46 protein-coding genes, 4 tRNA genes and 1 pseudogene (1 of these 51 running past the window's edge) are annotated in these 57671 nt (G+C 38.1%); 10 read left to right on the top strand and 41 right to left on the bottom strand.

Translation table 11 applies throughout. The features are described from left to right. Both NRL14_RS06870 and NRL14_RS06865 read left to right on the top strand, forming a co-directional pair. On the top strand, positions 1 to 3801 hold the 3' portion of the coding sequence (locus tag NRL14_RS06870) for a pectinesterase family protein (protein WP_306724301.1). Its footprint begins 2379 nt before the window's first position; 3801 of the gene's 6180 nt are visible here — the last part of the coding sequence; its start codon lies beyond the left edge, outside the window; it ends in the stop codon at positions 3799 to 3801. 300 nt (positions 3802 to 4101) lie between these two features. Continuing rightward, positions 4102 to 6783, top strand: a complete 2682-nt coding sequence (locus NRL14_RS06865; protein WP_306724300.1) for a CHASE domain-containing protein — start codon at positions 4102 to 4104, stop codon at positions 6781 to 6783. A 140-nt stretch (positions 6784 to 6923) separates the two neighbouring features. Here NRL14_RS06865 and NRL14_RS06860 read toward each other — a convergent pair. From NRL14_RS06860 to NRL14_RS06790, 15 genes are all read right to left on the bottom strand, one after another. Next, positions 6924 to 7013 (bottom strand) — tRNA-Ser (locus tag NRL14_RS06860). A 261-nt stretch (positions 7014 to 7274) separates the two neighbouring features. Then, positions 7275 to 8315, bottom strand: a complete 1041-nt coding sequence (gene nadA / locus NRL14_RS06855; RefSeq protein WP_007379081.1) for a quinolinate synthase NadA — start codon at positions 8313 to 8315, stop codon at positions 7275 to 7277. Positions 8316 to 8456: 141 nt separating this feature from the next. Then, positions 8457 to 8532: transfer RNA gene (locus NRL14_RS06850), tRNA-Lys, on the bottom strand. Between the two features lie 63 nt (positions 8533 to 8595). Beyond that, positions 8596 to 8671 (bottom strand) — tRNA-Lys (locus NRL14_RS06845). Positions 8672 to 8842: 171 nt separating this feature from the next. Continuing rightward, a complete protein-coding gene (gene ybgF, locus NRL14_RS06840; RefSeq protein ID WP_033023873.1) occupies positions 8843 to 9592 on the bottom strand; it encodes a tol-pal system protein YbgF in 750 nt (249 codons plus the stop codon). A gap of 13 nt (positions 9593 to 9605) precedes the next feature. Beyond that, positions 9606 to 10148, bottom strand: a complete 543-nt coding sequence (gene pal, locus NRL14_RS06835) for a peptidoglycan-associated lipoprotein Pal (protein WP_007378882.1) — start codon at positions 10146 to 10148, stop codon at positions 9606 to 9608. Positions 10149 to 10182: 34 nt separating this feature from the next. Then, on the bottom strand, positions 10183 to 11541 hold the full coding sequence (tolB, locus tag NRL14_RS06830; RefSeq protein ID WP_007378883.1) for a Tol-Pal system beta propeller repeat protein TolB: 1359 nt from the start codon (positions 11539 to 11541) through the stop codon (positions 10183 to 10185). Positions 11542 to 11550: 9 nt separating this feature from the next. Then, on the bottom strand, positions 11551 to 12477 hold the full coding sequence (gene tolA, locus NRL14_RS06825) for a cell envelope integrity protein TolA (protein WP_306724299.1): 927 nt from the start codon (positions 12475 to 12477) through the stop codon (positions 11551 to 11553). A 4-nt stretch (positions 12478 to 12481) separates the two neighbouring features. Further along, positions 12482 to 12913 (bottom strand): protein TolR, encoded by a 432-nt coding sequence (tolR, locus tag NRL14_RS06820; protein ID WP_007378885.1) that lies wholly within the window; start codon positions 12911 to 12913, stop codon positions 12482 to 12484. Next, complete coding sequence (gene tolQ / locus NRL14_RS06815) at positions 12900 to 13604, bottom strand: protein TolQ (RefSeq protein ID WP_007378886.1); 705 nt, start codon at positions 13602 to 13604, stop codon at positions 12900 to 12902. The genes tolR and tolQ overlap by 14 nt, the downstream gene beginning before the upstream one ends. A 1143-nt stretch (positions 13605 to 14747) precedes the next feature. After that, on the bottom strand, positions 14748 to 15758 hold the full coding sequence (ruvB, locus tag NRL14_RS06810; RefSeq protein WP_306724298.1) for a Holliday junction branch migration DNA helicase RuvB: 1011 nt from the start codon (positions 15756 to 15758) through the stop codon (positions 14748 to 14750). Between the two features lie 7 nt (positions 15759 to 15765). After that, on the bottom strand, positions 15766 to 16383 hold the full coding sequence (gene ruvA / locus NRL14_RS06805) for a Holliday junction branch migration protein RuvA (RefSeq protein ID WP_002960647.1): 618 nt from the start codon (positions 16381 to 16383) through the stop codon (positions 15766 to 15768). A gap of 2 nt (positions 16384 to 16385) precedes the next feature. Then, positions 16386 to 16910: a crossover junction endodeoxyribonuclease RuvC gene (gene ruvC / locus NRL14_RS06800; protein WP_007378888.1), complete on the bottom strand. Its 525-nt coding sequence runs from the start codon at positions 16908 to 16910 to the stop codon at positions 16386 to 16388. Between the two features lie 130 nt (positions 16911 to 17040). After that, a complete protein-coding gene (locus NRL14_RS06795) occupies positions 17041 to 19542 on the bottom strand; it encodes an ABC transporter permease (protein WP_306724297.1) in 2502 nt (833 codons plus the stop codon). Next, positions 19532 to 20245, bottom strand: coding sequence for an ABC transporter ATP-binding protein (locus tag NRL14_RS06790; protein WP_306724371.1), 714 nt, complete (start codon positions 20243 to 20245; stop codon positions 19532 to 19534). The genes NRL14_RS06795 and NRL14_RS06790 overlap by 11 nt, the downstream gene beginning before the upstream one ends. Between NRL14_RS06790 and NRL14_RS06785 the strand changes: the two genes are divergently transcribed. The 3 genes from NRL14_RS06785 to NRL14_RS06775 all read left to right on the top strand — a co-directional run bounded on the left by NRL14_RS06785 (position 20246) and on the right by NRL14_RS06775 (position 21345). Next, positions 20246 to 20869: an arylesterase gene (locus NRL14_RS06785; RefSeq protein WP_306724296.1), complete on the top strand. Its 624-nt coding sequence runs from the start codon at positions 20246 to 20248 to the stop codon at positions 20867 to 20869. Positions 20870 to 20979: 110 nt separating this feature from the next. Beyond that, positions 20980 to 21056: transfer RNA gene (locus tag NRL14_RS06780), tRNA-Pro, on the top strand. Between the two features lie 136 nt (positions 21057 to 21192). After that, positions 21193 to 21345 carry a hypothetical protein gene (locus NRL14_RS06775; protein ID WP_306724295.1) on the top strand — a complete coding sequence of 51 codons (153 nt, stop codon included), beginning with the start codon at positions 21193 to 21195 and terminating at the stop codon, positions 21343 to 21345. On the opposite strand, the gene NRL14_RS06770 is transcribed toward NRL14_RS06775, so the two are convergent. The 3 genes from NRL14_RS06770 to NRL14_RS06760 form a co-directional block, all read right to left on the bottom strand. After that, positions 21338 to 21868, bottom strand: a complete 531-nt coding sequence (locus tag NRL14_RS06770) for a Fic family protein (protein WP_306724294.1) — start codon at positions 21866 to 21868, stop codon at positions 21338 to 21340. The two genes, NRL14_RS06775 and NRL14_RS06770, sit on opposite strands and share 8 nt — an antisense overlap. 369 nt (positions 21869 to 22237) lie before the next feature. After that, complete coding sequence (locus NRL14_RS06765) at positions 22238 to 22636, bottom strand: hypothetical protein (protein ID WP_306724293.1); 399 nt, start codon at positions 22634 to 22636, stop codon at positions 22238 to 22240. Between the two features lie 2 nt (positions 22637 to 22638). Continuing rightward, positions 22639 to 22791 carry a hypothetical protein gene (locus tag NRL14_RS06760; RefSeq protein WP_306724292.1) on the bottom strand — a complete coding sequence of 51 codons (153 nt, stop codon included), beginning with the start codon at positions 22789 to 22791 and terminating at the stop codon, positions 22639 to 22641. 125 nt (positions 22792 to 22916) lie between these two features. On the opposite strand from NRL14_RS06760, the gene NRL14_RS06755 reads away from it, so the two are divergent. After that, a complete protein-coding gene (locus tag NRL14_RS06755; RefSeq protein ID WP_306724291.1) occupies positions 22917 to 23204 on the top strand; it encodes a hypothetical protein in 288 nt (95 codons plus the stop codon). Positions 23205 to 23240: 36 nt separating this feature from the next. Here NRL14_RS06755 and NRL14_RS06750 read toward each other — a convergent pair whose 3' ends face one another. From NRL14_RS06750 to NRL14_RS06740, 3 genes are read right to left on the bottom strand one after another with little or no spacing between them, the layout of a single operon-like run. Beyond that, positions 23241 to 23594, bottom strand: coding sequence for a hypothetical protein (locus NRL14_RS06750; RefSeq protein WP_306724290.1), 354 nt, complete (start codon positions 23592 to 23594; stop codon positions 23241 to 23243). Then, a complete protein-coding gene (locus NRL14_RS06745) occupies positions 23584 to 23829 on the bottom strand; it encodes a hypothetical protein (RefSeq protein WP_306724289.1) in 246 nt (81 codons plus the stop codon). The genes NRL14_RS06750 and NRL14_RS06745 overlap by 11 nt, the downstream gene beginning before the upstream one ends. After that, positions 23822 to 24718, bottom strand: coding sequence for a hypothetical protein (locus tag NRL14_RS06740; protein ID WP_306724288.1), 897 nt, complete (start codon positions 24716 to 24718; stop codon positions 23822 to 23824). The genes NRL14_RS06745 and NRL14_RS06740 overlap by 8 nt, the downstream gene beginning before the upstream one ends. Before the next feature lie 356 nt (positions 24719 to 25074). On the opposite strand from NRL14_RS06740, the gene NRL14_RS06735 reads away from it, so the two are divergent. After that, the gene (locus NRL14_RS06735) at positions 25075 to 26508 is read left to right on the top strand and encodes a PIN-like domain-containing protein (protein WP_306724287.1); all 1434 of its coding nucleotides are present in this window, start codon (positions 25075 to 25077) and stop codon (positions 26506 to 26508) included. A 46-nt stretch (positions 26509 to 26554) separates the two neighbouring features. Here NRL14_RS06735 and NRL14_RS06730 read toward each other — a convergent pair. From NRL14_RS06730 to NRL14_RS06710, 5 genes and pseudogenes are all read right to left on the bottom strand, one after another. Continuing rightward, a pseudogene (locus NRL14_RS06730) lies at positions 26555 to 26967 on the bottom strand (LexA family protein). Between the two features lie 568 nt (positions 26968 to 27535). After that, entirely contained in the window at positions 27536 to 27784 is a 249-nt protein-coding gene (locus NRL14_RS06725; RefSeq protein ID WP_306724286.1) for a hypothetical protein, read from the bottom strand. Positions 27785 to 27876: 92 nt separating this feature from the next. Further along, positions 27877 to 29514, bottom strand: a complete 1638-nt coding sequence (locus NRL14_RS06720) for a cyanophycinase (RefSeq protein WP_306724285.1) — start codon at positions 29512 to 29514, stop codon at positions 27877 to 27879. Positions 29515 to 29857: 343 nt separating this feature from the next. Next, positions 29858 to 32131, bottom strand: a complete 2274-nt coding sequence (locus NRL14_RS06715; RefSeq protein WP_081824580.1) for a bifunctional diguanylate cyclase/phosphodiesterase — start codon at positions 32129 to 32131, stop codon at positions 29858 to 29860. Between the two features lie 116 nt (positions 32132 to 32247). Continuing rightward, positions 32248 to 35115, bottom strand: coding sequence for a UvrD-helicase domain-containing protein (locus tag NRL14_RS06710; RefSeq protein WP_306724284.1), 2868 nt, complete (start codon positions 35113 to 35115; stop codon positions 32248 to 32250). Positions 35116 to 35326: 211 nt separating this feature from the next. Between NRL14_RS06710 and NRL14_RS06705 the strand changes: the two genes are divergently transcribed. Next, positions 35327 to 36064 carry a hypothetical protein gene (locus NRL14_RS06705; protein ID WP_306724283.1) on the top strand — a complete coding sequence of 246 codons (738 nt, stop codon included), beginning with the start codon at positions 35327 to 35329 and terminating at the stop codon, positions 36062 to 36064. A 111-nt stretch (positions 36065 to 36175) separates the two neighbouring features. Next, positions 36176 to 37093: a M14 family metallocarboxypeptidase gene (locus tag NRL14_RS06700; protein WP_008136255.1), complete on the top strand. Its 918-nt coding sequence runs from the start codon at positions 36176 to 36178 to the stop codon at positions 37091 to 37093. 70 nt (positions 37094 to 37163) lie between these two features. On the opposite strand, the gene ccoG is transcribed toward NRL14_RS06700, so the two are convergent. The 10 genes from ccoG to NRL14_RS06650 all read right to left on the bottom strand — a co-directional run bounded on the left by ccoG (position 37164) and on the right by NRL14_RS06650 (position 50312). After that, the gene (ccoG, locus tag NRL14_RS06695; protein WP_306724282.1) at positions 37164 to 38546 is read right to left on the bottom strand and encodes a cytochrome c oxidase accessory protein CcoG; all 1383 of its coding nucleotides are present in this window, start codon (positions 38544 to 38546) and stop codon (positions 37164 to 37166) included. A gap of 144 nt (positions 38547 to 38690) precedes the next feature. Continuing rightward, a complete protein-coding gene (locus NRL14_RS06690; protein WP_306724281.1) occupies positions 38691 to 40109 on the bottom strand; it encodes a sigma-54-dependent Fis family transcriptional regulator in 1419 nt (472 codons plus the stop codon). 93 nt (positions 40110 to 40202) lie between these two features. After that, complete coding sequence (locus tag NRL14_RS06685) at positions 40203 to 41507, bottom strand: AarF/ABC1/UbiB kinase family protein (protein WP_306724280.1); 1305 nt, start codon at positions 41505 to 41507, stop codon at positions 40203 to 40205. A gap of 68 nt (positions 41508 to 41575) precedes the next feature. Further along, the gene (locus NRL14_RS06680) at positions 41576 to 42130 is read right to left on the bottom strand and encodes a DUF1439 domain-containing protein (protein WP_193154488.1); all 555 of its coding nucleotides are present in this window, start codon (positions 42128 to 42130) and stop codon (positions 41576 to 41578) included. 95 nt (positions 42131 to 42225) lie between these two features. Further along, positions 42226 to 44907: a DUF349 domain-containing protein gene (locus NRL14_RS06675; protein WP_306724279.1), complete on the bottom strand. Its 2682-nt coding sequence runs from the start codon at positions 44905 to 44907 to the stop codon at positions 42226 to 42228. Then, on the bottom strand, positions 44897 to 45178 hold the full coding sequence (locus NRL14_RS06670; RefSeq protein ID WP_007378333.1) for a YeaC family protein: 282 nt from the start codon (positions 45176 to 45178) through the stop codon (positions 44897 to 44899). Before NRL14_RS06670 ends, NRL14_RS06675 begins: the two co-directional genes overlap by 11 nt. A gap of 1 nt (position 45179) precedes the next feature. Further along, positions 45180 to 45506 carry a hypothetical protein gene (locus tag NRL14_RS06665; RefSeq protein WP_002960680.1) on the bottom strand — a complete coding sequence of 109 codons (327 nt, stop codon included), beginning with the start codon at positions 45504 to 45506 and terminating at the stop codon, positions 45180 to 45182. 139 nt (positions 45507 to 45645) lie between these two features. Further along, positions 45646 to 47148, bottom strand: a complete 1503-nt coding sequence (locus NRL14_RS06660) for a sodium:alanine symporter family protein (protein ID WP_007378331.1) — start codon at positions 47146 to 47148, stop codon at positions 45646 to 45648. Positions 47149 to 47524: 376 nt separating this feature from the next. After that, on the bottom strand, positions 47525 to 48652 hold the full coding sequence (locus tag NRL14_RS06655) for a M14-type cytosolic carboxypeptidase (RefSeq protein ID WP_008136269.1): 1128 nt from the start codon (positions 48650 to 48652) through the stop codon (positions 47525 to 47527). A 217-nt stretch (positions 48653 to 48869) separates the two neighbouring features. Further along, a complete protein-coding gene (locus NRL14_RS06650) occupies positions 48870 to 50312 on the bottom strand; it encodes a glyceraldehyde-3-phosphate dehydrogenase (RefSeq protein WP_007378329.1) in 1443 nt (480 codons plus the stop codon). Between the two features lie 142 nt (positions 50313 to 50454). On the opposite strand from NRL14_RS06650, the gene NRL14_RS06645 reads away from it, so the two are divergent. Beyond that, positions 50455 to 51255 carry a DUF2989 domain-containing protein gene (locus tag NRL14_RS06645; protein WP_007378328.1) on the top strand — a complete coding sequence of 267 codons (801 nt, stop codon included), beginning with the start codon at positions 50455 to 50457 and terminating at the stop codon, positions 51253 to 51255. 78 nt (positions 51256 to 51333) lie between these two features. On the opposite strand, the gene ihfA is transcribed toward NRL14_RS06645, so the two are convergent. The 5 genes from ihfA to NRL14_RS06620 form a co-directional block, all read right to left on the bottom strand. Continuing rightward, positions 51334 to 51633, bottom strand: coding sequence for an integration host factor subunit alpha (gene ihfA, locus NRL14_RS06640; protein ID WP_002960690.1), 300 nt, complete (start codon positions 51631 to 51633; stop codon positions 51334 to 51336). Between the two features lie 2 nt (positions 51634 to 51635). Further along, positions 51636 to 54023: a phenylalanine--tRNA ligase subunit beta gene (pheT, locus tag NRL14_RS06635; RefSeq protein WP_306724278.1), complete on the bottom strand. Its 2388-nt coding sequence runs from the start codon at positions 54021 to 54023 to the stop codon at positions 51636 to 51638. A 15-nt stretch (positions 54024 to 54038) separates the two neighbouring features. Next, positions 54039 to 55019 carry a phenylalanine--tRNA ligase subunit alpha gene (gene pheS, locus NRL14_RS06630; protein ID WP_007378326.1) on the bottom strand — a complete coding sequence of 327 codons (981 nt, stop codon included), beginning with the start codon at positions 55017 to 55019 and terminating at the stop codon, positions 54039 to 54041. 84 nt (positions 55020 to 55103) lie between these two features. Beyond that, positions 55104 to 55814 (bottom strand): DnaA regulatory inactivator Hda, encoded by a 711-nt coding sequence (hda, locus tag NRL14_RS06625; protein ID WP_007378325.1) that lies wholly within the window; start codon positions 55812 to 55814, stop codon positions 55104 to 55106. Further along, positions 55814 to 56869 (bottom strand): DUF2066 domain-containing protein, encoded by a 1056-nt coding sequence (locus NRL14_RS06620; protein WP_033039151.1) that lies wholly within the window; start codon positions 56867 to 56869, stop codon positions 55814 to 55816. Before NRL14_RS06620 ends, hda begins: the two co-directional genes overlap by 1 nt. Positions 56870 to 57671: the final 802 nt, after the last annotated feature.

Here is a 57671-nt window from a genome sequence, read left to right as displayed (position 1 = left end):
TTAGCCACTGAAGACGCATTACAAAATGTGCCAGATACCGGTAACTACTTTTTTGAAGCTGATATTCGACCACGTCAAAACAGTACAACAGCGAGCAAACAGCTCTACTTAATGGCTCGTTATGAAAGTGAAGGCAACTGGCTTGCTGGTGGCTTAAATGTACAAAACTCGACAAGTAGCACACAAGTAGAAGTGGCTGTGACTGTTGACGGTTCTATTTCTCGACCTGTACAAGCTAAGTCTCCTATCTTATTAGGTGAAAAAGGCGGTACAACTGATGGCGTTTGGTATACCACCCGCTTTGAAATGATAGACTCAGAACTTACTGCATATCTGAATGGTGAAAAAATGGGCACAATTAGCGACAGCACGTATAGCGCTCGTGGCCTAATTGGTTTGTTTACTAACAACCGCTCATTTGAACTTGATAACGTTAAAGTCGGCGATCCAAGTATTAAGCCAATTCAATTAACCCTTGATTATAAAGATCCTGCATGGGATGCCAGTACAACCACTGATCCGCTCATAATTAATGTGACAGCAATTAAAAACGATGGTGTTACACCCGATACCTTCAGCGTTACATCGAGTAATAAAGACGTAGTGTCTGCTGATGTCTCAGGCGATGTAGTTACGTTAAGCCCGCTCAGTGCTGGTGAAGCAACGATTAAGTTTGTATCAGGTTCTGATGAAACAATAATCAGAACGATTGAAGTAAATGTTGTCGAAGGCTTTGTGATGCCAAGCACCGATTATGGTGACCTAAGCGGTAAGCTAATGCCTGAAAAATCAGCAAATAATCAATTTGTTGATACGTTAATTTCAATTGATTTTGATACTACCGGTGTAACACCAACCTTAGGTAGTCTTGGCGAAGTTAGGATTTATAAACAAAGTGATGACACTTTAGTTGATACCCTAAAAGTAGGTAAAAACATCGATGTAATTGGTTACCCTGGGCAAGATCGCATACGTGCTGTAAATTACTTCCCTATTAGCTTAGTGGACAATACATTAATCATTAAGCCTCGCAACAGTGTGCTTGAGTACGGCCAAACTTATCGTGTAGTTATCGGTGACGACGTTGTTACTGGTGCTAAATTAAATGACATGGATTTCGCTGGACTTGGCAATAACAGTCAGTGGACATTTACAACCAAAGTAAATACCCCTGCAGGAAATGAGCTACTCGTTGACGATAATGACGTTGCTGACTTTAGAACCGTGCAAGGCGCACTTAATTTTGCAATGCAGCATCTTGATAAAGATGAGCAAACAACGGTTTCAATAAAAGACGGGACTTACAATGAGCTGCTATTTCTGCGCAATAAAAATAATATAACGCTACAAGGTGAAAGCCAAAACAACACTATTATTCAGTACGAAAACTACGAAACACTTAATAGCGGTTCAGGTGGTAGCGCGGCACTTGGCGGTGGTACTCCAAACGGCGGCCGTAGTGTATTTTTGGTTGAAGGCACAGATATGCTGGTTATTAACAATCTAACGTTAAAAAACACGCACATTCGTAGTAACAGCGTATCAAATCAAGCTGAAACTATTTATTTCAATAGCCAATATCGTTTGGTTGCCAACAACGCAAACTTTATTAGTGAGCAAGATACCCTACTACTAAAAGGCTATACTTGGTTTTACAACACGCTAGTTGCCGGTAACGTAGACTTCATATGGGGATACCCAGTTACTTCGTTATTTGAAGATAGCGAAATACGTACCCTAGGTGATTCTAAAAATGGTGATCCAACCCAAGACACCAAAGGTGGCTACGTTTTACAAGCGCGTGTACCGGTAGAAACCGATCCTGGCTTTATTTTCTTAAACAATGAGTTTACCAATGGTCCTGGCCCTATTGGTAATGGCGTACTAGACAATTCAACATATCTTGCTCGCAGTAGTGGTAGCTCTTCATACTTTGATAATGTAACCCTTATCAATAACAAGTTTGATACCCACATTGCAACTGTTGGCTGGGCTGTTCAAGGTGTTGAAAATCAACCAGCTCCAAATCCAGAAGCACCTTCAGCAACAAGCGGCTGGCGTGAATACGGCAGCATGGATATGCAAGGTAACGTACTAGATTTAAGCACCCGTAATGGTGGTTATATTTTACAAACAAGTGAAGTAGCTCAACTGCTTGAACGTGATAGTATTTTTGCAAGTTATGGCGATGGCGCAGGGTGGACCCCAACCCCTTTACCAGTGCCAGTGTTACCTGACGAACCTGTAAAAGTAATACCTGTTAACGTGAATTTAGGATTTGCTGGTTATAACTTTGATGTGACCGGTGGTACTAATGGCACTGTGGTAACTGTAGATAATGGCTCATCATTAAAAGCAGCATTAAGTGAAGCAAAAGCAACCAGTACACCTATTATCATTTATGTTGATGGTGTTATTACTGATGCGAACAGTGGCGGTGATGGCTTATCAATTCAGATAAAAGATATGGATAATGTGTCTATTGTGGGCGTAGCAGATCGTGGTCATTTGGATGGTATTGGCATTGAAATTCGCAGAGCGAATAATATCATAATTCAAAATTTAAAAATTAATCAAGTGCTTACCGGTGGTAAGGATGGTATTTCAATTGAAGGTGATGAAAACGGAAGTACCTCTAATATCTGGATTGACCACAATGAGTTATATTCATCGCTAGACTCAGATCAAGATTTTTATGATGGCCTAATTGATTCTAAATCTGGCGCGCAAAACATCACAATTTCTTATAACTACTTACACGATAGCTGGAAAACCTCATTACACGGTCATAGTGATGATGACACCAGTACCAACAAAAATCGCTTTATTACTTTTCACCATAACCGATTTGAAAATATTGTATCGCGAGTACCCTTATTTAGATTCGGTCGCGGCCATGTATTTAATAACTACTACAACAACATTACCTCTAGTGCCATAAATTCACGTATGGGGGCGGAGCTTCAAATAGAAGGTAACTACTTTGAAAACACCAAAAACCCAGTGATCTCGTTTTATTCAGATACTATTGGCTATTGGAATACATCGGGTAACTACCTCAGTGATACCGTTACCTGGGGTGAAGTACCAGACGGTGACGTAGCGGGTGAAGTAACCGAAAATGGAATTACACCAACAAGTAGCTACCAAGTGCCTTATGAGTACACACTAACCCCTGTTATGGCTATTAAAGATCATGTTATTGCGCATGCAGGTATTGGTAAAATAGATCAAAGTGATTTAGATATCCCAACGATTGAAGAGCCTACAGAGCCGCCGATTCAAGAGCCGTTAGGGCTACCATTTACTGAAAATTTTTCTGCAAACAACGCTGATGAATTTTTCAGTAATCGTTACCGTGACTTATCAGGCCTTGCAGGGAGCAACACCCCCCTATTTCACCGTGTTACAGGCAGTGTTCAGGTAAGTAACGGAAAACTAACCATGACCGGTACACGTATTAGTATTGCAAATACAACACCGACCATTAACACCACGGGTGACGATACGCAAACAAGCGGATTACTAGACCTATCAAATAACTACCAAGTAACGTTCAAGGTGGATGCTGTAAGCGGTAATACAGCTAAAAGCTTTCAGATATACGTAGACAACAATACTTCAGGAAGTGCTAATTCAATACATAACGGTAGTTCTAAGTTTTACTCTATAAAGCTGGAAGATCTAGTACTGGGACAAACCTATACTGTTGATGGTTTTGTTGCCACACCAACCTCTTTTATAACTATCCGTACAGAGAGTGAGGCAACTATTACGATAGATGAACTAACAATTCAGTAACCTTCCCAAGTAAAAAGCCCTTTATGTTGATTCTATGGGGCTTTCATTTTTATATCTTTAATATAAAACTACATTTTTAGTTATTTCCTATTACACATAAGTCCAGCTCAAATAACACAATAAGTAACAACTTAAGATTAACATATTACCTCGAATTTAAGTCGATACAACTCTATAAGGTATTGTCCATTATATAAATTACAAAAAAAGCCTAAGTTGTAACATTCAAAATAAGTGCTATATTTAGTCCGAGCATAAGATACTAAACGCTTATATAAGTACATATAAAAGGACGAATGAATGCTTGCAAAAAGCAGGATTAATAATGGGCTTTTACTACAAGTAATCATCCAAATTATTATCCTCATTATAGGTGCTACTTTCACTTATTCTCAGCATATTCAATATCAACGCGAACGTAATGCTGTTATTTCAACGGCTCTAAACAACCGACTTTCCTTATTATCCACAGGTATCATCAATAGGGTTAATTTATATCAATATGGGCTATTCGGCTTAAAAGGATTTATACACGGTATTGGCATTGATAATTTAAATTATCAAGCGATGCAAAACTACTCAAATAGCCGAAATTATACTTTAGAATTCCCTAGTGCAGATGGTATCGGTTTTATTAAAAGAGTATCACCAGCGCATTTAGCTCAATTTTTAGAAAACGCTAAAAACGAGCGGCCCGATAATACCTTTAGTTTAAAGTCACTCAAAGACGACAACGATGAGCATTTTATTATTCAGTATATTTTTCCTGAAAAAAATAATTCAAAAGCACTGGGTCTTGATATTGGCTCTGAGAACATACGCCGACAAGCAGCACTCAACTCAGCAATAAACAATAGCACCCAATTATCGGCGCCAATTACCTTAGTACAGGCTGACAAAAAACCACAGCAAGGTTTTTTGATTTTACTCCCTGTATATCAACAAAATATCGTGCCAAAAAATACACAACACCGCCTAGAAAAATTAGTAGGTTGGACTTATGCCCCTCTATTAATTAATAATATTTTAGAGTCACTTTCTCAAGTAGACGAAAATAGTTTAAGCATCAGTGATTTAAATAACAGTACTGAATTTACCTTTTTTAATTACGGCAATAAGAATAATAACACCGCGTTTCAAACTTCTAATACTATCAATATTATGGGACGAAGCTGGAAAGTAACACTGTATGGTTCTCAATCTTTTATCGCCAACCTCCATTTAGCTAATAAATATCAAGCACTCGTTGATGGAGTCTTTTTAACCGTCTTCTCAATGTTTTTTATATTCGCTCTACAGCTATTTTTTTATCGCAGGGCACAAAGAATAAAACTCAAAGTAGAAGCCGCTAAAAAGCACGAACAAATACTTGAACAAGCAAATTCAAAACTAGAAATTGAAGTAAAGTTACGCACCCAACAAATAGCCGATATAAGTACTTTACAACGCAGTATTTTAGACAGTGCGAGTTACTCTATTATTGCTACAGACAAAGACGGCCTAATTACTGAATTTAATCCTGCTGCAGAGAAACTACTTGGCTACAAAGCCAGCGAAATTATTGGTATTAAAAACCCGAGTATTTTTCATGTAGAAGATGAAGTAGTTAAAAAAGCGCAGCAATTAACAAAAGAATTAAACAAACCTATTAAACCTGGCTTTGAAGTATTTGTAGTTAAAGCAACCCCCACCGAACCAGATATAAACCAATGGACATACATAGATTCTAACGGTAAGCATATCCAAATTAATTTAAGCATTACCTCATTGCTTAATAATAGAGGTCAAGTAGTTGGTTTTTTAGGTATCGCATTTGATTTAACACAGCAAATAAAACATGAAGAAGCACTTGCACAAGCAAAAGAATTAGCAGAGCAAAGCTCTAAGGCTAAATCAGAGTTTTTAGCAAATATGAGTCACGAAATTCGTACCCCAATGAATGGTATTTTGGGTACTTTGCAACTACTACAAGAGCAGCCACTTAATGAAAAATCACAAGAATATTTAAAAAAATCATTATACTCAACAAGAGCATTAACAACCATCATCAACGATATTCTCGACTTTTCTAAAATCGAAGCCGGTAAATTATCATTAGAAAGCATGCACTTTGAACTGAATGAGTTGATAAACCATTTAGAGTCGGATCTCGCACTTTTTGCTAATGAGAAAGGCATTTACTTACGTTTCATATCTAATATTGATCACAACTATTGGATAGGTGATCCGGTTAGGCTGAGACAGATTTTCATTAACTTAATCTCTAATGCCATTAAATTCACCCACGAAGGTGGTGTAACCGTTGAGTTTAAGTTAACTGACGATAATAAAATATACGGCATTGTTTCAGATACAGGCATTGGTATATCACAAAATGCAATTGATCGATTATTTGAACGCTTTGAGCAAGCAGAAACGTCTACTACCAGAGAATATGGTGGAACAGGGCTTGGCTTACCAATAACAAAATCGTTAATTAGCCTCATGAAAGGTGAAATTAAAGTGACCAGCACATTAAACTCTGGAAGCCAATTTTGTGTTTATTTACCACTGAAGAAAGCAAATATAAAAGCAATAGATCTAAATACAAAGTATTTAGAATTTCCTGATTTATCAAACAAAACAATTTTAATCGCAGAAGACAACAAAATTAATCAACTGGTTGCAACTGCAATGTTAGAGCCGACTAAAGCCAATATTGTAATAGCTAATAATGGGCTTGAAGCAATTGCATTATATGAATCGTTGTTACCTGACATTATTCTTATGGATATTCAGATGCCGAAAATGGATGGTTTTGAGGCCTGTAAAAAAATAAAAAAAATAAATAGTAAACAAGTCATTATAGCCCTAACGGCCAATGTTTTTACTGAACAAAAAGAATTGTATAAACAACTTTTTGATGGCTATATTTCTAAGCCTATTGAAAAACAAGAATTAATAAAAGCACTACATATGAATAATACAGAGGAAAACATTTGATATGCCTCAACAAATCAAGTTTAAGTAGATTGAATTAACAACATACTCCAAATTACTTTGTCGCGCCTAAACAATAGTTGAGCAGAGTTTACTTTACATTAAAAAGCCCAGTTAAATTAATAACTGGGCCTTAAGAATAATGGTGGAGGGAGAGGGATTCGAACCCTCGTTAGGGATAAACCTAAACACACTTTCCAGGCGTGCGCCTTCAGCCACTCAGCCATCCCTCCACAGTGTTGCAATTGTATAATGCAACGGCACGCTATAGTATGAAATAGGCCCACAAGGTGCAAGGCATTTTTAAATATCAACCTTCAAGTGCTTACTTATCAAGCAATAACTTACGTTTAAGTATAAAAAACGGCTAAATTCAAGATTTAACCGTTTTTAATTTAAACTTTAAAATGACTTAACCTGAACTCTGATTAAGAGATTAACTACGTATTGAATATGATGATATTTAAATTTATTTTCTCTAGCCAGAGCTCAGGTTACTTAGCCATACTCGCGGTAAATTCAAGCATGCGATTAAGTGACTTAAGTGCGCCTTCGCGTAAATCCATATCAACAAATACTTCTTTGCCTTTCGGGTCAATTAGGGCTTCCTCAATCGCTTTTAAGCCATTCATTGCCATCCAAGGGCAATGAGCGCAACTTTTACATGAAGCGCCCTCACCTGCCGTTGGAGCCGCGAAAAACTCTTTATCTGGGCATAGTTGCTGCATTTTATAAAAAATACCGCGATCGGTTGCAACAATAAATTTATTGTTGGGCATTGTTTGCGCAGCTTTTATGAGTTGGCTCGTTGATCCTACAGCATCGGCAAGTGCAACAATCTCTGCTGGCGATTCTGGATGAACTAATACGCCTGCATCTGGGTGTAGCGCCTTCATATCTTTTAAAGCTTTAGTTTTAAATTCGTCATGTACAATACATGCACCATTCCACATAAGCATATCAGCACCGGTATTTTTTTGAATATAACTACCAAGGTGCTTATCTGGTCCCCAAATGATTTTTTCGCCTTGCTCATCTAGGTGCTCTACAATTTCAAGTGCACACGATGACGTTACAATCCAATCGGCACGCGCTTTGACCGCTGTAGAGGTATTTGCATATACAACAACTTTACGATCTGGGTGCTCATCACAAAACGCAGAGAAATCGTCTATCGGGCAACCAATATCTAACGAACATGTTGCTTCAAGCGTTGGCATAACAACCGTTTTATTAGGTGTTAATATTTTAGCTGTTTCGCCCATAAATTTTACGCCCGCGACGATAATCATATCTGCATCGTGACGTGCGCCAAAACGTGCCATTTCTAGCGAATCGGCAACGCAGCCGCCAGTTTCTTCAGCAAGTGCTTGAATTTCAGGATCGGTATAATAATGGGCAACAAGTACTGCATTTTTATCTTTTAGTAATTGCTTTATACGCGCTTTATATTCGCCTTGCTCGTCTTGTGTTAACGGTGCTGGCTTAGGGGGAAAGATATAACCTTCAGGCATAATAGTTTGAGCTAGACTCATGTTCTCGACCACTTATCTACAGTGCATTAATTAGGGCGAATTATACGAGAATATCAAAACAAATAACAGCAAACTAGCGAGGCTGTTTATAAAAAATAAAGTGGGAATTTAAAAAAGAATATAAAGGAAAGTATTAGAGAGTGGTGGGTCATGATGGATTTGAACCATCGACCAATTGATTAAAAGTCAACTGCTCTACCAACTGAGCTAATGACCCGCTCTAATATAAATCTGCTTTGTAAAAAGCTGCGTAAATCCGCCGATTAAAACTGTCATAGAATGGTGGGTTATGATGGATTTGAACCATCGACCAATTGATTAAAAGTCAACTGCTCTACCAACTGAGCTAATAACCCGCTCTTTTTGCCGCATTTCGAGTGGGGTAACCATTCGTTTGCTGCGGGCGCTTATAATACTTATTTATAAAATGAGTGCAACCGAAATTGTCTCTTTTTTTAAGTTTTTATGTCTAGTTGACCAATTTTAGACCGCTTATGACAAAAAGCAGTCTAATCAAGCCGATTCAATTATTTTGATAAGCGTTCTGTGGCCAATTTTGCAGCAGTTGTACTTGGATACTGATTAACAAGATCATTCAGAATTTTTAGAGCTTCCTCTGCTAAACCTTGCTCTTGCAAAAGTGTTCCTAGCTTTAACATTGCATCTGGTCGTTTATTTGAATTAGGAAATTCATTAACGACCACTTTAAAGTGCTCTATTGCTTTTACTGGCGTATTTTTAATCGTCAGCAATTGTCCAAGCCAATAATGTGCATTAGATGCATAAACTGAGTTTGGGTATGACGTTAAAAAAGTTTGAAACTCAGGAATTGCTTGATCATAACGCTTATCCTTCATTATAAGCGCTACAGCACGCTCGTATGCTTCGTTTTCAGATAAATCGTTACTGTATGTCTGTGCATCACTTGGTTGCGTATAATCAGCTGCAGGCGCTACAGCAGGTTGTGCATATGCTTGGCTTACGCGATTTTCAATTTCTTGATAAAGTTCGCGTTGACGCTGTAGTACTTTTTCAAGCTTATAGCTTTGTTCTTCAGTTACGCCACGGATTTGACTTACTTCATCTTGTAATAGATTAAGTTGTTGCTGTAACTCTACTTGTAAAAAATTACGCGACTGCATCATGCTCTCTAATGATGCTAAACGCTTCTCAATACTTGATTGTGAACCTGCAGCTTCTGAAACAGGAGCGGGAGCAGCCATTAACTGGGTGCTCCCGCTCAATATCATGGCTGCCAAAATAAGTTTCGGCTTCATAATATCTCTTATCTTAGTAAACGAGTACCGCACGGCGGTTTTTAGCGAAAGCTGATTCAGTGCGAGATTTAACCATTGGCTTCTCTTCACCGTAGCTTACTACTGACATTTGGCTAGCTGAAACACCTAAACTTTGTAAGTATTTCTCAACCGCTTGGCCACGGTGCTCACCTAGTGCAATATTGTACTCTGGCGTACCGCGCTCATCTGCGTGGCCTTCAATTAGTACTTTAACTGATGAATTTTGAACTAAAAATTCAGCATGAGCACGAAGCAAGTCAGCGTATTTGCCTTCAACTGTCGCTTTATCAAAATCAAAGTAGATTACTTGCTCTTGGCGTAGTGCTTCGTATTTTTGACGAAGTTGCTCTTCTGCTTGTTGCTCAGGAGAAATTGTAGCCACTTCAACTGTGTCTGTATTTGTCGATTGTTCAACAACAGCTTCATTTGTTTGATTTGCAGCACCTTCATCAATATCCGAAGATGAGCTACAAGCTGCTAATGTCATTACTGGCACAGCAATTAGCAGGCCTTTAAGTATTTTGTTAAGTTGCATTAAGTAGATTCCTATTTTGAGTAAACCAGTAATATTACTGTAAATATGGCGACCAAGCTGGCGCCTTTACTTGTCCGTCAAGCACAGGTAAACGAGCTTTAAAGCGACCGTCCATTGATACCAGCGCGAGTACCTGTTTATTATTATGAAGCGTGCTATAAATAATCATCGAACCATTTGGTGCTATGCTCGGTGATTCATCTAGGCGAGTTCGCGTTAATACTTGAAACGCGCCCGTAGCAAGCTCTTTCTTAGCAAGATGGTACTGCCCGTTGGTACGGTTAACCATCACTAATTCTTTACCGTCTGGTGTTATGGAACCCGCAAGGTTCATATCACCATCAAAGGTCAATCGCTGTGACCTACCAGTTTTTAAATTTAACTTATAAATCTGAGCATTACCACCCCTTTCAGAGGTAAACACTATATCTTGACCATTTGGATACCAAGATGGCTCAGTATCTATACTACGATGTCGCGTAAGACGTGTTTCTTTGCGTGTTGCCAAGTCTAATAAGTAAACTTCTGTAGCACCCGTTTTGTCTTTAGAAAGCACTAAAAGAAGCTTTTTACCATCTGGCGAAAACTGCGGAGCACCGTTAATACCGCGATAACTTGCAATAACTTCACGCTTACCGGTATACAAATCTTGAATATAAATTTGGCTTTGACGGTTCTCAAATGTCACATACGCTAATTTTGTGCCATCAGGTGACCAAGCCGGTGACATTAGTGGCTCTTTCGAACGTAGTAACACCTGTTCGTTAAACCCGTCATAATCTGATACAACAAGCTGATAAGGCTTATCATCACCATCACGTACAATTACGTACGCAATCTTGGTTAAAAAAGCACCTTTCTCACCCGTTAATTTCTCATAAATGACATCACTAATACGATGTGAATAACGACGGAAACCACTTATGCCAATAACACTATCTCGTGCTTCTAAAATATGATCTTGGCTTTTAAGCAACTTACCATTACTCATCATTTGCGTTTCACCACCCGTGATTTGACCACGAATAACATCGACTAACTCATAACGGACGAGGTAACGTCCATCAGTCTGTTGCTCAACCTCGCCAACAAGTATCGCTTCAACACCTTTATTAACCCAAGATGCATAATCAATGTCAGCATCTTTGTTTGGTTGTTGCGGCATTTGCATAACATCTACAGGCTTAAACTTACCACTACGCATGAGATCTGCAGCAATAACATCACTTATTTTTTCAGGAATTGGACCAACACCATTGTATTTAAACGGCACAATTGCAATAGGTCTTGCACCATCTACACCTTCTGTTATTACAATTTCAAGGGCTGCGTTAGCAATGCCCTGAAAACCAAATAACAGCACTAAACAGGCAATTTTTACTTTGTTGAACATATCATTCCTTTAAAATTCTGGCTTGATTGTTAAATTAATATTCTTAAGTTGTTCGAATACGTCTTTGTCTTTAGATACCGGTAATGTGTCAGCCATACGAACAGCCCTAAGTGCAGCCTCACAGACTAGTTTATCGCCGCCTAATGATTTAACTTGTGTTACTAAACCATTAAAGCCTAAACGAATATTTACTCGGCACTGCTGATTTTTCATTTTCTCGTCGATCAGTAAGTTCTGCTGAATACGCGCCATAATTAGAGCGCGATATTTATCAACTTCACCCACGACCTGTTGTTGACGTATTTTACTACGCGCAGCCTGCTCTTTAGCAAGTTGTTCTTGTAACATTTGTTCTTGTAGGGCCTGTTGACGCTGTTGTTCAGCCTTTTTAGCACGTTCTTTAGCCTCTTCATCACGCTTTTTACGTTCATCTTCAGCTTTTTTAAGTGCTTCTTCCTCAGCTTTACGCTTATCGGCAGCTGCTTTTGCTGCACTTTCAGACTCTTGCTTTTGTTTTTCGGCTTGTTTTGCTTTAGCACGTTCCTTTTGTTCTATTGCGCGTGCTTTTTTAGCTTGTGCTTGCGCCTCGGCTGTTTCTTTTTCTTTAGCCTTACGTTCTTGCTCTAATTTCTTAATATGACGGGTTTCTGACTCGCGCTGTTTGCGCGCATTTGCAGCTCTGCGCTCTAAATCACGGATGCGTTTGTCTTCTGCCTTTTTTTTGTCTTTTTCTTTCTTTTGGAGTTCAGCTATTTTCTGCTCAACCATTTTTTGGTCAACTGTCACAGCTGACACCGCTTTATCAACATCAGGTATAGCTTTATTAAGCGTTACTTCCATAACCTTTGGTGCTGGCGGGTGAATGTTTGCCGATGCATATAAAAAACCACCCAGCGCCACATGCAAAACTACTGATTTAATTAATGAACTACTCATACCGTTATTTTGTCCCTTCGAAGGATTCTGTCATTAATCCAACTGACGGTACACCGGCACTTTTTAAAAAGTCCATTAAGAGCAATACCTCTTGGTATGATACTTTTCCAGATCCCTTTATCATTACAGGTACATCAGGATTTTTCATTAGCTGTAACTTAATCACAGCCGCTACATCAAGCGCCTCCATCGGAGCCTCTGGATCAGTCCCTACACTAACGTAATATTTACCTTGTGCGTCAATCGAAGCAATAATAGGTGGCGCATCTTTAGTATCAACTAAATCTGACTCCGTCATTTTAGGCAAGTCGACTTTAACACCATGTGTAATAAGTGGCGCTGTTGCCATAAATATAATCAGTAGCACCAACATTACATCAATGTAAGGAACTACATTAATTTCTGCGACCGGACGGCGCTTCTTACGCTGATACATTCGCTTGGGCCTCTATTTGTGTAGCTGCTTGACGGTGTAAAATATTAGCGAACTCTTCCATAAAATTAATGTAGTGAGATTCTAGCTTTTCAACTTTATTAGAAAAACGGTTGTAAGCAATAACAGCCGGAATAGCTGCAAACAAACCCATTGCTGTGGCAATAAGTGCTTCTGCTATACCAGGTGCTACCATCTGCAACGTAGCTTGTTTAACTTCACCTAATGCTATAAAAGCATTCATAATGCCCCATACAGTACCAAACAAGCCTATATATGGGCTAATTGAACCCACTGTCGCTAAAAATGATAAGCTTGACTCTATTTTCTCTATTTCTCGAGAGAGTGCCACGCGCATAGAGCGGTGTGTACCTTCCATTACAATACTCGCACTTTGAAAGGTGTTTTTCTTATGTCGTGCAAACTCTTTAAAACCGGCTGTAAATAGAGCTTCAATACCTTCAGATTGACCGTTACGTGATGAAATTTCGTTATATAGTTTACTTAAATCAATACCAGACCAAAATTTTTGTTCAAACTTTTTAGCACTTGCTAACGCATCTGATATTGCTTTTTTACGCTGAAAAATAATTGCCCATGACATTACAGACATAGCAACTAGCCCTAACATTACTAGTTGAACAAGCAAACTGGCTTCTAATATTAAATCCAAAAAATTAAGCCCTGATCCCACGTGAAACTCCTAAATAGTATCAAAATACGTCAAATTGATTGATTTGTGTAAATATGACCGCTCGTGCAGCCAAAAGTTGCACATAGTGTATCGAGTCCATTTCAAACTGACAACGATATTGCTATGAATAAGCAACAAAAAACGTTGAAATAACCTTTATTTCGCAATTATCTAGCAAAAGAATTTAAAGCTATTTCCGCTATTTAATAATGTGCTCAAGATATGCTTAAATATACAAGCAAAACATCATAAAACGCCTCATTTATTCAAAATCACTGCATAAACACTCAAAAAACTTAAACAAAATCTAAAGGTAATAGTAAAACTAATAGCGACAAGCAGTGCAAACTCAAACTTAATCACTAATTTTCATTAACTTACAAATAGGAAAAAACATTAATGAACAAGTTTTAAACAACCAGAAATTTCATTGCATTAGTTTTTATAATCCGAAATTATAAATTTTCTAGTTTGAATAATAAATATATATTGCGTATTATCTCCCCATACCGAGCTGGCACTGAGTGAAATAGCTTCATTAAGCAAAGTTCTTAGTAATAGGATATTTTATCGTATTACATTGTTTTACATTTTTAGGATAAAACCTAGTTGTGTAAAATGTAGTTCCCCAAGATTACTTCCTTCAACTTGTTGTTTACCCGCATTTTTTGCGGGTTTTTTTTGCCAAAAAATTGAAATCATTTAATACCAATTTGCTTAATTGAGCGATCTATTTTGAGATAAGAAAATCGTATCTATAACAAGGCAAAAATTTCGTTATTTAGTTGTTATCACTCATTGTTCTACATCCATACAGTCGTATATCAGAAATTTTTGACACGGTTAACGTCAGATTTAATCCCTCTAATTGATTAAGTATTATTGCAAACTAAACAACACTGTAACAGCCTAATACGATAACGGCTATGCAATATACTCTATCTATCGAATAGCCCGCAGCATAGCCACGCAAGTCTTAACGCTCTGTGAATTAAGCGTTAACTGATTATATAGTGGGTAAAATTGTAATAACTTGGTTTAGAGTAACTATGTGAAAATATGGTGGGTAACATTATAAAATTAGGTATACGCGCTTGCTGTACATTTACTTATGCAAGCGCAAGTGATTAATTGTAATTTAGATTAAGTCGTCTTTTTTGGCATTAATCCAAAGTGATGGTATGCACTGTCAGAGACTATTCGCCCGCGAGGTGTGCGCTGAATAAATCCTTGCTGGATTAAAAATGGTTCTATCACATCTTCTATTGTTTCGCGCTCTTCGCCAATAGCAGCCGCTACATTGTCGAGCCCTACAGGACCGCCCATAAATTTTTCGATTATGGCGAGTAAATACTTGCGGTCCATATAATCAAAACCACTTTTATCTACGTCAATCATATCAAGCGCTTGCTTAGCTACATCGGCGTTTACTGTGCCGTCAGATTTTACTTGAGTGTAATCGCGTACACGGCGCAATAAGCGGTTTGCAATACGTGGTGTGCCGCGCGAGCGCTGAGCAATTTCGGTAGCGCCATCGTCACACATCTCTAAATCAAGGTAATGTGCAGAGCGCCCTACTATGTGCGATAAATCTTCTACAGAATAAAATTCTAATCGCTGCACAATTCCAAAACGGTCACGCAGTGGCGATGTAAGCGAGCCTGCTCGTGTGGTTGCACCAATAAGTGTAAATGCAGGTAAGTCTAATTTAATAGAACGCGCAGCTGGGCCTTCACCAATCATTATATCAAGCTGGTAGTCTTCCATTGCCGGATAGAGTATTTCTTCAACTTGTGGGCTTAATCTGTGTATTTCATCAATAAACAGTACATCGCCTTCTTCTAAATTGGTAAGTAACGCAGCTAAATCGCCTGCTTTTTCAAGTACAGGGCCTGATGTTGTTTTAATACTTACGTGTAATTCATTGGCGACAATATTTGCAAGCGTGGTTTTACCAAGCCCAGGTGGGCCAAATATTAATAAATGATCGAGCGCTTCACCACGGGTTCGCGCAGCTTCAATAAAAATTTCCATTTGCTGCTTAACATGAGGCTGGCCTCTATAGTCGGCTAAAAGTTTTGGTCTTATTGCACGATCTATAGAATCTTCATTTTTTTTTTCAGTCGCATCAATTAAGCGATCCGCTTCAATCATGGGTTACTCACAACATAGATTTTAAAGATTCTCTAATAAGAACCTCAGTAGACATATCGGGTTTACTTATCGATTTTACTGCTTTTTGAGCTTGTGGCAATTTATAACCTAATGCAAGCAGTGCCGATACGGCATCATCCGCTGCATTATTAGCAATTGTCGCATCGCTCATTGGCTCTATTACTGCGCTGTCGCTAAATGGCGTAAATAAATCATTACCCCAATCTTTTAGTCTGTCTTTCATTTCGAGTACTAAACGCTCCGCTGTTTTTTTACCTACACCGGGTAATTTAACAAGCGATGTTGAGTCTTCGTTATTTACACAACTTACAAATTGTTTTGCCGACATGCCCGATAAAATAGCTAAGCCAAGTTTTGGCCCTACGCCATTTGCTTTTAATAGCTCTCTAAACAAAGCACGTTCAACTTTATTATTAAAACCAAACAATAGTTGAGCATCTTCACGCACTACAAAGTGAGTGTAAACAATCGCGTTTTCACCAATTTTTGGTAAATCGTAAAAACAGGTCATTGGCATTTGTACTTCGTAACCTACACCACTTACTTCGAGTAATATTTCTGGTGGTTGTTTTTCGACTAAAATACCATTTAAGCGGCCTATCATAATTATTTCCTTAAACGTCCTCTAACGGTTTTGCTTGCGCTACCCGCTAGTTTAATTAAATTTTGTTCTGAGTGGGCGTGGCAAATCGCAATAGCGAGTGCATCCGCTGCATCGGCCTGTGGCGTACCGGGTAGTTTTAAAATATTTTTTACCATGTGTTGCACTTGTGTTTTATCTGCGCCACCGTTGCCTACTACTGCTTGCTTAATTTGCCTAGCTGAGTATTCAAATACGGGTAAGTCGGCCATTGCAGCGCCAACAATCGCAGCGCCTCTAGCTTGACCTAGTTTTAAAGCGGAATCGGGGTTGTGCGCCATAAATACTTTTTCAATGGCAAAAGTTTCTGGCGAAAACTGCTCAATAAGCTGTGTAATGCCTTGGTAGATCATTTTAAGCCTAATCGGAAAAGGATGATCGGCTAGCTTAATACAGCCACTGCCTAAGTATGTAAATTTAGAACCTTGATGGGCAACAACACCATATCCGGTCAAACGTGAACCAGGATCGATCCCTAAAATAATGGCCAAACAGCGCTCCATTGTTATTATTTTTAAATTACGCCAATAATGCCAGAGCACTGTATAAATTACCAGTACAAAGAAAAACAAAAATGCCCACGTACTAGGTGGGTATTTACAGGAGCATGTTAGTTTAAGCTTACCCTAGGGCACGCACTAATCCTTGGGTGTTTTGTTTAAGTGTTCGGGCAATCATTAAATAACCTAAACCAGCCACAAATACGCCGCCAGCTACCGGCCCAATAATCCATATATGTGGGTGTAGCTTACCGGCTAAATCAAACATTTGTTGCTGCACAATTAAAAGCGCTATATCACTAAAAAATGCGGCAACTAAACCGGCTAAACCACCGAGTAATAAAAACTCATACAGGGTCGCGTTTTTAATTAATCGGCTTTTAGCCCCAAGCGTTCTAAGTATTACAATTTCTTGCATACGCTCACCTAAACTAGCTTGCACTTGCGATATAAGCACAAGCGCCCCACACAGCACAACAATAGCCAGTACAAACCCAATTGCGAGAGAGACTTGCGATATAGTTGTTTGTATTTGCTTAACAAAGTTATCAATATCAATGGCTGTAATAGTAGGGTAAGTACGTAATAACTGGCTAAAGTCACGTTTTTGATCTGGATTTATACGTACCGACGAAATATACGTCGCCGGAAAATCTGCAAGTACATCAGGACTTAAAATAATAAAAAAGTTAGGTTTAAGCGTGGCCCAATTTACTTTGCGCACACTAGTGATTTTAGCGTCGAACGACTGCGAACCAATTAAAAATGTAAGCGTATCGCCTATCTCAACATCTAAACGCTCAAGCATCGACTCCTCTACTGAAGCCTCAGCCATCGCATTTTCACCAAACCACGTGCCTTGTGTTACTTCATTTTGATCAGGCACATCTTTAAGCCATGTAAGATTTAGCTCACGACCAATACCTGCACGTGCTTCTTCGTCTTTTTTCTCGTTGTCTTGCAGCGATACAGAACGTGCTACCAACTCGCCGTTTACCGCATTTACACGTCCACGAATAGTCGGATAAAACTCTGATACCTGAATATCTTTTTGTGCTAAATATTCATTAATTGGCTCAAGCTCATTTTGCGTAATATTAACTAAAAACGCATTAGGCGCATCGTTTGGTAGTTGCGACTGCCAATCAGATATCATCTCGTTTTTAAGTACCACTAAAAACAGCAGTAATTTAATCGCTAACGAAAAACTAATTAACTGTACCGCGTTCACATTGGCACGCTTTTGAATAGACGCAATTGCAAGCGACCAACTGTTACCTGGCTTTAATCCTAGTTTTCGACCACCACCAAATATTAATTTAGATACTAAAAACAGCACACCAATTAGCGCAAGTGTTGATATAAACAAAATAAGCGTTATTTTTATGTTGTTGCTAAATAACCACATTAATAAAAACACGGTTAGCGCACTCATACCTAAATGCACACGACTTACTGCCAACTTGTCACCTAAGTTACGGCGCAGTACTCTAAGCGGCGGAATATCAAATAAATCAAATAATGGTTTAATAGAAAACATAACAGCACAAATTACGCCGGTGCTTATAGCCACCAGCCAAGGTTTAAAGCCACCTAAGGGTAACTCTGTGCCCATACTTTTTGATAAGTAACTTGTTGCTATTTCTTGCAAACCATAACCAATTAACAGCCCTATACTTACCGCCATTGCACATACAAGCAATAAATGCAGCATGTATATTTTGCGGATCATTGAGCGGCTACCGCCGAGCGTTTTCATCATCGCTACTGGGTCGTATTGGCGTTCACAATAACGTTTTGCTGAAACAGCTATAGCCACTGCAGCCAAAATAATACCTAATAGGCCGGCAAGTAATAAAAAGCTCTCTGCGCGGTTTAAACTGTTTGAAATGGGTGATTGGCGGTCTTTAACGCCATACCATTGTTGGTTTTCTTTCATTTGTGGTTTAAGCCACTCGTAAAAGCTATTTATGTCGGCCTCACTACCTGCATAAAGTTGGCGGTAATAAACACGACTACCTGGCTGCACAACTTCGGTTTTTGCCACATCGTCAATATTAATAAGCACACGACGGCTGCTTGAAAATACATTAAATGGCGCGTCTGGCTCTTCTACAATAACTTTTGAAACATTAAATAATGCAGCGCCAAGCTCTACTTGCGCGCCTATATCAATATTTAAACTGTAAAATACCGATTCACTTAGCCACACATTACCTGGATTTGGACCACCGTTTGCAATAACCGTTTCGCCTAGTAATGTGTTTTTTACTTTTAGCTGCCCCTTTAACGGGTATGCATCTGACGCTGCTTTCACCGAGCTAAATTGCATTTCGTCATTAGCAAATAACATGGTGTCAAAGTACACCATTTGCGCAGTTTGTAAGTTTTGACTTTTGGCTTGCTCAATAAAAGCGGTGTCAATGGCATGGCTGCTAGCCAATACTCGGTCGGCGGCAATAAACGCACTGCTTTTTTGTGCAATGCTTTGTGCTATTCGATCTGTCACCATAGACAAGGTAAGTACAGTTAATACCGCTAAAGCAATAGCTGCGCTAATTACCGTTAGCTCACCTCTTCGAAATTCTCGCGCAAATAATTTAAGCGCTAATTTAGCCCACATCTGCAACGTCCTCTACTTCACTTTTAACAAGCAACCCTGCTTCTATTTGGATAATATGCTCACATTTTTGTGCAAGCCCTTCATCGTGAGTAACTAAAATAAGCGTAGTGCCATGTTGAGTATTTAAATCAAATAATAAGGATTCAATCATTTTACCATTTTTGCTGTCTAAGTTAGCCGAAGGCTCATCAGCAAATAGTATTTTAGGTGTACCAATAAATGCTCGCGCAATAGCAACACGTTGCTGTTCACCGCCAGAGAGTTGCGACGGGTAATGATCAATTCGATGGCTCAAGCCTACTTTTTCAAGCAAAGCAATTGCTTGCTCTTTTGCATCACTTTCGCCAGCAAGCTCTGCTGGCAGCATAACGTTTTCAAGCGCCGTTAAGCTTTGTACTAACATGAACGATTGAAACACAAATCCAATTTTAGCCGCGCGCAGTGCAGCACGCTCTTCTTCATCTAAATTGTGTAATGGCTCACCATCTAAAAACACCTCTCCGCTGCTTGCGGTATCCAGCCCTGCTAATAAACTGAGTAACGTAGATTTACCAGAGCCTGACGTACCAACTATAGCAACAGACTCACCATGCTTGACATTAAAGCTGATGTCGCTGAGGATGGGCAACTCACCTTCAAAGGTAGAGACCACTTTAGACAAACCATTTACCTGAATTATATTTAATTGAGAAAGCGCTGACATATGACTCATTCAATCCTTCGTTTTGTATTCATTTTATTTTTAGTTATCAAGCCACTGAGCGCAGCAGCCGACAACACGATTTTAATACTCGGTGACAGTTTAAGTGCAGCCTACGGACTTAAACAAGAACAAGGCTGGGTCAAATTGTTACAAGATAAATACGATGCAGAGCAAAGTAATATCGAATTAATAAATGCCAGTATTAGTGGCGAAACTTCCGGTGGAGCCCTGCGCCGCCTCGATGCTTTGCTTGAGCAATACGAACCTACTCATGTACTTATAGAGCTTGGCGCTAACGACGGTTTACGTGGTTTCCCAGTTAAAAAAATGCAAACTAACTTAACGTCTCTTATTCAAAAAAGCCAAGCAGCTAATGCGATGACCGCCTTAATGGAGGTTTACATTCCCCCTAATTACGGCCCGCGTTACAGTAAAATGTTTACTGACACTTTTTCGCGCGTTAGCGAAGAAACAAATGCGCATTTAATGAACTTTTTTATGCTCGATGTTGCTGGTCAGCCTGAGCTAATGCAAAACGATAGTTTACACCCTAACAAAAAAGCTCAGCCATTAATACGCGATGAGATGTATGACTCGATCAAAAAGTGGTTAAATAAAGACTAGCCAATTAGTACACCACAAGAGTGCCTTTTTAGGTCTATTGCGTAATAAACACTCAAACAAACAATCGCTTATTGATTTTTAAAAAAATACACGTACTATTGCATACAAATCGGTATGTGGCGCAGCTTGGTAGCGCACTGTCATGGGGTGGCAGGGGTCGAGAGTTCGAATCTCTCCATACCGACCAATTAATAACATCTTAGATTTAAATTTAATTCCGAGCCTTCAATTCATCCGTAAAATAATACTTCCAACGTTAATTGATATCACGAGTGTCTAGGTGTAAGGTTAAATTCAAATCTAAATTTATTTGAGGTGGTAAAATGAGTAGAAATAAGAAAAAAATCACAAAAAGTATGATTTTAAGATCTGTTGCTAGCTCTACTGCCATCGAAACTGGAGAAACAGTTAAAACAATAGAGAAAAAACTAAAAGCAAATAAACTTAAATATAAGTCTCTTTCACTCGCTATTTAATTATATCTCTCACAAGCCTTTCAATATGTTGGTAATCTCTGGTTACACCCGCTTGAATTGACTTGAAATAAAAGCCTTTATGCTCGTCCCACAAGCTATAATCAAGCGTTCCTTTACCAGCTTTACTACACAAAAAGTCCATTAATAAACGGCTTATCCTACCGTTACCTTCACGAAATGGATGAATTAAAATAAACTCAACATGGCTCTGCGCTATAAATGACACAAGCTCTTCATCTGTCATTTCTGGTAAATTATTAAATCGAGATAAATACTCACCTTCAAATAACCTAATATTTTTCTCAATTTGTAAAGGCGACATAAACTGAAATCCGCCCTTGCCCATATCAATACTTCTTATTTTACCTGCCCATTCGTATACATTACCTAGCCACTGCCTGTGCCAATTAGCAATATTTTGAAAAGAAAAAGTAACACTTTCTGAGTCAACCGTTGTAAAAATATTTTCATATAGCTTAATTAAAAGAACGGCTTCAACAGAATCACTTTCGTATTTAGACATTTTATTGAACCAGTAAAATAATGAGTGTAAAAGTGCGTACCAACCAATGCAAGTAACCTTTAGCCTTTCCCATTTTATATAAGTCAAAACTATGTAAATCACTGAATATGAAAGTCCAGAACACTACGTCGTATCCAAGCTCCCTAAAGAGAACTCAAACCCAACCAGTGTATCGGTAAACCACATCACCCAAATAGTAAGCAAAAACATCAGCTGCGAATTTACAAACAAACTCGACAAACTAGGCCTTTAAACCAGAAGAGCGCCCAACTTATCCGTAAACCTAAGTTAAACCACTAACGAACGAATAAGGCACATGGCCCACAAACACTAAACCCATAAAAAAACCCGCTTAATTCGCGGGTTTTATCACTTTAAAATTATTAGGCTTCTTTCTGTTGGTAAATAGAAGTTACCTTCATTATCGTAATGATGATACAAATCCACGATATTGATACTATCCCCCTGATCAAACCATTGAAAATGAAGCACCCAATCAGAGGTTTTATACTTACTATGATTTTGCTCATACTCAGGGATACCAATATGGTAATGCCATAGATGATTGTTTAAAGCAAAATTATAATCATCTTGATCCATATAGTTACCACTAAAAGAGCTAGAAATCTTGCCTTCGTAATGGCTAAAATCACCTAACCCATGCTCAGTAAAAACATCTGTAAAATCGAGAACTTTGTTTTGCTGGTCTTCGGGGAAATATTGAAATTGATTAGCGAAGTCGTCACTAAACGTCCATGTATACGTCAATACTACTTCGCTCTTGATAAGATCAATTGTCTAACTTGTTCACGAGATAAACCAGCAGGCACAGTATTTACCTTACCAGTAATGGCTTTTTCCATCCTTTCTCTATTGAACACTTTGTTTTCTTGTTTATGCTTATGTTGTACTTTAGCTAACATATGACGCTCCTCAAATACCAAAAAGGCACTATTGCGATCTTAGGATATAGCGTTTGTTATGTCTAGCGTTATTTTTAAGCAACAATTAGAGAATATCTAACTTTCACTTTAATAAAGGTTAAAAAATGGCTTATCTATTTACATACACTGAAACAGTAAAACCAAAATCTAAAGACTCATGGATCACCAATGAACAGCAAGAAATATTTGAAATAACACGCTTTTACGATGAAATGGAGGCACTGGAATACCTTGATGGTGTAATAGAAGGTAATGGCCTTACAACTGAGTTAATGAGTGTTACAGATATGGGTCGCAAAGAATCGCCCGTACAACTCATTGTATTTGATTACGACCCCATGATTGAAGCACTAGAAAATTGGCATGATCTAACAGACGAAAATACAGACTAGATATGTGCTTAGCCTACTCATCAACTTAACAGTAGGCTATTTAGCTTCTTTAACATCCATTAACTTAGACTGCGCTAAAACAGCTTCCTGATATTCAAGATCTATTTTTTTTGTACAAATCCCCATATCTTGTGCCTCTTTTCGCCGATTAGCTAGACGTTTAATTCTTTTTTCCAACTTGCTATCAGCTCTCATATGTCCAGGGCTTTGAATATCAAATAAAGCAAAAAACCAATCGCCTGCATAAACAAGTGGTGTAATTACCAAAGGAGTACATATTGTTAATACTTCCAAATAGGCAGAACCGGAAAAGCAATGTTGGATGATTGCTAATACCCCAGTATTAGCACCCGCTATAAGTGAACCTAAGAGTTTCTTATTATCTTTCATATGAACTCCCAGTATTCAATAGCTTTTTAACTATCTCTTCATCATCATCAAGATCTATTTTAACGATACGAGTGTTACCACTTTCATCAGTTATTTCTATCTTCAAATATTTAGGAGGAAAAAGTTTAGCTGTTACCCATCTACCCATGTTGTAAAACACATACCCGCAGTAAGGTAGACATAATAAAATGCCTACCATCGCGATTAATTGTATATATGTTTCAGTTTCACTCATTATCTTTTATGATCTTCGCTTCTGGTCTAGTTCTATGACGTAAAATACGTTTTATTTCTTTGCTATAAATTGGGCTATTACCTGTTCTGTGCTTTTTAGTCGTCTTAATAATAGCGCTGAATAAATCATCTTTTACAAAGTTTTGTTCATTACCTTTAATTCTAGCTAAAAATCCTTCATCTGACATTTTAGCTGTTACCACATCACCATCAGGCAATCGTACTTGCCACCCACTCGAACCTTCAAAGTTAATTTTTACAAATCGAATATCTTTAGTTTCTTCGGTTTCAGTAATTTCATCTACTACAGTTTTAGCCGGCGTTTTGAAATTTTGAACATCATCGCTCTCATAAGTCAATTCATTACCATCTTGATCGGTAATCTTAAATTTAGCGTCTGTAGTGCCTTCCAAAGGTGCTTTAATAACTGTATCTAAGTCTTTGCGAAGCTCTCTATTTAATACTAATTTAGCGACATCATCGTCTAATTCCAATGATTCATCATCACTAAAATGTAGTTTTGTTTTCCCTGATTCGGTCTTTTCTGTCAGCTTAATTGTACGTGATTTAATCTGGGCAATTGCACCTAGTACTGTCATTGAACTAATTGTTGCACCACCTGCAAAACCTAAAAGAGTTAATGGGTTTATGCCAGCTGCATTAAGATACGTTACAAATTCAACAACAAACGACCCTTCAGAATGAGCTTTTACATCCAGCTCTAAGTCTGATTCTTCACCATTCAATGATTTGTCGGCATTTTTAAGCGCTTTTGATGTACTGATAATTGCGGCGCCAAGTTTTTCAGCGTCAATGGTATGATCTTTGGTTTCTGACGTATCGTAAGATATTTCAAACACGTACTTTGTTTTATTATTATTCTTATCCAAAATTGCGCCTCAAGGTGATAAACAGACGCGGCATTATAGAGTAAAAATAACTAAATACTACACGTCCGTATGTAATAACTTTTGAACAATATATAATTATTAATGCTGCAATACAAGCAATCACTCTATACGTTATGTGCAAATTAAGCACAAGGTTTATGTAGCCTAATACTTCTGGTAATCACACATTCTAAGCAATACCTTTTTCAAACAACCTAGGAAATATTAACCTTAACGTCATTAAGCTTCATACACATCAAACCAACAATACGATGTACTTTGCTTATTTGACTAGTATTTCAACTAAAAAATTTTTACTATGATTAATAGTTACATAAAAACTCTCATGGATATAAATGAACACCTTTAATAATTTACTAAAAATACACCAAGACTCAGAAGAGATAGATTTTGATGTAATTTGGAAAGAGGGCACATTTGTATTCGACTCAAATGTACTTCTAGATTTGTACAGACTGCCTGAGTCTGCAAGTGCAGACTTAATAAAGGTACTTAACTCAAAAAATTTTAATCCACGAGTTTGGATTGGTTTTCAAGTGATATTGGAGTTTCTTAATAATAGACACTCTACAATAGGTGATCAAAAAGGAAGGTTTAATGAAGTTAAAAAGTTAGTTGGTGATGCTCTAGTGAAGTTTGATGAAGCTATAGCCGATTTAAAAACCTCACTTAAAAAACTCAAACTTAACGAGAGGCACTCAGTTATAGAACCAGATAAATTTATAACTGATGAAAATATCACTAAAAGTAAGACTTTTTTACAAGAATTTATAAATGAACTTAACGACTTAGAAATAAAACATCCCGATGTACATCAAAAAGATAAATTCAAAGATGTTGTTCTCAATATTTTTGAAGGAAAAATAGGTGAAGCTTTTACTAAAGATGAGCTTAATGATATTTATAAAACAGCCGAGGACCGTTATCAAAAAAAAATCCCACCAGGATACCTAGATTTTAAAAAAGATGGTTCTTACTTCGTTGGCGAACTAGAATTCATTAGAAAGTACGGTGACTTGTTGCTATGGAAAGAAATAATAAAAAAAGCTGAATCTGATGGTATTGAACATCTGGTCTTAGTTACCGGGGATGTGAAGGAAGATTGGTGGCTAAAAAAACGAGGTAAAAACTTAAACGCCAGACTAGAACTACTAAATGAGATCTACTCTAGTTTACCGAATCTAAAGTCTTTTTATTTATACGACACATCAAGTTTTTTGAAAAATGCAAAGTCGCAGCTAAATTTAGATATTAGTGAAGAAACTATAGAGCAAGCTAATGAATTAGTAAGTGAAAATAGTATATTAAAAAGAGACTCTAAACATTCAGTAAACCTATACAAAGTAATAGACTCTACTAAAGACTTCTTTGACACCTTAAAAACATCTATACATCCTGCTATTAAGACAATTCCTCATATGAATTCAGATGAAAATATTATTTGTGCAGCTTTCGCTGAAATTTTCCAAAACGTTGAAGAGCATAGTTCAGACAGAAAATTGACCATAATGCCTTCAGAAGACCTACTTTATATTAATATTAATTTTACTAATAATGTAGATAAAGGTGCAGAAGAATATTTTACAAAAAACAGATTAGATGAAAAGGTTGAAATAGCTATGGAAGGCTGCACACACTATCGAGGTTTTGGTTTACCGAAAGTAAGAAGTAGCCTTTTAAAGTATGGAATACGCACAAACTATCAATTTGAAAACAATGAATTTTCATTACAGCTAAGATTCCCAAAAGCGATTTGCTACCAACAGTAAAATCCCTTTAAACAGATGCCAATATGAACATCTATTTATATTGGCTTCACTGACATTTTGAAAACTCAGCACACGGTCTATGTAGCCTAATACTCCTTGTTACCACTCCTTCCAAGCAGAAGCCATCTTCCGGTGATACATAAACAGGTGCATATTCATCTGATGCAGACATCAGCAAACGCTTTTCTTTATGTATTATTTTACAAACAAAGCTACCATTGTAAGTAGCAACTACTACGTCACCTGTACTTACATTTACTGCACGATCGACAATTAACAATTGTCGCCATCGAATACCCCTCCCCCCTGCATAGACTGCCCTGATGCAACCCCCATAAAAGTAGCATCTGGATGCTTGATAAGTAACTGGTCTAAAGACAACTCTAGCTCCTTATATTTCGTTGCAGCCGATTCAAAACCAGTAATACCTGCCTCAATATAAATAAGAATAACGAACAGACACACACCAAAATAAAATGTTGTGTATTTATACAGTGCAAATCTAGTTGGCGACTTTGGAAAGATAAAGTGTCTTGCTAAGGAAAGTGAGGGTTTTGGTTAAGATTTTCTAATGGGCTGTTTATATTGATATTTATTGATAACTTAAATACTCAATTTGTAACAAGTATCCTAACCGCTTGATTTTATTTAATTTTGAAAATAATAAAAATTTCAAAATTAACTGTATATAAATCCAGTAACTTTAGTTTATAGTATATAAATTACAACAACTTAACCAATTATAGCGCCACATCATGGGGTGGCAGGGGTCGAGAGTTCGAATCTCTCCATACCGACCATTTAATTCTCCCTATATCAATAAGTTAAACTTCTCTTCAAAATATAGCCAAAACTCATCTGTTTTGATTCTACAATTTATCTGTATCATTATCTTATTTATCTAAGCGCACTTAATAAAACAGAGTTTAGCTGGCAAGTTTTGTAGTTTTTGAGGTGGGTTGTACTTAATTGTTATTAACTTGAAGTGGGCTTTGTAGAATCTATATGAAGGCAATTTATTAAAGTACTAGTGCTTGCGCCCTACACCATTTCGTACCATGTCTTGCCCTGTTTGGAATACGTCTTCTGTAATCATGCGTGCTAAAAGTAGCTTTTGATTATCGTCAAACACAGCAACAAAACGGCTGCCATCTTTGTTATTAGTAGCCATGCCAACACCGGCAACACCTTTAAGTCCAAGACCACCGTTTTCTACATTTAATAAAAAGCTTTCTAATTCGGCTAGACTAGAAATTACATCATTTTCTTTATTCATTTTAATACTCTTTTAGTAAGGCTTTTAAATCATTATGGTGGCTATTTTATAGAGAAGAGCCAAAAACTTAAACCCTTGGCTCAGGTTAGTCACTAAATCGACTTTATAGCTAATTCTAAATTGCTTAGCGCACAACCAAACTCTTTTGCATTGATGCGATGATACTGTGTGTCACTCGTTGCTGTGAGGCTAATTATAAACTCGTCTTGTTGGGCTACCGCACTTTGCTCTTGGCTTAGGCACATAGCTTGAGTTAGTGAGCGCAGTTTTGAATTTGTTAAAATTGCACCAAAACGCTGCACAGGCAGTGGAGGTATTTTTATAGCAGGTAACGCTTGGCTTATAGTGCGACCACTTAGAGTAAACGTGTTATTGGTAATATCAATTACACTGCCTGTAGGCCAGTAGGAGTAGCTATAACTTTTACTATTTGGTTGGGCTTTACCTTGGTTAGCTAAATGCACTACACCACTTTTGCCTATTACGGTTATTAAACTACCTTCTGGTGATTTAATAACAACCAAAGCCGTATTTTCATCAATACCAAAACCATGTTGAATCTCTGTTTTAGTATTTTTGACTTCGTTTTTATTTAACGCTGCTGCAAGCCTAAATGTACGGTTTTGTTCGCTAAATTGAGTATCTAGTACACCAAGGTTAAAACTGCCCAGTCCACCAGCATTAGCGTTAGTTTCACTTTTACGAAGTGCCTCAAGGCTTGTCGTATTTGTAAGCATGCCCGTCACTTTACTTTGGATTGCAGCACCGGCTCCTTCACCTACAATTACTGGGCGAGTTTGCAATGCTTGCGTCCACGGGTATGGGTTATTGTTTTGATCAAATAATATCTTGTGTGTTAAAGCCGCATCACCATCATTAAACATAACGCCGGTACTGCTTTTAATAAGTGAAACAAGTGCATTAGTGCCACTTTTACATAAAGCGTATTCGGCCTTTGTGCGCTCGGGATAAATTGCTTCACGGTTATACACATTCATTAATGTATTTCTGAGCGCTGGTAATTTATCGCACGAGTTACTCGTAATCGCTTTAGCAAGCGCGGGCGTTAGTGCTAACCATTGAGTGCTTATATTTGATTGCTCTAAAAGATTCTGTGCTACATCTGCCGACTCATAAGGGTCGCGGCTCGATGCCGTAATAGCAAGCATTGTAGGTTTTGCGTTATTAACTTTTAAACTGCCCGACACAAATTGTAAAATATTATTAGTCGCGCTCTCGTTATTGAGTTCAGTGTTTACTTGTTCTTTTAAACGCTCGCCATCATTATCTAATTGATGCGTTTCTAACATATCAAACAAAAAATCGAACTCTTGATCTGTCAAACGACTTAGCTCTTCGTTATTTATATCACGCCATAGCCAAAGCAATTCAGCTTTAGTCATTGGTGAAGTACTTTTAGGATGTAATGCGGTCAACGAGTTAAACGTTTCCAACTTAGTTACGCTGTTATTATTGGGCCAGCGTGAGTTAATTTGATTAATTTTAGCGCTTGTGATTGTAAATAAACGATGCTTTTTACCTAGAATTTTCGTGTTATTTTTACAACTTTTTAAATTCGAACTAGAGCATACCGAAAATGTGCTACCGGCTAAAACCAACGTTTGGCTTTGCTCTTTACAAGCTAAGTTTGTTGAAAGTACAACCATTAAAAATATGGCAAAAGATTGTGTTAATTGCAGTTTTTGGCAAAACAAAAATACGTATTTCATAATATAAACTCTAAGGCCTGCTGACCTTTCAGGATTAAAATTTGTTCTATCTAGGGGCGGTTTAATCGCAGTACGATATTTTTAGCCTCGTAGGAGTAAGTACTTAACCTGAACTCTGGATAATAAATCTATCTCGAGCAGCTATTTTCAGCGCTAACTGCGTTGAATTTGCTAAAAGTCTCTGGCTAGAGAAAATAAATTAAAATATCAAAAGCATTCAATACGTTAGTAAATCACTTAACCAGATTTTAGGTTAATTTATATAGTAATGGTTAGTAAATTGAGCCGTTCAGTTAAATCTAAAACATTAACTCAATAAAGTAGTCGCCAATTACTACCGGAATTAAAAGACTTGTTTTTCATTATTTTTAGCAGCTATAAATTTTGTTCCGTGTTTATTTATATGAGCCTCATAATTTTTAACCGTAATAGGTTGTGCAAAATAAAAACCTTGGAACTCTTTACAACCCATTTCCGCCATAATAGCAACTTGTTCTTGCGTTTCAACACCTTCGGCAACACATTTTATATCTAATTCTTCGCACATAACGAGTATCGCTTTTACTAAACTCTTTTGACGTGAAGAATGAGTAATTTGACTGATAAGAGAACGGTCGAGTTTGAGCTTATTTATAGGATAATGGGCAAGACGAGCAATATTTGAGTATCCGACCCCAAAATCGTCAACTGATATTATAAAACCCCACGATTGCAATGTTTGCATTAGCTTTAATGAATGGCCTTGATTTGCTTCAAGTGAGGTCTCAGTAAGCTCTAACTCTATTTGCTGCGGCTTTACGTTAAAATCAGCTAAAGATTTTACTAGTTTTGAAATAAAGTCAGGCTGGCTGAAATCAATTAAAGATATATTTATTGCTATAGGCACACTTGGCATATCTACTGTAGACCACTGAGCAATTTGAGCACACACTTTTTGAATAATCAAATCAGTTAACCTACTGATCATTCTGTACTCTTCTGCAATAGGTATAAATACAACTGGTGATACGTTGCCAAGTATTGAACTATGCCACCTCGTGAGTGCTTCGAGCCCTATGCACTCTCCTTTAGCATTCACTTTTGGTTGGTAGTACACCGATAAATCACCTTGTTGAAGCGCTTCATCGAGCAACATTGATATTTCGTATTTTTCTATAAATGCTTGTGATTGTTCTTCACTATAGCTGCAAATAGGAGAATTACTGTTTGCTAATTTAAGTGCTTCGCAGGCATTTGTTAACACTTCAGCACTACTTTTCCCATGATTTGGGTAGCGCGCAAAACCAAATAAAAAAGTTTGCTGACACTTATTTCCAAGTACATTATATGTTTCGTCTAACGTGTTTTTTATATTTACCAAAAGTTTATCTTTTAGTTCGTTTGCCGAATGTGTTCCAACAATAAAAGCCAGTTTCCCCACTCCTACATGCGCACACAACAAAGGGCCTTCTGGCATCTTTTTTAAACGCTTAAATGCACTAATTAGCAAAGCTTGTGAATCAATTTTAGTAAACTTTAAATTTAAATACTCACTATTAGCCGTTTGTGTAACAACAATATAAAAGCCTTTGTGATATTTAATGGTTAATCTGTTGCACTGTGTTTCAAACCATCCTCTATTTGGTAGCTTTGTTTGTGGATCTCTAAAGCGTAAGCGCTTGTTTTCTTGCTCCATTATAGTTAAGTTTTGTTTGATTAACTGTTCTTGAGTACAATCATAAAAATCATAAACACGATAATTAGCACTCATTACGTGCTGGTAGTTAGTCCGAAAAAAACTGTTTTTGTGTTTAACAATTTGATCTTGAGCATCAAGCTCATCAACATCAAGCGAAGGTAATAAATTGAATAGTTTAACGCCATGTTCTTTTAAATGTTTTTTAATATCAAACATATCAATAGCATGTTGATTAAAATCTGTAATCACAAAATTTTCATCTACAATAATCTTCGCTTTGTTTGATTCAGTAAAAAGAGCCCTGTAAAGATCGTTTTTATCTTTGAGGTAAGTATTAGCGCTCTTCATACTTTTATTTAAGCGTTTTGCCGCAACAATAGTGCGAGCAAAAGCAAGTGGAATACAAACATTTAAAGATAAAAATATAAGGCTTGTAATATACAGCTTTTCATCAGAAAGTTTAGTTGAGACACCAGATAAAGAAGATAGATTTATGTCGTTAACTATAATATAAAAAGGAATTATATTTAACACAGCATAAAAAATGGCCGTTCTGCACCCTATTAACATTAGTGCGATTAAAGGGCACGAAAACATATATATCGAGCCAATTTTTGCCAGCTCTAAATCGGTCACGAATAAGTTAATACACAGACTTGCTGCAACTATAGAGAGCAGCAGTGCATGCGCACAAAATATATAATACCTTTTGCTTGCTGCTAATAATAAGGTCGTTATAAAAAAGAAACTAACGCTTAGTCCGACAAAGTATAAAATATTAAATTCGGCAGCTTGTTTAGATTTATGAAGCGATATAGCTAGGCATAATAAAATACCGGTTGCAAAAATAATACGTAAAGCACTCACACGCCAATTAGGTATTTGCCCTGTTGGTAAATGATGGTCTTCAAGCAAAAAAAATCGACTGAAAAAGTGCATGGTAATCAATAATGAGACTCAGGTAGCGTCAATTAAACATTGATACTAAATAAAAGCAATAAAATACGACTAATTACAATCTAAGTACTACTTTAAGATTAATTTAAATAGGCTATTCATGTAACAGTTAGCTTTCGAGTGTTTTTACAGCTGTCTTCTGTGAGCTCAAAGCCACTGCATCCTAAAAATTCACCATGCTTAGATTTGCGTTTCCGCATTTCACGCCCACATTTTTCACAAATTGGATGCTGTGTTTTACATTCTATATTTACACATTGTGAATACGTGCTTTTATCAACCGATGGGCTACTACAACTTTTACACACTCGTAGTTTAGTTTCGCAAATTTGCGTGTTAGTACAGCTATAATAATTACCATACTGACCCGTTTTTGGCACAATTAATCCGTCGCTGCATGTATTACACTCTCTTTGCTTTAGTTGCGACTTGTTAAACAACGTTGAAGCGATTTGAATAGGATAATCGTCATTTACTAGTTCTTTTACAAACGCTGAGCATGCATAAGGGTCTGCAATTAAGTACGCTTTATGTTTAGCACGTGTAATGCCTACATAAAGCAAACGCCTTTCCTCTGAGTGAGTGAATTCATCTTGCTCTGGTAATAACGACTCCACCAGCACGTTATTTTGATTATCGCTAGGAAAGCCTAATTTACCTTGTTCAAAACCAATAATAATACAGTAATCGGCTTCAAGCCCTTTAGCACTATGTAATGTCCAAAAATAAAGAGAGTTTGTATGCTTTTTATCTTTTAAATGCTGCTGTACGCTATTTAACATGTATCGGTATCGACTAAGTATGGCAATGCTCGCTGATGCATCGTTTTTTTGAATCCTGCTTATGCTCTGCTGCACTTTTATTTCTATCGATTTAGTACCTTGGTATAAATCGTCTAATAAAATAACGTGTGGTGTAGTTACTTGTGTATGTGTGCTGATCAGCTTTTTATATTGCTCAGGGTTTTGCATTACAAAACGCCCTGCTACATCGCTAATACTGTTGTTATATCTAAATGTTTTTTGCAACATAGTAAGTGAGTGGCCACCCACCAGCTCATTAAAACGCGTTGTAAACGCTAAATTACCACCCGAAAAACGATAAATTGCCTGCCAATCATCACCTACGGCAGTAAAACGTACACTTTTGCCCTTGTTAATAAGTGTGTTTAAAAAGGCCATACGCGCACCTGATATATCTTGAAACTCATCAACTAAAATATGGCTCCAAGGCACACTAAATTCACCTTTTTTTACAGCCTTTGTTGCATGAATAATCATATCGTCAAAATCAATGGCGTTTTGCGTATGTAGCTCTTGCATATAAGCATTATGTATAGCTATAAGCATTGCGGCATAACGTTGATGGTTTTTGAGTCCACTTTGTTTTATACGTTGTTTTATTTGCGTATTAGTGAGCTGCTCAGCTCTTATGGCTTGCAAGCACTTTAAGTATTTTTCAACCCCTTGTTGTAACAGCCCTGAGTTATTTAACGTGCTAAATACTTCATCGTCATATAAAGGTACAAGCGCCACACTATGTTGCTTTAAAAGTTTACTTAAGCGCTGCTCTAACTTGCCTTCGAACCAATTGTAGTGAAAAGTCTCAAGTAAAATAGTGTTATTATTTTTATGCAGTTTTCGCTTAAAAGCTATTTGCTCGTGATAGCGTTTTTTATTTATATCGGCGCGTGTATTACCTTGCCTATCAATATCAAAGTGCTCTAGATAAATATTGTATTTTGATAAGTGAAAATCGGGATTATATTGCACATTTACGGTTGTTTTTTCACCTAATAAACTCTGCTTTTTTTTATAGCTTGGCTCGTACTTGTGATCAACCGAATGTAAATATAACCAATTTGAAATAAGTAGCTCTTGATAGCTTTTAACTTTATGCCCTGCAAGGCTTCTATATTCGTTATCTCTTACATAGCGCTCATACTCAGCACTGCTTTTAAAACTAAAAATATCGACTGGTTCGTGAAGTAAATCAACAACGTTTTTCAAAAATGTAGAGTCGGTCTGCATTTGCTTATAAAGCCATGCGGTTAACCATGTTTTTTGCTGTATTTCATCGGTTGCAAATGTAGAAAGCTTCGTTGATTTTTTCGCGTCTTGTAATAGCTTTAATCCTAGTGCATGAAACGTTAAAATGGCAGGTGGTTTAATACTTAAATTGGCGTGTGCTGCACGTTTAATAAAGCGCTCTTTTAATTCCTGTGCAGCCGTTTTATTGTAAGCAAGTACCAATACCTGCTCTGGCAGTGCTATTCCACGTGCGATTAAATCAAGCGATTTGGCAACCATAACTGAGGTTTTTCCTGTGCCGGCTGCTGCAAGTACTAGATTTTTATCGTTATCGCGTATAACCGCTAAACGCTGCTCTGTAGTGAGCGGGTTAGACTCAACATTATTATAAAAGTTATCTCTTAGGGTAAGCTGCTTTTGTTCATATTTATGGCGTAATTGCGCTACAGCGTCTGCTGTTTTTGGTGTACTACTTAAAATACTTAAAAATTTTACGCTAATAGGCGATAAATGCTGTTGCCACACGGTTTGATTATGTGCGTAATTTTTACTTAAAGAAAAAACAGCTTTATTTAAGATTTCAATGGAACTGTCGCGTAAAAATTCATCAAGGGCATAACGCTTTAAAAGTGTTTTCGCATTGTTCACTTTTTGTTCTAACGTATTTGAAAAATATTTATTTAACGCTTTATTAAGCACATCTGCTTCGGCTTTTTTTAAAAAACTAACGCATGTGTTATTAGGATCACATAAATAAATTTTTGCGCTAAACAAGCTATTTTGCAGCACAGAAAAGTTACTGAAATCACTTAATAAAAATTGCTGTTTAGTCATATCTCTAAAGTGGACAACAAGCACGTCTTGCTCAATACTTACCCACTTAATACGGGTAAAAAAACGACCTAACCAACTTGGTGTGGCAACATACTGCACCATAATACTCAATACAAAAGCAGACTATAAACTAATTGTAACATACTCTTTTATAATAAATTTACTCACAATACTGGCCGTTATTTTACTAAAAATAAAACAACACTGCCTACTAAGATCTTTTATTTAAAATTTACTTTACAGTTGTTAACAATTTTAAACATCTAAAAGTACTTTCTTGTGTAACAATACGCTCACAAATAAAGGAGCTAACATGTTTAAAAAAAGCTTTCCCCTCGTGGGCATCATATTAATGCTGTGTGCTTGCACATCAGAAACAGCATCAGATCTAATTAAAACGAAAGGTATTTGGGCGGGTTTTGAGCTTTTGTCTGACGGAAGTCGTACTCGTATTAATGCAGAGCTAAATGCAGGTGATATGAATGGGTCTAACATCGTATTAAGCGATAGCGACACATTACAAGTAATCGTGCGAGGCACAGCTGTTGAACTTAGTAAAGATACAGATTTTTTAGATGTAGATTACCAAGCCTACATCAACATAACTGATGATAACGAGCCGTTTGATATATTGTTTAACCGTGATGATGAAATAAGCACACGCTCAACTGTTGAACTTCCTCATAACTTTATTATTTTAACACCAAGTAGTGAGCAAAACTTTAGCATAACAAACACAATAACAGTACAACTTGATGGTATGGATACCAATAGCGCCAGCACAATTGAGTTAAGCAGTCGTTGCACCACAAATAATAACTCTACATTAATACAATCTACGTCTTCATCTATTACATCGTCAAGTTATTCATTTAATCTAAATAATTTGATAATGTTTAATGATACGCAAATAGATAAAAGTAAGGCATGCAATTTAACTATTTTGGTTGAGCGGGTTCGCTCTGGTGCTATTTCAGGGGAGTTTGCTAGTCAAAGTTATATTCAAGCTAAACAACAGCGCACAATAAATAATATGACTTTAACGTTTTAATTTGCACGCCAATTTACTCAGCGTTAAGCTACGCCTTTATTAAGTAATTTTACCAATTGTAATTGCCTACTTTTTTATATGGGCTAATAACAATTGATATAAAGGTTTATTATGACTAACAGCACATACCCTATTGGCACACCTGGAAAAAAATGGAATAACAACGATAAAGCCCAGTGGTTAGCACGCCAAAACATTAAACGCAGTTACCAAAATGAAGTAGTAACGCTAATTAATGATCTTAAAAGCACCTTAGATATAGAGCAATACGGCGAGCTTAATTACGCCGCTGGCACTTACCCATTATATATATTAAAAACGCCTAACTTTAATGCTAATAAACCAACAGTTTTAATCACCGGAGGTGTGCATGGCTACGAAACCAGTGGCGTACATGGTGCACTTAGGTTTGCTAAAACATCGGCTATGCAACACTCAAAGCAGTTTAATATTATTGTTGCGCCCTGCATTAGCCCTTGGGGATATGAGACTATAAACCGCTGGAACCCTGATGCTATTGATCCTAACCGCTCATTTTACGAAGGCAGCCCAGCACAAGAGTCAGCAGCTATTATGACGTATGTAAAATCACTCGATATAGACTTAGTTGCTCATATTGATTTACACGAAACAACCGACAGCGATAACAGTGAATTTAGACCCGCACTTGCTGCCCGTGAAGGCACTACAAACACTAATTGGAACATACCTGATGGGTTTTATTTAGTGGCCGATACCAATAAGCCTGAGCCTGAATTTCAAAAAGTAATTATCGAAGATGTGGAAAAGGTCACGCACATTGCCCCGAGCGATGAAAACAACCAGCTAATAGGCGTCCCTCAAGAGCAATTTGGCGTTATTAACTATGCGGCACGTGAGTTAGGTTTGTGTATGGGCTTTACTGACGCGCCCTATGTAACCACAACCGAAGTGTACCCAGATAGCCCAACAGCCACAGATGAAGAATGTATATTAGCTCAAGTGGCCGTTATAACAAGCGCACTCAAATATATAAATGCAAACACATAATAAAAACTACAGATAAAATGCCCAAGAGGAATATCTACTTGGGCATGTTGTTTATGAAATTTTATCAATCTTAGTTTTTATAAAACTGGCTATCTTTAGTTATGGTTATACTGGCGTCTTCTTGCGCTGTTACTACAAATTGTAACTTGCTAACTTTACGCTCAATATCGTAACCATCTGCAGTTACAGTAACGGGGACTCTTTTCATCACACCTGGCTGTATAAGTGTAGAACTTGGACTTGAGAGTGTTGCTTCTGGCAAGCCCTCTATGGCAATGGTGTAATGCAGTGCTTGCTGCGTTTTATTAATAATAGTAAGTGTATAAGGGTTTTCTACCAGGCCCTCGTAGTTCACTCTATAAAGCGCATTCCTATCTCGTAGTACTGAGGCTTCTATTGGTGTGCGTTGTAGCATCCATGCAAACATAGAAATTATTAACAAAGCCGTTAATGCGCCGTATCCTATTAGTTTCAATCTAAATGGATTGGTTTTTTTACCCTCCATTTGTTTTTCACTCGCGTATTTAATTAAGCCTTTTTGATAACCAAATTTCTCCATGGTATCGTCGCAAGCATCAATACATAAGCCACAGTTTATACATTCATATTGTAAGCCATTTCGAATGTCTATTCCTGCAGGGCATACCTCTACACATAAGTTACAGTCTACACAGTCACCTAGGTTAAGCTCTTTTGGATCGGCTTTGCGTTTACGTGGTCCTCGGCTTTCACCGCGCTTGCTATCATAGGTAACAAGCAACGTATCTTTATCAAACATAACAGCCTGAAAACGAGAATATGGGCAAGCAATTGTGCACATTTTTTCGCGTAAAAACCCTGCATTACCGTAGGTGCAAAAAGCGAATAAAAACACCCAAAAGCTCGTAATACCTGACCATTCAAACGTAAGCATTTCCATATACAAACTTTTTGCCGGAATAAAATACGCCATAAATGAGGTGGCGGTTAAAATCGAAATAACAATCCACGCACTGTGCTTCGTTATTTTTTTGCGCCAAGTGCTCAGCGTCCACTGCGATTTATCTAATTTAATACGTTGATTTCGCGTGCCTTCAATGCGTTGCTCCACCCACGAAAACATGAGCATCCATATTGTTTGTGGGCAGGTGTAACCACACCAGACTCGACCAAGCCAATTAGTTACAAAAAATAACGCAAAAGCGCCCACCATAAACAGTAAGGCTAAAATCATAAAATCTTGAGGAAGCAGTGTTAAACCAAAAATAGTAAAGGTTTGCGTTGCCACATCAAGCAGCACAGCTTGTTGTCCGTTATATTGGATCCACGGTATTACAATAAAAGTTAGCATTAACAGCCAACCTAAGTTACGGCGTATACGCTGAAAAAACCCTTTTTGCTCGCGGATATAAATTGGCCCTTCGGTGTTATAGGGCTTAATGATCATGTCTTCTTCTTTAATATCAAACTTCATAGTACTTGCTTCATAATGACGGGTATTAAGCAAGTATTTGCAACTTTCAGACCAAGCTGAAATTTAATTAATGCATTGATATTAAAGAGATTATTTAAATAAATAAAAACTTAATTCGCGACATAAAACGAATAACGCGATATATCACGAATATTTAGTGATCCCTAACTTTCGCATTTTTGAACGTAGCGTACTCTCTGGTAAGCCCAGTTTAACAGCCGCCCCTTTATCACCCGATATTTGCCAGTGCGAGAGCGCTAGTACAGTTGTTATATGCTGCTTTTGGGCTTCATCTAACGTAAGCAAAGGATTAATAACGACTTCACCACCCGCTTGCAAAGGCTGACTTAGCTGAAGTACCGCTTGATTAGATAAAATAGCTTCGCGTTCAAGTACATTTTGCAGCTCTCTAATATTGCCAGGCCAATCGTAAGCTTGCAGCTGCGTAATTACTTTTTTACTTAGCCCTTTTAAGTTTTTCCCGAGCCGCTTATTTAGCTGCGCAATTAAATTAGCGCATAAATAAGGAATATCTTCTTTTCGATCTTTAAGGGCGGGTACTTTTATAGGAAATACATTAAGCCGATAATACAAATCAATTCTAAACGTGCCTTTTTGTACCATTTCCCACAGGTCGCGATTAGTCGCTGCAATCACTCTAATATTTACTTTTAGCGTATTGCTGCCACCCACACGTTCAAACTCTTGTTCTTGCAGAACTCTTAGTAGTTTACTTTGCGCCTCAAGTGGAAGCTCTGCTATTTCATCTAAAAACAAGGTGCCTTTATCAGCAAGTTCAAAACGCCCTTTACGGCGTTCATTTGCACCTGTAAACGCGCCTTTTTCATGGCCAAACAATTCCGATTCTAGCAAACTTGGGGTAAATGCGGCGCAATTTACTTTTATAAAAGCTTGTTCGCTACGTTTGCTTAGCCTATACAAATTACGAGCTACTAACTCTTTACCCGTGCCATTTTCGCCAAGTATAAGCACTGTGCTGTCGGTTTCACTCACCAGTTTTATTTGATCTAACATGGTTTGAAATATATGACTTTGTCCAACTAGCCCTGAGTCTTGCCAATCTTCGTTAAGTTCTGCAATTAAGTAGTTGTTTTCATCTTTTAGCTGCTCACTTAAATGCTTTACTTGCTCAAGTGCCTCTTGCAGTGCATTTTGTGTTTGCTGTTGCAGTGATATGTCGCGAAATACCGCTACAGCACCAATTAACTCATCATTTTGATAAACCGGTGTTGAGGTGTATTGAACTGCAAATGAGCTACCGTCTTTACGCCAAAAAACTTCATTTTTAACTTCACGACGTTTTCCGTCAAACATGGTGCAGTAAATTTGGCATTCATCAGCGGGATAAGGTGTGCCATCAGCATGAGTATGGTGATGATATTGATGTATTTTTTTACCTAATAGTTCCTCAGCGCACCAACCTGTCATGCGCTCAGCGGCAGGATTAACAAACACCGCATTACCCGACAGGTCAAAACCGTATATACCCTCACCGACTGCGTTTAGCAATAATTTAGGATCGTTTAAAAATTGTTTTATCATAAATACACCTCGCGAAATATCGCGAGTATTATGGCAGTTTTATACGCTAAGTGCACTCATTACTTAAAGCGCACTTACGCGTAAATTAAAAAGTTATAAATAGTGCTTAAATAACGTTTTTACATCTATTTTTGCACCTAGCCTTGCGGCTATTAAATAAAGTCCTGCAAGTTTTCGGTGAATAAATAGCGCATCAACGGGCGGTGTATGCCATTGCTGAGATTGCGCACTGAGGGCAAGCCCTGCATTTTTAATATTGAGCGCGAGTTCGCTATTTTTAAAATCAAATTCGCCATTGGCTCTTAGCGGTTCGCACGCCATTAAAAATAAATCAATGACGTTGTTTTTATACTCATCAACCAAGTCATTTTGAAAATAACCGATTTTTGAAGCCGCTTTAAGTACACCTTCTCGGTTGTTTTCGCTACCCGCTTTAAACAATGCTAAGTAACCTTCACTAACCTCGGGTGATATTTCTCGCGTTGCACCAAAATCAAATAAAACAATTTTTTGGGTATTAAGCTGGTAATGAAAGTTGGCAAAGTTAGGGTCGGTTTGAATCAATTTAAATTCAAACATTTCTTTGAAAAACAAATCAATCAGTTGCTCTGCAACAAAGCTTTTTTGACTATCAGGTAGCTCTGTAATGCTCTCAATAGGCTCTGCCTTTATATATTCCATAGTAAGCACTTGTTGTGTGCTGTGCTCAATATATACATTGGGCACTTTAAAGTGTTCGTTCTCTGCTAGCGCACTTTTATAACGTATTAAATATTGCGCTTCTCGCGTGTAATCAGCCTCTGCTAATAACTGTGCTTTGGCTTCACTAATAAGCGGCTTAATATTAAGATCCTTAGGAAGTAATCGAGAAAGTGTTAATAACGAAATTACGTTATCAACATCGCTCACTACACTTTTTGCAATACCGGGGTATTGGATTTTAACAGCAAGCTGATCGCCATTTTCTTTATAAGCTAAATGAACTTGCCCTATAGAAGCTGCGGCAAAAGGCCTTAGCTCAATATGAGAAAAACGCGCTAGCCACTCATCCCCCCATTGCGTTTTTAGCACTTCTACAAGTTGTTTATGCGGCATTGGATTCGCGTCTGAGCGCAGTAAAGCAAGTAACTGAGCCAATTCAGGACTAAGTAAATCACCGGCATCCATTGAGAGCAATTGCCCGAGCTTCATTGCTGCACCACGTAAATGTGATAACTGCATGGCTAGTTTTTCAATGTTTTTAGGTTGTAGTAGTAAGCTTTTATTATTCCAACCTTTACCGTTTAATGCGCTCTTAGCGCCATCAACTAACATGTTGGTAGCAACACCTGTTGCGAGTGAGCCTAATTTTGCAAAGCGAGAGAGTCGAGAGGTGGGCACTGTACGAGGTGCTGCCATAATATTAAAACCTAATTAGCCTGAGAGTCAGGCTAATTAATACGTATATTTTAACCAGCCAGATCTACTTAAAGGTGAGGTACCAACTTAATAGCACCTTTAACTATTTTCATATCGAGTGGAAGTTTACTGAGTAGCATCATTTTAGGGTCATCCATATTTAATGTGTAAACAGGGTTAACCGCTAAAAAGGCATTTATAACATCCATTGCTTGGCTATCTAGTGCGCCTATGTTGCCTTTAAAACCACCGGCATCAACGCTCGAATCGAGCAACTTAATATTACGTAAAAAGACTGCTTTTTTTTCACTGTCGTAAAACGGGCTCCCTTCAATTTGCAGCTTTAAACGCACTGGATATTTAAGTGCAAAAGCATTGATTTCAGCGCTTGAATCTGCACCCAGCACAACAACATCGCGGTTATCTGGGCCAATATTGACACTTAAGTCGTTTACATCAAACTTAACCGGTAAACCCATCAAGCTTATTTTTTCACTTAACTTTGGTAATTGCTTACCCAGTACAGCCTCAACCTCAGCGTTGGTGAATGAATACACTGAAATGCCTTGCGTAGTATTACAGGCAGTTAATAATAGCGCTGCGATAATAACTAAAATTCTCATGAGAACCCTTTTGTTTATGAATTAGTGATACATAAAAAAGCCGCTATTAAAGCGGCTTAGTAAAATAGTAACCAGCACATATTATGCTGGTTTTATTAAGCTGCAAGTGTCGCTTTAAGTCGCGTTAGTGTGTCAGGTTCAACTGAACCGTCACTGAGCGCTAATAACTGTTTTAAATAATAGTTTAAATCAGCATGATCGCCACGATGTTTGTCATCTAGCATGGCTACTTGCTCTGCCATTCTAAGTGACTTATCGGTTGAACTTACGTTCGCTAGTATTTCCATGCGCGTAATAAGCTGCTCGGTATTTAATGCTGTTTTAAGCGGTGCTTGATACTGACTTGGTAATGCTTCATTGTTCTCAAGTGCAGTAATTAATGCATCTAAATTAGCTTGCTCTGATTTACTTGTTAGCAATGCAAGTTTATCGTCAATAGCGGCTAGTAGCTTAGTAACCTTTGGCGCTAACGATCTAAATTGCGTGTACCCTTTCACTTTTGTTTCAAGGTCGTGCAACTGCGCTCTTTGATTAACATCACTCAATGCTGCTTCAAGCTCAGCAAGTTCTGCAACTGCTTGCTTATCTGACTCGTTTTGCTCAAGTTTTTGCTGCTCGAACTCACTGCTACGCTTGGTAAATGTTTCATCGTTAAACTGACGAAACTTTTGCCATAACGCATTTTCAGCTTTCAAACCTGCAAAACCGATAGCTTGCCATTGTTGTTGCATTTGCTTCAACTCTTGGCATGCAGCCGCTAAATCATCACTTTGTGACAATTGCTGCGCTTTTTCTACTAGTTCGTTTTTAAGTGTGGCATTAGTTTTATGAAATGCATTTAACAAAGCCAGTACTTGTTGTTGCTCATTTTTATAACGATCGTTTAGTGTACGGTATGTTTTAGGGTCAACTTTACCCACACTGCGCCACGCTTTATTTAAACGATTGTATTGGCTTTCATATTGCTTCCAATCAAAGTCATCCTCAGCAGTTGGCTGTAAATGGAGCGCATGCATGTCGTTAATAATACTTTCACGTTGTGCTTTTGATGCTTCTCGTTGTACTTCTTGCTCTGCGAAGTAACTACGGCAAGGCGCAAATAACAGCTCGATTTGTTCATCAAACTGCACGCCTTGTTGCTTTTCTTCATCTGTATCTAAACGACCTAACTCATTCCAACGTTTACGTAGCGTTTTTACTTGCTCTGCGCGTTGTTGTGGGTCGGTGCATTCTTCGCTTACTAATGCACTTACTTCTTCTAATAAGGCTTCACGCTTTGGTGCTGCTGCGTATTTTTGCCAATCTTTAGCATCTGCAAGTTGCGCTTCAAGTTCCGCTTTTATGTTTACAAGCGGCTGTTGATATTGCTCAGTAAGTGTATTAAATAACTCTTCAAAGCCTTTAAACACACCAAAAGCAACATTAAAACGACCTTCTTCAATTAGGCGTTTAACATCACGCGCTTTGCGCTTTGCTTGGCTTTGGTTTTTTTCAAGTGGCTTAACTAGCTCATTCATTGGTGCTAAAAATTGCTTTTTATGCGCATTTAACTGTGTTTTAAAGGTACTTTGTAGTGCGCCATCTAAAATATTTAAATGATTACGCGCTGCTTTAAAGCCATTATTAAATTCAGTTAAAGTTGCATCGTATTGTGCTAAATCTTCTGCTGGCGTAATTTCGCATAGCGCTGCAAAAGCGAGTTTGTACTCTTTAATAGCCGTTGTTAACTCAGGTAACTTAGCAACTTGAGTAAATAATTTTTCTAACTTGCTTACAGCGAGTTTTGATTGTGCGTTATTAGCAAGTTCTGTTTCGCTAATAGCTTGCTTAGCTTGCGCTACTTTTGCATCAAGCCAATCTTGTTGAATTTGCTCTGGCGTTTCAAGACCAAGCTGTAGGGCATTTTCAATTTCTTCACCCAAAGCTTCAAGTGTTGCAAGTGCTAATAATTGACGCTGTTGTTGCGCTAATTGCTGCTGCTCTTTGTCATGTACCGCTTTTAGCTGTTCAATGTGTGCATCTAACTTAGTGGTGATAGAAGTATATTTTTCGTCAAGCAGCTTAACGCGCTCATCACTTAACCATTTAAGCTCAAGTGCTTGCCACTGAGCGATTAAATCGCTCGCTTGTGGATTAACAATACCAAAATCTGTTTTTTCACGTAAAGCATTTAACTTAGCTAAAATAACACGTGTTGCATTTTCAACTTCAAGTGGCATTTCAATTGCTAAACGTTCATTTTCAATATGCGTTTCAAGTGCTGCTTTTGCACCACCCTTTGCATGCTTTACTAATGATTTAATTAATTGATGAGTAATAACAAGTTCAACTAATTGAGTTTGTAGCTCTTCGCTACCTTCTTTAAATGCTTTTTCTACTAGTTTTGGATTTGCTAAACGTTTCAGTAATTTAACGCGTACTTGCAGCTCTTTTTCTGCAAACGCTAACTTTTCAAGTGTTTTAACGGGTGCAAAACGCTCTATGTATTCGTTTTTAATTTTTGCTGTTAGCGTACTTTCGCTATTTAAAACAGCATTAGATATTTGTAGCTCGGCTATATCTTTTAATGCTTGATCTTGTTTATACGCTTTCCACCAAAGTGGTAAGTCGTTCACTTTTTGGAGCGCTTTACGGCGTATTTCAGCGGAGCTATCTTCAAGTGCTAGCGTGTTTAATATGGTTGCATCACGTTCAATGTCTAATTTTTCGATAGCATCAAGACGTACTTGTTGCTTAGGGTGTTTCCATTTTGGTGTAAAAAGGTGCTTAAAGATCATGTTCACTAAACCTAGCTATTTCGTTGTCTGATTTAAATTCTTTTTGTAGTTGAGCTTTTGTCTTTTGGATCATCTCACCATTAGCACCAATCGTAAATTGCTCGTTTGATTGAGCCACTTTTGCTTGATACAACATAACCAACTGCACTGTTTGTTGCTTTTGCTCATCTGATAAAACGGTACCGTCTGGCCATTTACCAGTAGAGGCACCGTATTGTAAGCGTTCGAATAATTCGGGAGTAATATTTTGTACAAGATTGTCGATGTTCATGTCATTTTTTCTTTTTTAGAGTAACTAAAATAATACGATTTATAAGGTACCAGATACAGCCTATGCCTATTGCGGCAGTGTAAGCATACCACTGAAGTGTTTCTTCTTGCGGTTGTAAAAAGTACAAACAGAAAAAACCACCTAAAAATAAGATAAGCGCCAAAAAGGAGTGATTTATAAACATCTGCTTTTTTTTAATTCGCTGTTCGCGCTGAAGCTGTAAAACTTGCTCGTCGTTTAGCTCTGCAATGTTGCTTTCGCAATGAGGACATTGCTTATGTTTATCTGAAATTGATTTTGCACATTTTGGGCAACGAATAATCGCCATACTTCTCTCCATACTACGCATAAAAAAAGCGCCTTTCGGCGCCTTTATTGTACTTGTTTTATTTCTCGTTGTCTTTTTTGAATTCAAACCAACAACTGATTTAGGGGCTATAATTTTCCAAGTTGCCCACTAAGTTTAATTACTCTGCGTCTTTTGACTGCTTTTCTAAGCGTTTTTCCCAGAATGTGGCGTTTTTTATACCCAATTTAACTGGATCAAATATGACTTTTCCGCCTTTTTTCTTTTGTTCTTCATAATCGCTCAAACATAGCAAAGCAGGCTTAGCGACAAAGAAAATGGCTAAAATACCGAGTATGTTAATCCAAGCCATTAAGCCAACGCCAATATCACCAATAGTCCAAATATAACCTGAATTATTTACCATGCCGTATGCAACCATAAACATAATTACAAACTTCACAAGAACAAGCGGAATACTGCCCTTAAAATAACGATTTAAGTAAGCAATATTAGTCTCTGCAATAAAGTAATAAGCAAGTATTGTGGTAAAGGCAAAGAAGAATAATGCAATACCGACAAATGCTTGTCCAAAGCTACCAAATACACTAAATAGAGCCATTTGAGTAAAGGCTGCTGATCCCACTTCAGTGGCTGCATCAACATTTTGTACAATAAATTGCCCTGCTGGTAGCTCACCAACAATGTTGTATTGCTGCGTTATTAAAATCATTAATGCAGTTGCAGTACACACAAAGAGGGTATCAACATAAACAGAAAAAGCTTGTACTAAGCCCTGTTGAGCAGGGTGATCAACTTCTGCTGCAGCTGCTGCATGAGGCCCAGTACCTTGGCCAGCTTCATTAGAATATATACCACGTTTAACGCCCCAACCAATAGCAGCACCAAAACCTGCCTGCGCAGTAAATGCATCACTAATAATTAAATAAAATATATCGCCCACTTTATCTAAATTTAAAAATACCACGATTAGTGCCAGTACTATGTAACCAAGCGCCATAAATGGCACTACAATTTGCGTAAAGTTCGCAATACGTTTTATACCGCCGAAAATAATAAATGCCAAAACAATAAGGATAATTGCTAAAGCGACTAATTTAAAGCTGCCTACATCACCAAAGCTAGTAGAAACCATGTTGCCATTGCCAAACACTTGGGTAAACGCATTACCTACCGCATTTGCTTGTACGCCAGGCAGAAAGACACCACATGCTATAATTGCCGAAACAGCGAATAAAATAGCCAACCATTTTTGTCCTAAACAACGGTCAAAATAATACGCTGGGCCACCACGGTATTGCCCGTCTTCTTCTGTTTTATAAATTTGACCTAAAGTAGATTCTGCATATGCGGTACTTGCGCCTAGAAAAGCAACAACCCACATCCAGAAAATAGCGCCTGGTCCGCCAAAACCAATAGCCGCTGCAACGCCAGCGATATTACCGACGCCTACTCGTCCAGACAACGAGACTGCAAGGGCTTGAAAAGATGAGATACCTTTATCTGACGTGTTAGGACTAAATAATAACTTACACATTTCTTTAAAATGTCTAACTTGAGCAAATCGAGTTAATACTGAATAAAACAAGCCTGCGCCTAGGCATAAATAAATGAGTGCATTACTCCAAACAACATCATTAACAGCGCTTACAATAGCTTCCATGGATATCCTCTATAGTTATATTTATTATTTTTAGTTACGAGACTCTGCTTTAGCTACTACGCAACATAAGCTTTACGAAATAAGGTTTTGCCTCTCCCGTCCCGACTCATGATTTAATTAATCTTAACTTAAGTAACCTAACTTTGTTAACACTTAATTTTCAAAATATCTAATTACGTAGCTATTGCAAGGCACTTCATCAGCAGTATTTAAAGGAAAGTAGATTGATTTGTACCGATACGGTGATGATACGCAGCGAAGAAACGTTAAAAACGTTTTGGAATGAAGTTGCTATATGATTATTATTTTTTGTAAAAGGGGTTTTACTAAAAACAAAAAGGGCATCAAAACTATTGATACCCTTCAAATAAATGTTTTATCTTAAATTATCAACAACATTAACAATTGCCGCTAACGTATCTTGACCAAATTGATACGAACGACGGTCTGACCAGCCATAGTCTGGATCAGGTAAATCGTTATTATCTTTAAATGGCATTTCAATTGTGTACGTTAATGCTTTAAATTCTTCAGCGGTTGCTGCTGAACCTACCGTTAGGTTAGCTTGGCCTGGCTCATCTTTTGGATAGCCATGCTCATCTTGAAACTCTGGAGTAATCGTTAAAAGCGCGGCTTTAAAGCTATCTTCAAGGCCTTTTAGGCGTGCATCGTAACTTGGAATACCTTCACTGCCTGCCACAAAGTTATACGGAATCGCTTCATCGCCGTGTATGTCTAGGTGCATATCTAAGCCAGCTTCGCGCATTTTATTTAGCACTAGGTAAACCTCAGGGCTATTTTCCATGCTTGGTGTTTGCCATTCACGGTTTAAGTTAACGCCTTTAGCATTAGTACGAAGATGTCCGCGTGCGCTACCGTCTGGATTCATATTTGGCACAACGTAAAATACTGCTTTTGATAGAAGCGCAGCTGCATGTGGGTCTTCGTCATCAAGAAGTTTGTGCAATAGACCTTCTACATACCACTGCGCCATTGTTTCACCTGGATGTTGGCGTGCTGTGATCCAGATGTTTTTCTTGTCTTCACTTGGTTCACCAATTTTAAGCACACTCATATCACGGCCATCGAGTGTTTCACCAAGCGTTATTAATTGGCAAGCGCCTTGGCTTTGTGCCCAAGATAATAAATCTAAATGGCGGTCGTAACTATATGGTGCAAAGTAAGCAAAATACACACTGCCGCACTCTGGTTCAATTTCAAAGCTTAAAGTGCCATTTTCATAGCTTGATGGTACACGAAACCATGTTTGGCGGTCATATGATGCAACGGCTTGATACCCTTCCCAACCATCGGGGTAAGCTGATTTATCAAGCTCATTAATATTTAACTTATGCAATTGGTAAGGTGTTGTTTCAAGACGAAAGTGAAACCACTGATAAAATTCAGACTGATGATCTTTATTAATTTCTAATTGAATATTTAAAGGATCGGTGGCTTCAATAACTTTAATATTACCACTGTCGAAATTGCTGCTGATTTTCATGGAAAAACCTTTAGGTTGAATAAGTTTATCTGCTTTTTACTCTGCAGAACTAACACTACTGGTATTAAATACACGTAGTAAAATATTGCAATACTAATAAAAACTGAGCATTGCTAACATTTGAATAATTAAAGCCTATCACAAGGCATACGCTTTAAAAATAATACACGACCAAAAAAGCCAGCAACATGCTGGCTTTTACGTCACTGCAAACAAATTAACGAGGTAAGCTTGGGAATGACACTTCGGCCATATCGCGCATACAACGTACTACTTGGCAGCTGTAACCAAACTCATTGTCGTACCATACATATAAAACAATACGGTTATCTTCAACAATTGTTGCTTGTGAATCAACAACACCTGCGTAACGGCTACCGACTAAATCGGTAGATACAATTTCCGTTGATGCAGTGTAATCAATTTGATCACGTAAGTCTGAATGAAGTGCTGTATCGCGTAAAAATGCGTTTAGCTCTTCAACAGAAGTACTTGTTGCTAAATTAAGGTTTAAAATAGCTAACGATACGTTAGGCGTAGGTACGCGGATAGCATTACCTGTTAACTTACCTTCAAGCTCTGGTAATGCTTTTGAAACCGCTTTTGCAGCTCCCGTTTCAGTAATTACCATGTTAAGTGCTGCGGCGCGGCCTCGGCGCTCTGCTTTGTGGTAGTTATCAATAAGGTTTTGATCGTTCGTGTACGAGTGTACAGTTTCAACATGGCCATTATTAATACCAAACTTATCGTTTAATGCTTTAAGCGTTGGTGTAATTGCATTGGTTGTACAGCTTGCTGCACAAACAATTTTATCTTCAGGTAAAATATCTTTGTTATTCACACCATATACGATGTTTTTGATATTACCTTTTGCTGGTGCTGTTAATAATACTTTTGCAGCGCCCTGACACTCTAGGTGTTGGCCAAGGCCCGCTTCGTCTTTCCAAATACCAGTGTTATCAACGATTAATGCATTGTCGATACCGTATTGGGTGTAATCAATTTCGCTAGGAGAGTTAGCGTAAATAACTTGAATGTAGCTACCGTTAGCTTTAATTGCATTACGTTCCTTATCAATCGTGATTGAGCCATTGAATGGACCGTGAATTGAATCGCGACGCAATAAGCTTGCACGTTTTTCGAGATCACCATCTTTACCACCACGCACAACAATAGCGCGCAAACGTAAATCTGAATATGGACCTGATTTTTCAATTAATAAACGCGCGAGTAAACGACCAATACGACCAAAACCATACAACACAACATCGCGCGGTTCTTTCGCTGGTAAATCAGCTATTTCTGCAAGTTCGTCTTTAACAAACTCTTCGACTGAACGACCATTTGCGGCTTCAGTGAATAAATAACTATATGCAAGCTTACCAATATCAATACGTGCAGAGTTTAATTCCATTTTGCTGATAGCTTCTAAAAATGGGAAGCTTTCGCGCAAACGTAATTTAGTGCCTTCAAACTGAGCAACGGTTTTATGAGATTTGATAATATCGATAGTACTGGCATTTACGAGAGGACGGCCATATACAGCAATTTCAATACCACGATTACGATAAAGCTTACCAATGATTGGTTGCATACTTTCTGCGTAATCTTGGCGCTCTTGCCAACTATTTGTGTATTCTAACTCGTGAGATGAGGTCATTTTATTTACCTAAGTTAAACATTTTGAACGGATAGCCCAAATGGGCACTGCCATTCTAATTTAATCTGACGTTATTCTCTACTGTTAGGAGTTAAATGATTGAGCTAGAATAGGAGGGTATATATTCATTTGGGGTTAAGGGATGTTTCTAAAAGCAAGTGTTTTACTAGGGTTGGTAGCCCTAACTGGGTGTGGAGATCAGTTGACACTCTCAAAGGTATGCAAAGAAACACCAGGGTTTTGTGCCGATCTAAATAAAGATAGCCACTGTAAGGAGCCTCGCGCAGAGGTTATTATAAAACGCTACACAGAATATAAAGACCCGACAGATGAAAATAAATACCAATTACTTAAAGGATTTGAAGACTACAATCAATGCATAACATTGGCTGCAAAAATCGAGCACGTAAAACTCAAAGAAAAAACAACCTCTCGTATTGATGGGCAACTAACTAGTATTAAAGAAATAACACGCTTATATCAAGATACTAAAAATACTAACCACCCAGGTTTACTTTATTACCATTGGTCGCGCAATAATAATCAAAGTGCACTAACTAAACTTCTTTCGCTAGAAAACGAAACGAGTGTGACACAAAGTGCTGAAATGCAATTTTTCTTAGCGTCGTATTACATTAAATTCGATGATGAAAAAACCATTGATTTACTCTACAAAACATTAGAGTTAAATAAAAAAGACACCGTACCTAACCCCGAAGTCCTTACCTCATTAATTAGCCTGTTTTATAAACATGATAAATTTAAGCATGCATATATATTTTCTAAAGTGGGCCAAATGTTCGGTATTGAAAATATTGAACTGCTGCCAATAGAACATCAACTAATTAGTAGCGGTAAGAGCTTAGACAGCTTAGATATACTTGCAGAGCAAACATATTTGCAAATACAAAACGGTGAGTTTGTATCACCTAGAGAGTTTTAATTTATTAGTATAAAAATAAGCTAACTTTTTAGTTAGCTTATTCATGTAAAATAAAAAGGCAGCTTACGCTGCCTTTTTTTATTTTGCTTTACTTGTGCCCACTTCTACGCGGGTTTTAAGCTTTTGACCTGGTCGAAAGGTCACCACACGACGCGCCGAAATAGGAATATCTTCGCCTGTTTTCGGGTTGCGGCCTGGTCTTTCTTTTTTGTCTCGAAGATCAAAGTTACCAAATCCAGAGAGCTTAACCTGCTCGCCTTTTTCTAGCGCTGAGCGGATTTCTTCAAAAAACGCTTCAACTAAATCTTTGGCATCTTTTTTATTGATCCCGAGCTTTTCAAATAGGTGTTCAGCTATGTCGGCTTTAGTAAGCGCCATATCTAGTCCCTCAACGATGCATTAAACTGTTCGGCCAATTCGGCCACCACGTTATCAACTACTAGATTGATATCTTTCTCTTCGAGTGTTCTATCAACCGCTTGCAGTGTTAGAGCAATCGCCAAACTCTTATAATTTGGCTCAATACCTTTGCCCTTATACACATCGAATAAGTTTAGGTCAACCAATTGATTTCCGCCAACTTTTTCGATCACGCTTAAAATGTCACCCGATTTAACGCTGTCTGCCACTAAAATCGCGATGTCGCGGCGATTTGAAGGGAATTTAGACACCCCTTCTGCTTGCGGTAAATTTCTTTTTTCTATTGCTGACATTTCAATTTCAAAAACAAAAGTTGCGTTGTTGATATCTAACAACTTTTGAGCTTGTGGATGTAAAGCACCAAAAAAACCAACCTTTTTACCATCAACATATATTACTGCTGATTGACCAGGGTGAAGTCCATCTGACTGCTCTGCTTTAATTTCAAAACGAGTAACGTCATTGGTAATTGCAAGTAAGGCTTCAACATCACCTTTTAGGTCATAAAAATCAACATTACGTTTCTCTTCAACCCAATGTTCACCATTTACAAGACCAGTAATAACACCACCAATAACCGGTACTTGGTAAACACCGTTTTCTGCACTTTCGTCGCTTATAAATTTAAGACCATGTTCGAATAAACGAATACGAGGTTGTTGGCGATTTTGGTTATACGCTACAGACGCTAATAAACCCGGCATTAAACTTACGCGCATTGCCGACATTTCAATTGAAATAGGATGTGGCAATACCATTGCTTTACACTCTGGGTGTAAAATAGCTTGTGCTTTAGGGTCAACAAAGCTGTATGTAATTGCTTCTTGGTAACCACGAGTAACTAACGTATTGCGGAACTTGCTAAGCGCAATAGTTGCTTCGTTATGTGTCGTCATTTTAAGTTTTGCAGTTGGTGCAACATTTGGAATGCTGTTGTAACCGTAAACACGTGCTACTTCTTCTATTAAATCTTCTTCGATGCGAATATCAAAACGGTAGCTTGGTACGTCCGCACTCCAACTTTCATTTTCTACTTTAACATCAAGACCTAAACGCGTAAGAATATCTGTTACTTTAGCATCTTCAATATGATGCCCAATAACACGGTCTAAACGTGCACGACGAAGACGTACTTCTGTCACTTTTGGTAGTTTATCAGCCGCAACAGCTTCAACTACAGGGCCTGCTTGACCACCTACAATTTCAAGAAGTAGCGCTGTTGCACGTTCCATTGCATCGTGTTGTAGAGCAAAATCAACACCGCGTTCATAACGGTGTGAAGCATCAGTGTGTAAACCGTAGCTACGTGCTTGCCCTGCAATTGCTACAGGATTAAAAAATGCACTTTCGAGTAAAATGTCAGATGTTTTATCTGTAACACCTGATTGCTCACCACCAAAAACACCCGCAATTGCAAGTGCTTTATTATGATCGGCTATCACAAGTGTTGTGTCGTTTAATTTAGCGGTATTACCGTCTAATAAAACAAGTTCTTCGCCTGCGTTTGCACTACGAACTTTAATACCACCTTCAATCGCATTTAAATCAAACGCGTGCATTGGGTGACCAAGTTCAAGTAATACATAGTTAGTAACATCAACTACTGGGTCGATTGAACGTACGCCACTACGACGTAACTTTTCAACCATCCAAAGTGGTGTTTCAGCATCAAGGTTAATGCCTTTTATCACACGGCCAAGGTAACGAGGACATGCATCTTCGTTAACTAGCTCAATTGATACTTTGGCATCAATTGTTGGCGTAACCGCAGGGATATCTAATACGTTTACGTCAATGCTATTTAAAACACCTACTTCACGAGCAAGGCCTTTAATGCCTAAACAATCACCACGATTTGGTGTTAAGTCAACATCAATAATATTATCATCAAGACCTAGGTAGTCACGTAAATCAGTGCCTACTGGTGCATCGCTTGGCAATTCCATAATGCCGTCGCCTTCTTCGCTAATACCTAGCTCAACAAAAGCACATAGCATTCCGTTTGAAGGTTGGCCGCGTAGTTTGGCTTTTTTAATTTTAAAGTCACCAGGCAGTACAGCGCCCACAGTTGCAACAGCAACTTTAATACCTAAACGACAATTTGCTGCACCACACACGATATCAAGTAGCTCATCGCCACCTACGTTAATTTTGGTAACACGCAGTTTATCTGCATCTGGGTGTTGTCCACATTCAACAACTTCACCTACAACTACGCCATTAAATTTGGCTGCAGCAGGCTCAACGCCATCAACTTCTAGACCAGCCATTGAAAGCTGTTCCGAAAGAGCTTGCGTATCAATAGCAGGATTAACCCACTCTCTTAACCACTTTTCACTAAATTTCATTTTATTGTTTCACTCTTAACGGAACTGGTTCAGGAATTTTAAGTCATTTTCGAAAAATGCACGTAAATCGTTTACGCCATAGCGCAACATAGTTAAACGCTCTACACCCATACCAAAAGCAAAGCCGGTGTATTTTTCTGGGTCAATGCCCACAGACTTAAGTACATTTGGATGTACCATGCCGCAGCCTAGTACTTCTAACCACTTACCGTCTTTACCCATAACATCTACTTCAGCTGAAGGTTCTGTAAATGGGAAGAATGAAGGACGGAAACGAATTTCCATATCTTCTTCAAAAAAGTTACGTAAAAAATCATGCAAAATACCTTTTAGCTCAGTAAAGCTAACATCGGTATCAACCATTAAACCTTCAACCTGATGAAACATAGGTGTATGTGTTTGATCGTAATCGTTACGGTATACACGTCCAGGTGAAATGATGCGCAGTGGTGGCTGCTCAGTTTCCATAGTACGAATTTGCACGCCACTTGTCTGTGTACGTAGTACTAATTTAGGATTGAAATAAAAGGTATCATGATCAGCACGTGCTGGATGGTGCTCTGGAATATTTAGCGCATCAAAGTTATGAAAATCGTCTTCGATTTCTGGACCAGATTTAACTTCAAAACCTAACTCACCGAAAAAGCTTTCTATGCGCTCAATAGTGCGCGTAACTGGGTGTAAACCGCCAGTAGGCATAGCACGCCCAGGTAGAGTTACATCTATAGTTTCAGCAGCTAGCTTTTCTTCAAGTGCTTTACTTGCTAGCAATTCACGCTTTTCGTTGATAGCAGCTTGTACATCTTGTTTAGCTTGGTTTATAACTTGGCCTGCTTCTTTACGTTCTTCAGGTGCTATTTTGCCTAGCGTTTTAAGCAAGCTTGTGATTTCGCCTTTTTTGCCAAGGTAATTAACCCTGATTTCTTCTAACTGCGCGATTTCACTGGCACTGGCTACCGCCTCAAGTGCTTGCGCTAATATGTTTTCTAAGTTCATTCGATACCTGATCTTTCACAGAAGGTGATTGCTGTTAAGTAATAGCTTATGATAACTGAAAGCAGGGTCTAGATTCTAGACCTACTACAGCTTTAACGTTGATTTTATAAAAGGAATTGTTAATTTTCTCTGTGCAGCCATTGACGCATGATCTAATTTGTCGAGTACATCGAGCAAAGCACGCATATCACGGCTTAAACGCGTTAATAAAAAACGTGCACATTCATCACTTAATTCAAGGCCGCGCATATGGGCGCGCTTAACAAGTGCTTGTGCTTTATCGTCATCACTCATAGAGCGAATTTGAAAGGTTGTTCCCCACGTTAAGCGAGACTCTAAATCTGGCAACGTAATATTAAGCATGCTAGGAAGTAAATCGGCAGTTACTACTAACATCTTACCGGGTTCGTTAAACCGGTTAAAAAAGTTAAATAGTGCTTTTTCCCATGCATCATTCCCTGCGACTAAATGCACGTCATCAATACATAAAACATCAAGCGCTTCTAAACCGTCTAGTACCATAGGTCCAAAATCAATCACTTCGCGCATAGACAGTAGCATATTAGACAGGCCACGCTCTTGAGCTTTAATGCATGTCGCATACAAAAGGTGAGACTTACCCGAGTCACCTAATCCACATAAATAGGTATACTGAAACGTTTTTGCTAACTTCGAAAAACTATCTTTCAAATGGTTAACTTCTAACGAATCTTCTCCACCAAAGTACGATGCAAATGTTTCGTCATCCGGTAAAGTAACCGGTAATGCCATTTGCATCGGCTCAGAAGTTAGCATTATGGCGTTATCCATTGATACTCTAAGCTATTTTTATCAACAACATGATAAAAAGCGCGTGGATCCTCATAATCTTTAAATGAGGAGTCTAACCCTAATCCTTTTTTAAGATCGCTTAGGTTGCCAGTATGGTTTAGCTTAAACTCTACAAACTCCGGTGTTTTGCGCACAATTTTAACTTGAGTAACAACGCTTAAACTCAATAACCTTCGTTTTGCTAATTCAACATCAATAAAACTTTGCGTGCCCTTTAGCGTAAGCATAGCAGTAGCTTGTTCATAATAAGCATTTGGATCAATAGCGTACTCGCTTGCAAGACCTCGTGCTAAGGTATCGATCATTTGGCTTACTATTTGCTGCTTATCACCCGTTAATCTATTTGAATCAAATAAATCATCATTTGTAAAACGCCAATCTAAAATCCAATTTTCGCTATCCGCTTCTTTATACATTCTTGCCGTAATACTTCGCTCAGCACTGTAGCGTTTAGAAGCCTCTTCTACTGGTTCTGAAAAGTTACCCCATACTTCAGGGATACCTACTAAACGTCTATCTTGTAAATCTAGTAATGGCACTACAACGGGTAGCCCCCGGCGTCCTGCCTTGTCATAAATTAACTGCTCTAGCTGCGGGTAACTTTCTTGTGTTACTAATTCTCTGCGCCAGTTGTCTTCAATACCTAACCATATTGCAACTAATGGGCGCTGCACTCCCCATAAAGGTAAGTTTAATTCTTTGATTAGCGCGTTGATCTTTCGAGCTTCAAATTTAACAACGAGTTTCAATTGTCCATTTGCTCTCTCGTCATATTCAAACTTAAGCATATAATCAGAAATATCTTTAGTGCGTTGCTGTGCTAATTTATTTTGATCCGCAGTTTCATCACCGCTTACTTTCACTAAGACATTGAGCAAAGCTTTACGACTCGCCGCTAATCGAGTGTCTCGTGTTTTGTCATCCACTTTTAAAATATCTTGATATAGATCAGTTACTTCAACTGCCGTTACAGAAAAACAAAATAAAATGGATATGGCACTAATTAATAATCTATACACAGGCTATTAGTTCTTGGTTTTAAACTGATTTGATCCTAAATCAAAGACAGTAACAAAGCAAAATTAAATTTGTTATCTAAGGAAATGAAAGTAATTGGCTTTTGTAGAAAGTAAAAAGATTAAATATAAATAAGTACGTAGTACGCTATTCACCTACCCTTAACTTTATTGCAGACGTAAAAAAGCCCGAATCGTTAGATTCGGGCTTTCTACAATTTGAGGTCGGTGCGCTACGCAGTAGGATGTCGTAGTGCCCACAGCGGTGGAGAGCCACATAGCAAATGCTACACTATCTTTGCGTCGAGAGTCGCTGCGCTCACCCGACCTACCGTGATAGGTGTTGAATAAGTGCGCATTAATTATCCGCATTTCACTTTTCTGCAGACGTAAAAAAGCCCGAATCGTTAGTTTCAGACGATCTACAATATGAAGTCGGTACGCTACGCAATAGAATATCAGATTTTTTCGTCTGGAGTCGCTGCACCTGCCCTAGGTGATGGGTGTTGAATAAGTGCGCATTAATCATCCGCATTTCACTTTTCTGCAGACGTAAAAAAGCCCGACTATTTCTAGTCGGGCTCTCTACAATTTGAAGCCTGGTAATGTCTTAGTGCCCACAGCGGTAGAAAGTCACATAACAAATGCTACACTATCATCGGTCGAAGCTTTGACTTCACTACGGAGTTCGGCATGGACTCTTGGCTATTCACTAAATCCCAGATAGCAAAAAACCCGTCACATTGCTGCAACGGGTTTCTTTAATTTGAAGCCTGGTAATGTCCTACTTTCACATAGCAAATGC

It is taken from the genome of Pseudoalteromonas sp. 20-92, assembly GCF_030847595.1.
Classification (GTDB): Bacteria; Pseudomonadota; Gammaproteobacteria; order Enterobacterales; family Alteromonadaceae; genus Pseudoalteromonas; species Pseudoalteromonas fuliginea.
This window is presented reverse-complemented; position numbering and strand designations above follow the sequence as displayed.

Coding starts and splice junctions, on each gene's coding strand:
- NRL14_RS06865 (WP_306724300.1), top strand. CDS start 4,102: ATGCTTGCAAAAAGCAGGATTAATAATGGGCTTTTACTACAAGTAATC.
- nadA (WP_007379081.1), bottom strand. CDS start 8,315: ATGAGTCTAGCTCAAACTATTATGCCTGAAGGTTATATCTTTCCCCCT.
- ybgF (WP_033023873.1), bottom strand. CDS start 9,592: ATGAAGCCGAAACTTATTTTGGCAGCCATGATATTGAGCGGGAGCACC.
- pal (WP_007378882.1), bottom strand. CDS start 10,148: ATGCAACTTAACAAAATACTTAAAGGCCTGCTAATTGCTGTGCCAGTA.
- tolB (WP_007378883.1), bottom strand. CDS start 11,541: ATGTTCAACAAAGTAAAAATTGCCTGTTTAGTGCTGTTATTTGGTTTT.
- tolA (WP_306724299.1), bottom strand. CDS start 12,477: ATGAGTAGTTCATTAATTAAATCAGTAGTTTTGCATGTGGCGCTGGGT.
- tolR (WP_007378885.1), bottom strand. CDS start 12,913: ATGTATCAGCGTAAGAAGCGCCGTCCGGTCGCAGAAATTAATGTAGTT.
- ruvB (WP_306724298.1), bottom strand. CDS start 15,758: ATGATTGAAGCGGATCGCTTAATTGATGCGACTGAAAAAAAAAATGAA.
- ruvA (WP_002960647.1), bottom strand. CDS start 16,383: ATGATAGGCCGCTTAAATGGTATTTTAGTCGAAAAACAACCACCAGAA.
- NRL14_RS06795 (WP_306724297.1), bottom strand. CDS start 19,542: ATGTGGGCTAAATTAGCGCTTAAATTATTTGCGCGAGAATTTCGAAGA.
- NRL14_RS06790 (WP_306724371.1), bottom strand. CDS start 20,245: ATGTCAGCGCTTTCTCAATTAAATATAATTCAGGTAAATGGTTTGTCT.
- NRL14_RS06785 (WP_306724296.1), top strand. CDS start 20,246: ATGACTCATTCAATCCTTCGTTTTGTATTCATTTTATTTTTAGTTATC.
- NRL14_RS06775 (WP_306724295.1), top strand. CDS start 21,193: ATGAGTAGAAATAAGAAAAAAATCACAAAAAGTATGATTTTAAGATCT.
- NRL14_RS06770 (WP_306724294.1), bottom strand. CDS start 21,868: ATGTCTAAATACGAAAGTGATTCTGTTGAAGCCGTTCTTTTAATTAAG.
- NRL14_RS06760 (WP_306724292.1), bottom strand. CDS start 22,791: ATGTTAGCTAAAGTACAACATAAGCATAAACAAGAAAACAAAGTGTTC.
- NRL14_RS06755 (WP_306724291.1), top strand. CDS start 22,917: ATGGCTTATCTATTTACATACACTGAAACAGTAAAACCAAAATCTAAA.
- NRL14_RS06750 (WP_306724290.1), bottom strand. CDS start 23,594: ATGAAAGATAATAAGAAACTCTTAGGTTCACTTATAGCGGGTGCTAAT.
- NRL14_RS06745 (WP_306724289.1), bottom strand. CDS start 23,829: ATGAGTGAAACTGAAACATATATACAATTAATCGCGATGGTAGGCATT.
- NRL14_RS06735 (WP_306724287.1), top strand. CDS start 25,075: ATGAACACCTTTAATAATTTACTAAAAATACACCAAGACTCAGAAGAG.
- NRL14_RS06725 (WP_306724286.1), bottom strand. CDS start 27,784: ATGAATAAAGAAAATGATGTAATTTCTAGTCTAGCCGAATTAGAAAGC.
- NRL14_RS06720 (WP_306724285.1), bottom strand. CDS start 29,514: ATGAAATACGTATTTTTGTTTTGCCAAAAACTGCAATTAACACAATCT.
- NRL14_RS06715 (WP_081824580.1), bottom strand. CDS start 32,131: ATGCACTTTTTCAGTCGATTTTTTTTGCTTGAAGACCATCATTTACCA.
- NRL14_RS06710 (WP_306724284.1), bottom strand. CDS start 35,115: ATGGTGCAGTATGTTGCCACACCAAGTTGGTTAGGTCGTTTTTTTACC.
- NRL14_RS06705 (WP_306724283.1), top strand. CDS start 35,327: ATGTTTAAAAAAAGCTTTCCCCTCGTGGGCATCATATTAATGCTGTGT.
- NRL14_RS06700 (WP_008136255.1), top strand. CDS start 36,176: ATGACTAACAGCACATACCCTATTGGCACACCTGGAAAAAAATGGAAT.
- ccoG (WP_306724282.1), bottom strand. CDS start 38,546: ATGAAGTTTGATATTAAAGAAGAAGACATGATCATTAAGCCCTATAAC.
- NRL14_RS06690 (WP_306724281.1), bottom strand. CDS start 40,109: ATGATAAAACAATTTTTAAACGATCCTAAATTATTGCTAAACGCAGTC.
- NRL14_RS06685 (WP_306724280.1), bottom strand. CDS start 41,507: ATGGCAGCACCTCGTACAGTGCCCACCTCTCGACTCTCTCGCTTTGCA.
- NRL14_RS06680 (WP_193154488.1), bottom strand. CDS start 42,130: ATGAGAATTTTAGTTATTATCGCAGCGCTATTATTAACTGCCTGTAAT.
- NRL14_RS06675 (WP_306724279.1), bottom strand. CDS start 44,907: ATGATCTTTAAGCACCTTTTTACACCAAAATGGAAACACCCTAAGCAA.
- NRL14_RS06670 (WP_007378333.1), bottom strand. CDS start 45,178: ATGAACATCGACAATCTTGTACAAAATATTACTCCCGAATTATTCGAA.
- NRL14_RS06665 (WP_002960680.1), bottom strand. CDS start 45,506: ATGGCGATTATTCGTTGCCCAAAATGTGCAAAATCAATTTCAGATAAA.
- NRL14_RS06660 (WP_007378331.1), bottom strand. CDS start 47,148: ATGGAAGCTATTGTAAGCGCTGTTAATGATGTTGTTTGGAGTAATGCA.
- NRL14_RS06655 (WP_008136269.1), bottom strand. CDS start 48,652: ATGAAAATCAGCAGCAATTTCGACAGTGGTAATATTAAAGTTATTGAA.
- NRL14_RS06650 (WP_007378329.1), bottom strand. CDS start 50,312: ATGACCTCATCTCACGAGTTAGAATACACAAATAGTTGGCAAGAGCGC.
- NRL14_RS06645 (WP_007378328.1), top strand. CDS start 50,455: ATGTTTCTAAAAGCAAGTGTTTTACTAGGGTTGGTAGCCCTAACTGGG.
- ihfA (WP_002960690.1), bottom strand. CDS start 51,633: ATGGCGCTTACTAAAGCCGACATAGCTGAACACCTATTTGAAAAGCTC.
- pheT (WP_306724278.1), bottom strand. CDS start 54,023: ATGAAATTTAGTGAAAAGTGGTTAAGAGAGTGGGTTAATCCTGCTATT.
- pheS (WP_007378326.1), bottom strand. CDS start 55,019: ATGAACTTAGAAAACATATTAGCGCAAGCACTTGAGGCGGTAGCCAGT.
- hda (WP_007378325.1), bottom strand. CDS start 55,814: ATGCTAACTTCTGAGCCGATGCAAATGGCATTACCGGTTACTTTACCG.